The sequence below is a fragment of the Peptostreptococcus stomatis DSM 17678 genome (genome assembly GCF_000147675.1).
Lineage (GTDB): Bacteria > Bacillota > Clostridia > Peptostreptococcales > Peptostreptococcaceae > Peptostreptococcus > Peptostreptococcus stomatis.
Genome location: NZ_ADGQ01000054.1, coordinates 1 through 42,086, shown reverse-complemented (window position 1 = coordinate 42,086; position 42,086 = coordinate 1). Strand labels below are relative to the sequence as shown.

The window sequence follows — 42,086 nt, the reverse complement described above, 5'->3', positions numbered from 1 at the left end:
CCTATTCTTGTAAAAACATGTACTGTTTAATTCCCAGTTCTTCCTAAGTGGTATTTTCCAGTATATCTTCAGTATTTTATGGTTGTATAATATTTAGCATTGGTGAGAGAAAAAATTCTCTCCCAACGCTAAATATTATACAACCAAAAGAATTTGAGAGATAAAGTTATGAAAGGTGTGGTCTTAGGGATGCGCCGTTCTTTATTTGGTATAAACACATATGTTTGAAAATATAAAATAAAAATAGAGAGAACGCTATATTTAACTGCGTGAATATGCTATAATATAAAAAGGTTTTGGGACTCATAGAAAGTGAGGAAATAAATGAAAGCTAATTATAAAAAGTTATGGCATATTTTATTAGAAAGAGACATGAAAAAGAAAGAGTTAGCTCAAATTGCTGGGGTTAGTGCATATACTATCAACAAGCTTAACAAGAATGAAAATGTTACTGTGGAAGTTTTGGGCAAGATTTGTAGAGCCTTAAACTGCACATTAGACGATATTATGGAATTTGAAGAGGATGAAAAATAGAAGAAAGGTGAGTGACTATTTTGGCAAAGAAAATAAAGAAAGAAATTTCTATGGAAGAAGCACTATGGAAAAGTGCTGATAAATTGAGAGGATCCGTAGAACCTGCAGAATATAAACATGTTGTATTAAGTTTGTTTTTCTTGAAGTTTGCCAGTTACAAATTTGAAGAATGTAGGAGAAATATTATTGAAAATCACGGTGAAAAATATGCAGATATGAAGCCTTTTTATACAAAGGAGAATGTATTTTATTTGCCGGAAGAAAGTAGATGGTCATATATAATTGAAAATGCTAAGCAAGATGATATTGCTTTAAAAATAGATACTGCTCTCTTTACGATTGAGAAAAACAATCCTTTGCTTAAAGGTGCTTTGCCAGATAATTATTATTCTCGCTTGCATATTGACACATCAAAACTTGCTTCTTTGCTTGATGAAATCAATCGAATAAATACAAATGATAAAGAGAACGATATAATCGGTCGTGTATATGAATACTTTTTAAGTAAGTTCGCTCTTGCAGAAGGAAAAGGTAAAGGGGAGTTCTACACACCAAAGTGCATTGTAAACTTGATTGCAGAAATGCTTGAGCCTTATGATGGAATACTTTATGACCCTTGTTGTGGTAGTGGAGGTATGTTTGTCCAATCGGTTAAGTTTGTGGAAGCTCATAGTGGTAATAAGAAAAAAGTATCTATTTATGGTCAAGAGTATACTAACACTACTTTTAAATTAGCAAAAATGAATTTGGCTATTCGTGGTATTTCCGCAAATCTCGGAGAGATGGCAGCAAATACATTTACAAATGACCAACATAAAGACCTAAAAGCAGATTTTATTATGGCAAATCCACCTTTTAATCAGAAAGAGTGGAGAACAGCTAATGAGTTAATTGATGATCCTCGATGGAATGGCTATGAAGTTCCGCCTACAAGCAATGCAAATTATGGTTGGATTTTGAATATTGTTTCTAAACTTTCTCAGAATGGTGTTGCAGGCTTTCTGCTGGCAAATGGAGCTTTATCTGATGATGGAACAGAGCTTAAAATTAGAAGGCAGCTTATTGAGAACAATCTTGTTGAAGCTATTGTTATTTTGCCAAGAAACTTGTTTTATACTACAGATATTAGCGTAACTTTATGGATTTTGAATAAGAATAAAAAAGATCGTGTTGTGGAACAAAATGGGCAGATTAAACGTTACCGTAATCGTGAAAAAGAAATACTATTCATGGACTTACGTCAAATGGGTAGTCCTTATGAGAAAAAGTATATTGAGCTAACTGACGAGGATAGAGCAAAAGTTACAGAAGTATATCATAACTGGCAGCAAGAAAATTTTGAAAAAACATACGAAAATGTTCCGGAGTTCTGTTATTCTGCCTTATTTGACGAGGTTAAAGAAAAGGGATTTACTCTTGTTCCGAGCCGATATATTGAGTTTATCAACCGTGATGAAAATATAGATTTTGATACAAAGATGAAATCTTTGCAATCAGAACTCAAAGAACTTCTTATTGATGAGGAAAAGTCTAAGGAAGATTTACTTTCTGTGTTTAAGGAGTTGGGGTATGAAATCGAATTATAAACGATTAGGCCAGTATATTCGACAGGTTGATGTGCGAAATACAGAGGGAAAAGAAGAAAATTTGCTTGGAGTATCGGTGCAAAAAAGGTATATTCCTTCAATAGCAAACACGGTTGGAACTGATTTTACAAAATATAAGGTAGTCAAAAAAGGACAGTTTACATATATTCCTGATACTTCTCGACGTGGAGATAAAATTGGAATAGCTTTACTAGAGGATTATGACGAAGGGCTTGTAAGCAATGTCTATACGGTGTTTGAGGTAATTGATAAAAAACAATTAATTCCACAGTATTTGATGTTGTGGTTCAGTAGACCAGAATTTGATCGCTTCGCACGTTTTAAATCGCACGGAAGTGTCAGAGAAGTAATGGATTGGGACGAAATGTGTAATGTAGAGTTACCTGTACCTACCTATGAAAAACAGCTGGAAATAGTGAACAGTTATAAAGCAATTATGGAGAGAATTGATTTAAAGCAGAAGATAAATGATAATTTAGAAGAACAAGTTTATGCTCTTTATAAGCAGCTTACTCAGTCCCACGACCCCAACACGGTCTTTGAAAGTATAGCGACTGTACAATCTGGAAAAAGACCTGTTTCAAACGAAATTGGTACTTATCCGCTTGTAGGCGCCGGCGGAATAATGAATTATATCAATGATTACAACTTTGATGAACAAATTATAATTACCGGAAGAGTAGGCACTCATGGCGTAATACAACGTTTCTTCTCAAAGTGTTGGGCATCGGATAATACATTAGTTATAAAAAGCAACTATTATGAATTTTCATATCATTTTCTTAAATCAGTTGATTGGGATTTGCTAAATCGTGGTTCCACGCAACCGCTTGTCACTCAGACGGATATAAAGAACTTGCCTTTATATTTACCTGATATTAGTGAATTAACAGCATTTGAAGCAACTGCTGAGAAAATAATGAAGCACCAAAGAGTCCTATTGAAAGAAATAGAATCCTTAAATCAGCTGAAAGATATGATTATTACATCTTTGTCAAAATATTAAGCCACTAAATTATCATTTAACATAGAAGGAGAAAATAAAAAAAATACGAAATAGGAAAAATTGTGATATTAAGAAATGAACTTAATGTATATATTGCTGGATACAACGATACATCTAAGAAATATAAAGGATTTGATGTAAATAATGGCAAGAATGAAATTGAATTCTCAGAAGAAGATGTTATTTTAACGGTTTAGTATATAAAACTCTCAGCAGTGGCGAGAGTTAAAACAAGAGACTGCCACTGATAGTCGTTCTCTTAGTATAATAACGGAGAAAAGACTATGAAACAGAATTTAATCAATGATGTTGTTCAGGGGATGTTACCGTACTTGAATAACGGACAGATTGAAAAGTTGCAAGAGGTATTGCACTTCGCACTTTTTAATTATCAGGTAACGCAAGATAAAGAACACGAGGAAAACTCAGAACAGAATTTAGTAGAGCTATTCCTTTCGGCAAAGCGAATCGAAGGCTGTTCAGAGAAATCCCTCAAATATTATAAAACGATGATTGAAACTATGCTTTTTCAACTTCAAAAAGATGTAAAACAAATCGTGACTGATGACATAAGAACATACCTTACGGAATATCAGAACAGTAAGCACTCAAGTCGTGTTACGATTGACAATATAAGGAGAATATTATCCAGCTTTTTCTCTTGGCTTGAGGATGAAGATTATATTCTTAAAAGTCCGGTAAGGAGAATACATAAAGTTAAGACCGGAACAAGCGTTAAGGAAACTTATTCTGATGAAGCACTTGAGCTTATGCGTGATAGTTGCACAGAGCTTAGAGATTTGGCAATGATTGATATGTTTGCTTCAACGGGAATGCGTGTCGGCGAGATGGTTCTGCTCAACCGTGAAGATATAAACTTCAATGAAAGAGAATGTGTTGTGTTTGGAAAAGGCGATAAGGAGCGAATTGTATATTTTGATGCAAGGACAAAGATACATCTGCAAAACTATTTGCAAAGCCGAAAAGATAATAATCCGGCATTGTTTGTTTCCTTGCAGTCACCACATAATCGAATGAAAATCGGTGGCATAGAAGTAAGACTTAGAAATTTAGGTAATCGTTTGGGTTTGGTAAAGGTACATCCACATAAGTTCCGACGAACTCTTGCGACAGTTGCAATAGATAAAGGAATGCCCATAGAGCAAGTTCAACAGCTTTTGGGGCATAGACGAATAGATACGACATTGCAGTACGCAATGGTCAAACAGAGCAATGTAAAAATAGCTCACAGAAAATACATTGGATGAGGTGCAAAGAAATGAGAACAGATTATAAAATTTTGGGTGATTATATCGAAATTGTAGATAATCGAAATCGAGATCTATCTATAACTAATCTGCTCGGAGTAAGTATTGCAAAAAAGTTTATTCCTTCAATAGCTAATATAGTAGGAACTGACTTATCGAACTATAAAATTGTTCGAACAGGTCAATTTGCATATGGACCTGTTACTTCCAGAAATGGAGAAAAAATTTCGATTGCATATTTAGATAGCGAGGACTGTATTATTTCAAGTTCATATATTGTGTTTGAAGTTACAAATAAAGATGAACTTGACCCGGAATATCTTATGCTTTGGTTTAGCAGACCAGAGTTTGACAGATACGCAAGATATAAGTCACACGGAAGCGTAAGGGAGATATTTGATTGGAATGAGCTATGTATGGTGAAACTTCCTGTTCCATCAATTGACGAACAGAAAAATATTGTTAAGGCATATAAGACAATTACCGATAGGATAGCTCTTAAGCAGCAGATAAATGATAATTTAGCGGCTTGATAAAGTGGCTAACAAAACTGTTTGCATCTTCTTTAGTTTGGCGATTTCATTATCATTGTCCTCAATTACAGCAAAGATTTTACTCAAACTTTGCTCAAGTTTATTTAAGATATCTGAATTCGGATATGTAATTTCAAGTGGATTGAGTTCTTTAGGATACACATGTGGCTGAGCAGTACCTTTTTGTAATTCAGTAATTTGAGCTTGTATATCTTTCATCATTACATACAAACAATGTATATAGCATGAAGAGTTGTTGTAAGAACAATCAGCTGCCCATATATCATGCAAATGAAACGATACGTATCCGGCATTTACTCCAGAGCCACTTACCGTAATAGATGGGCCTGATACATTGCTTTTATGATGGTGTCCAGAAGGTTGTAAACCAGCTGAAATAACTGGAATATTTCCTTCAACCATTTCTGCTGCTGTAATATTTTTACCACGTACAAATTCTCCAATATCAGAAATTGTACCAGTGATAATTTCATCAGTAGTACAAACTTTGAGTTCAGCTTTATATAAGTTGATAGCTTGTGCTTCTAAATTATCATTTAATATAAGTCGCATTGTAGGCGAACAAAAGTACCTGAAATAACTATAAACTATGACTGGAGGTGGGAGCTGTGGATGAATTTATAAGTTGGTGCAATGCAAATGTAGGTTTTGTATCGCTGCTATTATCTGCATTAACTCTATTAGTTAGTATTATAGCTGTGATTGTTTCAATACATACAGCACGCTTGCCATATAAGAAAAAGGTACTTGTAGTTACCGGGCATACCGTTTCAGGAGCAGGACTTGGTTTACATATTACAGCTACAAATGTCGGAAATAGAAATATAAGTATTAAAATGATAGGCTATTTGATAGGTGACCAAGTGTATGTAAACAAAAATACACTATTTGATAGCCAAGTTAATTTAGCCCAAGGAGAAACAACTTCTCAATATTATGACATAAGTGAGTTTAAAACTGTTTTGTCAGGACTGAAGGTTAGTCCATTCCTTAAAATCAAAGCCCTTGTGGAAGATACAGAAGGCACACGTTATAAAAAGAATTTGGCAAGAGTCAAAACAATTATCGAGTAATTTGCTTGAGAAAAGGAGTGAATACAATGGCAAATTTCAATGAACACGCATTAGAAATGTCAATAATGGAGCTACTCAAAGATGAAGAATATACATACTTGAACGGCAACCAAATTCATAGAGAGAGGGCTGAGGTTCTGCTTGCAGATGATTTAAAGCAGTATCTATATAGTCGCTATGCTTCGGATGGTATTACATCAAGTGAGGTGGATAGTATCATTCTTATGTTGCGTAATATTTCTGGTACGATTTATGAGGCAAACAAAGCTGTTTACAAGATTATTTGTGACGGCTTTATATTCAACCGCGAGGACATAACTAAGAAAGACTTGTATATTGAACTTATTGATTTTGGCACTCCCGAAAACAATATTTTCAAAGCAATCAATCAATTTGAAATAGAGGGTATTAATAACCAGATTCGCATACCTGATGGCATTGTGTTCGTAAATGGTATACCTGTTGTAGTGTTTGAATTTAAGAGTGCAGTTAAAGAGAATACAACTATTATGGACGCATACAAGCAGCTTACTGTACGTTATCGTCGTGATATTCCTGAACTATTCAAATATAATGCTTTTATTGTTATCAGTGATGGAGCAAGTAACAAATACGGTTCTTTCTTCAGTCCATATGACTTCTTCTATGCGTGGAGAAAAGTTAACTTGGAAGATAAAGAGTTGGATGGAATTAACTCCCTTGTTACAATGATTAAGGGTCTTTTTCGAAAGGAACGATTACTTGCTGTTATCAAGGATTTCGTTTACTTTCCAGATAGCTCTGATAAAGACTTAAAAATTGTATGCCGCTATCCTCAGTTTTTTGCTGCGAATAAGCTTTATAAAAATATCAAAGCTCATATGCGTCCGGAAGGTGATGGTAAAGGGGGCACATATTTCGGAGCCACTGGATGCGGAAAGAGCTATACTATGCTTTTTCTTACTCGTATGTTGATGAAGAGCACCTATTTTCATTCCCCAACTATCTTGCTGATTACTGATAGAACAGATCTTGACGACCAGCTTTCAAAGCAGTTTATAAGTTCGAAAAATTATATAGGCGATGAAACTGTAGTAAGCATTGACTCCCGTGAAAAGCTACGCCAAGAATTGCAAGGTAGAGAAAGTGGTGGTGTATATTTGACTACCATTCAAAAATTTACCGAGGACTTGACGTTACTTACTGACAGGTCAAATGTAATTTGCATTTCTGATGAAGCACACAGGAGCCAAATTAATCTTGATCAAAGGGTTCGAATTACAGAATCAGGTGTAGAGCGTACTTATGGATTTGCAAAATACTTACATGACTCTCTTCCAAACGCAACTTATGTTGGATTTACAGGAACTCCGGTAGATGGAACGATTGAAGTCTTTGGTGGTGTTGTTGATGCTTATACAATGACTGAAGCAGTTCGTGATGGTATTACTGTAAATCTTGTTTATGACGGTCGTGCTGCAAGAGTTACAATTAACCAAGATAAAGTTAGAGAGATAGAAGAATATTATGATTTTTGTGTTAGAGAGGAAGCTAACGAATATCAGGTTGAGGAGAGCAAAAAAAGTGTTGCCAATATGGAAATCATAATTGGTGACCCGGACAGACTTCGTGCCGTTGCTGAAGATTTTATTAATCATTATGAAACTCGTGTTGCAGAGGGGGCAACCGTTGCTGGAAAAGCTCTGTTTGTATGCTCAAATCGTTATATTGCTTACGACTTTTACAAGATAATTACTGAGCTTCGTCCAGAATGGACAGAAAAGAAAATCTGTGAAGATGGTATTGATCTTGATGAAAAGGACAGAAAAGAGTTAAAACCTATGGAAAAAATTAAAATGGTTATGACTCGTAATAAGGATGATGAAAAAGAACTCTTTGATATGCTCGGTACTAAAGATGATCGAAAAGAGTTTGATAGACAATTCAAAAATCCAAAATCAAATTTCAAAATTGCCATTGTAGTTGATATGTGGCTAACAGGTTTTGATGTTCCTGAACTTGATACTATTTATATAGATAAGCCTATTCAGCAACACACACTTATTCAAACTATCTCTCGTGTAAATCGAGTATGTGAAGGTAAGGATAAAGGATTAATTGTTGATTATATCGGAATTAAGAAAAATATGAATATGGCACTTAAAAAATATACTAATTTTGAGAGTGAAGAATTTGAGGGTATTGAGCAGTCAATTATTATGGTAAAAGACCAGTTGGAAGTACTTGCTCAAATGTTCCATAATTTTAATAACACTGACTTTCTTAACGGATCTCCTATTGAACAACTTGCTTGCCTAAATCGTGCTGTGGAGTATGTGCAGCTTTCTGAAGAAATGGAAACAAGGTTTATGGCAGCGGTTAAGCGTATGAAGCAGGCATTTAATCTTTGTAGCTCCAGCGATAGGTTCTCAGATATAGATAAGGATTACATCCATTTCTATTGTGCAGTACGTTCTATTCTCTTTAAGCTAACAAAAGGTGATGCGCCTGACATTTCTCAAATGAATGCTCGCGTTCGTGAAATGCTTGAGGGAGCGATTCAGTCGGACGGTATAGAGGAACTGTTTGAAACAGGAAAACACATTTCTGTTGATATTTTTAGCGATAAATATATGGACAAGATAAATGCAATACAGTTACCAAATACAAAAATAAAGATTTTGCAAAGACTGCTTTCACAAGCGATTGATGAGTTTAAGAAAGTTAACAAAATAATGGCGGTTGAATTTGCGGATAGATTAAAGCGCGTCGTAGATGAATATAACAATCGTAGACGTGATGAGGCTTATGCAAACGAAGTCCTTGATGATGTTGCAGACCAGCTTGTAAAACTTTTAGAAGAATTAAAACAAGAGAAAAATTCATTTAAGAAAATGGGAATAGACTATGAGGAAAAGGCGTTTTTCGACATATTAAAAGCTGTTTCCAAGAAGTATGAGTTTGAGTATCCTAATGACAAGATGATTGAACTCTCAAAGAGAATAAAAGCAATTGTAGATGACAAAGCGAGATATACAGATTGGTCTACTCGTGAGGATATCAAAGCAAATCTTCAGGTCGATTTAATTCTTCTTATGGATGAATTTGATTATCCTCCTGTAACATTAGATGAAGTTTATAAAGAAGTATTAGAGCAAGCTGAAAATTTTAAGAAGTATAATTGAGGAGGAAGTTATGGATAACACTATGAATAGATACTTAGAAGTAAATTTACTAGATAAAATAGATTCAACAGATATAGATTTAGAGGTAGAAACAGAAGCAGAAATTGATATAACTGAAGATGATAAAAGAAAACTTTATGTTGATAAGGTTGATAAGTCTACATCAGACTTATTCAGAATGATAGTAGAAGGAGAATTGAATTTACAACCTGATTACCAGAGAAGATTTGTTTGGGATAAAAAAACAATGTCTAAGTTTATTGAATCTTTATTGCTATCAATACCAATTCCAACTATTTTTTTAGCTGAGAATAACGACGATACATTTGAGGTTATTGATGGACAACAACGTCTTACTACAGTATTTGCTTTTATGAAATCTAAATTAGTTGCTGATGAAATTGAAAAATTATCAGAAAATTTGCGGGAAATGGATGTTTTAACATTAAGTGGACTCGAAACTTTGAAACAGTTTAACAAAAAGAGTTATTATGATTTAGTTGAAATGCAAAGAAAGTTTAATAATGTATCTCTTCCAGTTGTAATAATAAAAAAAGATTCAACAGAAGATATTAAATATGACATATTTTCACGAATAAACAGTGGTTCAATAAAGTTAAATAATCAGGAACTTCTAAATGTTATGTATAGAGGTATTTTAATTAACTCATTGAACGATGTTTCACAAAGTAAAGAAGTAGATGAAATCTTCGGGAGTAGACCTGTATTAAAGAAACGTTTCGGATATAATGAGATTTTATTAAGAGCTAAAGTTATAGAAGGATTTATTGATAGTGAAAATTGGAAATTAAGAGAAGTTAGGGTTAAAAATAAAGATAATTTAAATAAAGAATTCCGCACGTATAATGGCAGATTGAATACCGCAATTTTAGATTATCTTAAGGAATATAGATGCGATAAAGATGAAGCCTTAAGTTTAGTTGATTTTATTAGAAATTCAGTAGCAAAAGTGGATGCTGTTTTTGATGATGAAGCTTTCATTAGAATAAATAAGCCTGGTTCTACTAGTATAAATAAAACTATTGCAGAACTACAATTAGTGGTATTATCAAAATTTGATGATAATGTAGTCTTTAACAATAAGGAGTTAATAAGACGGTCATTTAGCGAATTTTTGAAAAATGTAGATGAAAATATTTTTATAAGAGGCACAAATAATACTACAAATGTTGAAAAAAGATATGAATGGGGAAAACATCTTTCTAGTATTCTTAGGGAGGTGTAGATTATGCTCCCTGAAATTCAAAAAAAATATCAATCTTATAAAGATATATATGATCAAGTACTCCCTATGTTAGAAGCAAAAGATAACTCAGAAATAGCAAGAGGATTATTGGAGAATTCATTATATTTATCTGTTTTTACAACATTCGAGAATTATTTAAAAGAACTCATACGTAACTACAATTATAATAAATCAAAACAAGGTGTGAGATTTACAGAATTGTCAGAAAGGATTGCTCATTCTATATTTTCTGAGAAAGAAAGACAAATTAAATATATATTTGAGGATAAAAATAAAAATAAGAAGGGGTCATTCGATGCGTATTTTCATTCATTAAAAGAAACTATTGATAGTAATATATTAGAAAAACACATACGATTTGAATTTTTGCACAAAGATAAACTAAATGGATATTATAAAGATTTATTTCAGGAAATTTTGGGAGATAGTGATTTTCTAAATAATTTAAATCTTACGCAAAATAGTGAGGATTTTGGTGGACTATTAGATACGGAAATACAAAGTGATGCGGCTACTTTTCTATATGAATATACAGATAAAATAAGAAATAATATTGCTCATGAAAATGAGAAGTTTAAAATTGGGGATATTTCTTCTTTCGAAGAAGTGGTGAATACTTTCGAATATATTATAATTGAAATTACTAAAAAATATAAAAGCAATACGGGATTTGATTTAGAAGAAGATGCTCAATACAATATGTTGGATAATTACTGATTAAAATTCATAGGTTTGAAGTACTTTTGAAGTATTTCGCTTAAAAAATACCCAAAAAAACAAAGAAAATATAAAATATGTGTAAATAAGAGTCTTATAAATGCTTATTTTTATAATGTGTAGAAGTCTTTATATGAAGAGTGGGAATAGCGGAAGCAAATATGTTACTACTATAAAACCGTTGAAAGCATAGTGTTTTAGCGATTTTGGAGTAGCAAAATTCTCGAAATGATACTGTTTTGATACTAAAAGTAAGAAAAAGCAGGTCTAAAAGGGAGTTGTTGAATTTAGGTAAATAGTTTAGAAATAGAAAGCCTTCCATCATTTTGGTGGGAGGCTTTTGTTGAAAATTATAAATGGTAAATTGGCTTTTGTTTTAGAATAGTTACATGTATGCATAAATGAAATATTTTTGTTATTGTGGACTTATATACAAGATATGTATTACATTTGTTGTGATGTACTATTACGAAATTTACGGATAATGTATAATAAATGGGAAGGTGAGATTCTATGACTATAATTTTTTCTGAAAACCCCGAAAATGATCTTTGGAGAGAATTATTACAATTTACATATGAGGCTAATATAAAACGGTATTTAGCAAAAAAGGGGCATGAGGTAGACGAAGATACTATAAATTGCATCGCAGGTTCGTTTTTACAAGCAAATGAATACTATAAGGCTGCTAAAGAAGATAATCTTCAAATTTCACCATTACTATTATATTATGGCTCAACAAATCTTCTTTATGGAATGGTTAACCTTTTAAGTGGCAGTATCAATAAGATTAGTAACCATGGAATGAAGATTTTCATTCCTGATCAAATGAATTTCATTGCAGACACGAAAATCAGATTTCTTAGTCCAGTAGATGGTGGAGTTCATGTAGTTGCAAGAGCGATAGGTGTTACTTCTGACTTAACAGGATTTGGTGATTGGAGTTTGAGAGAGTTTTTAGATTCGATTGCAGAAATACAATATGACTTTACACAATGCTATGATGTACAAACTGGCTGTACTATTATGCTTGATATTTTTAATACTCCAGATGGAAAGGCTGAAAAAATATATTTTTCGGAAGAAAACAAGGATCATTTGATTGAACTATTGAAAAAAGTTGAAGGGTTTGAAAAATCATATTTGCGCTTTACTTCTGCTACAGACTTCAAAACGGGCAAAGAATATTTTGTCCTTCGCCATAAATTGACAGGTGAGGATATCAGTAAACAATCCTATTCTGGACAACCATATTTACAGGCAGGGCATATAAAAAATAGCAAATTGATAACTATCCCAACATTACTTAATATATACATCAGTTTATTTGCATTATCTTCATTATGCCGTTATTTCCCGGAACGTTGGAGTCCTTTTGTGCTTAAGGATATAACTGGTGAAAAACTTTTAATTGAAAAATTTATGTTCTATGCAAGAAGGCTCGTTCCTAATTATGTACTTAATAATCTTTTAGAAAATACTATACAGTATAGTTCGAGCAGATATACAGCAACTGATACTGTTAAATTAGTAGGTGAACATCAGGTGCAAGAGATGATTGAAAGAAAAGTGCAGAATGAATTGGAGAAACAACACATTGACTTTAAAGAGAAAAGATAAAATTTCTTTCTATATAATAATTTAGGAGATAAAATGATGTCAACAAATTTTAGAACAGAAGTATTTAAGTTATGTAAAAAGCTTCAAAAGGATGAAGCTTCGCAAAAAATAAGAAAAATGATTTATGACATGTCAGTTGTTATAGAATCAAATGAAATTGGTGAAAAGTTTACAGATTCCCGTAATGATTTTGCTTATATGGCAAAACATAGTAATACTGAATTTCATGGTTTTATATTTCTTGATGAAAACATTGAAAAAATAGATATCCCCAATTTTTTCAATGTAGAGCATTTGTCATCAGCAGAAAGAATATTGATTGAGCAAGGACATAAAACGCTTACTCGATTTATTGATTTATGTTTGTCTGAAATTGCTTCTGAATCAAATGAAGTAGCAGATTCAATGAATCCGTATTTTCTATATAAAGAAGTCAGTGTTTCAGAAAATGTAAGCACACTACTCTCAGATGAGGAGTTAATTCCTGCAATATCAGCGTTCAAGAATGGTAGAGTCTATAAAGTTCTTATGGATGCTAATTTTATAAAAATGTTCAAAAAAATTGATATTGATGCTATGCGTGGGTTAGTTAGTATATTAGAAAAAGAAATTAATCAAAGCCTTGGAGAAGAAATTTCTAAGGATATAAAAGATTTTTCGATGAAGTTGCACACAAAACTGGATGATATTACTGATGTGATGTTTGCGTTTTCGGTATTGATGTTAGCATTGAAGAATTCGTTAAAGATTTCTTGCCGTCTGCTATATAGGGCAATTTGCGGTATTGATTTGTTTGTTTTGAATAATGATAATATAATTAATATCGAAAAAGATGTTTCCACAGTTGTGAGCAAATTTTATAAGATTTTTGTTCAAGATATAACTCTTGATTTCTCAAGAAGCGATATGGGTAGTATTCTTCTAATAGATTGTGATTTGCCTCATGGTATTCACATACATGAATTTGGAATGCTGATAGCTCAAACATTAAATTTTGCAGGAGAATTTGGTGAATCAGCAAAATATTCGGTTGTTACTGTTAATGAGGAACTGATTCATATACATCATCTTGTAGATGAGGTATTGAAAGTTGGATTGCCTATTATAAATACAAATTGAAAAAATGGATTTAAGATATTCTAACTTAAATCCATTCAAATCTTTAGCTTATCTTAAAGTATCAAATAACACAAAAGCACATGGCTTGAAGAGTAAAATCTTTCAGCTATGTGCTTTTTCTGTGCTTATTTTAAATCTGGTGGAACTTTGGCATTTATTCTGCTTTTATAGAATTTTACATTGCTTTCTTCAAAGGGAACATAATTTGTCTGTAATTGACCAAGAAACACAAAGAGAAATCAATGAAATTAAGCGAAGAAAATTTGTGAATTGGTATGACTGGAATGAGGATAAAAAAGGCAGTAGTTATAAGTCAAGACTTCAATTTGATATTGATAGAACTATAAAGCAGTCAATCAACTGGCAGGGATTTTTATCTAAGATGGAAAGCTATGGCTATGAAATAAAATATGGGAAGCATATAGCTTTTAGAAGTAAAAATCAGCAGAGATTTACCAGAGCAAAGACCATTGGAGCTAACTATACTGAAGAAAGAATTAAGGATAGAATCCTGAATAAAGATAAAGAACTTGGAAATATCATTGATATTAAAAATAGTCAAAAAGTAAAGTCAAGCAAAGGCTATGAACATTGGGTAACAAAACATAATCTTAAAACAGCAGCGTCTGCGCTTGTTGAAATCAGGAATAAAGGTTTTAATTCAATTGAAGAATTAGAGCGTGGTATCAGCCGGATCTCCATTGAAAAGAACGAGTTGAAACGAGAATTTGATAAGCTGTCATTGGAGCAAAAGAGGATAAAGGAAGTCGTTAAATATATTAAAATTTGTATTAGTAAGAGAGAACATTACGAAGGTTATCGTAAAAATCCAAATGACGAATTTATATGTGATGATGAACCGAAAAGATGTGGAAGCCTATCAGAAAGTTTATGAGGGAATAGATATTTTTCTTAAGCAATTCCCACACTTGAGACATATGGTATCGGGAGAGTTGAAGACAAAATCAGGTAAAAATCTTTTTAGAAAATTAAATGAGCATTCAAAAGAATTGCAGGCTAAACAAGAGGAAATTGCAAAGAAATATAATGCGTTATCAGTAAAATATGAGGAGTTGGAACATCTGAAAGTTAATATGAATGAGTATCTTGGTAGAGATAAGAGGGAGAAAAAAGAGTCAGTTATAGAAAAAATTAGTAGACATAAGGAACAAGATAAGAAAATTTCTAAAGAGAAAAAAGAAAAGATGAAAGAAGTAGAAAGATGAATTTATATTGCAGTAGACTGTGTTTTCTTGAAAATAAAGAATCTTGACAAATATTGAATTTTAATTTATTATTAAATATAAATTCAGTATTAAAATAGAAAGAGGTGTGCTATGGCACAAGTACTAAAAGAAGAAGTCAGAAATAGAATACTCGAATCAGCAGAAAAAGTATTTTATAAAAAGGATTATAGAGGTGCCAAATTAACAGAAATTGCAAAAGAGGCGAATATACCTGTGGCACTCATCTATACCTATTTCAAAAATAAGGAAGTTTTGTTTGATGCAGTAGTAAGTTCAGTTTATATAAATTTTGAGTCAGCTTTTAATGAGGAAGAATCTTTGGAAAAAGGCTCTGCTTCTGAAAGGTTTGATGAAGTCGGCGAGAATTATATTCATGAACTTTTAAAAGAGCGTAAGAAGTTAATTATTTTAATGGATAAAAGCTCAGGTACAAAGCATACAGAAGCAAAACAAAAACTTATATCGCAAATGCAGATTCATATTGAAGTGAGCCTAAAAAGACAATCAGAAAAAGAATATGATCCGATGCTTGCCCATATTTTAGCCAGTAACTTTACAGAGGGGCTTCTTGAAATAGCAAGGCACTATCAAAGTGAAAAGTGGGCAAAAGATATGCTAAAACTTATTGCAAGGTGTTATTACAAGGGAGTGGAATCCTTATAATTAGCACTAAAAAATAGACTTTGTGTAATCAGCAAAGTCTTACTTTAAACCTTAATATTGAATTATAATTCAATATTATTCAATTTTGAAAGGAGCGTTGTTCATGCCAGAAAAAGAATTAAGGAAAAAAGTGATTGGGAAAAATAGTTTATCCAATTCACTTCTTGCTTTAAAAATAGTATTTGATTTGATACCACAAATCTTACTTGTATATTTGATTAGTTCTTTAATCACAAACAATATTAACGAAGGTAATTTAAAGTATATATTCTTGGGAATCTTTATATCGTTTGCATTAAAGGAAGTGTTTTACTATTTTGCAACAAAGGTTGCCCATGAAAAAGCTTATGAAAAATTAACAGAACTTAGGTTAGATATTATCGGTCATTTAAAAAAACTAAGTTTAGGATTTTTCAAAGAACATAATACCGGGGAGCTTACCAACATTGTTCAGCATGATGTAGAGCAAGTGGAAGTATACCTTGCCCATGGTCTTCCTGAAATAATGTCAGTTACACTTCTGCCTACCATTATTTTCATAGCTATGATTTTTGTAGACTGGCGTCTTGCTCTTGGAATGATTGCCGGAGTTCCACTCATGTATTTGGTAAAAGTTCTTTCACAGAAAACAATGGATAAGAACTTTGCTATTTACTTTAACCATGAAAACAAGATGAGAGAAGAGCTAATGGAATATGTAAAAAATATCTCTGTGATTAAAGCTTTTGCTAAAGAAGAGGAGATTAGCGAAAGAACATTAAAAACGGCAAGAGAGTATATTTACTGGGTTAAAAAGAGCATGGGAGCAATTACAATTCCAATGGGACTCATTGACATATTTATGGAAATTGGAGTAGTTATTGTCATGATTTTGGGAAGTATATTTCTTTATTATGGAGAAATAACAACACCTAAATTTATACTCGCAATTATTCTATCCTCTGCGTTTACAGCATCCATAAGCAAGACAGCAACTCTACAACATTTTTCTATTGTATTTAAGGAGGCTTTAAAGTCAATTGGAAAAGTTTTAACCGTTTCGCTTCCAAAGAAAAAGATAGAACAAGGTTTAGAATTTGGAAATATAGAATTTAAAGATGTGAATTTTGCATACGGAAAAGATAGTTTCGAGTTAAAGGATATAAATCTTATTTTTAAGAAAAATAGCTTAAATGCTTTTGTTGGAGCAAGTGGATGTGGTAAGAGTACAGTATCCAATTTGCTTATGGGTTTTTGGGATGCTGACAGCGGACGAATAGAAATAAATGGGAAAGATATAAAGGATTACAGTCAGGAAAATATTTCAAATCTTATTGGAAGTGTGCAACAGGAGGTCATCCTTTTCGATTTAAGTATTTTTGACAATATTGCAATCGGGAAACTTAATGCGACAAAAGAAGAAGTCATAGAAGCTGCCAAAAAAGCGAGATGTCATGACTTTATTTCAGCATTGCCAAATGGATATGAAACACGAGTAGGTGAAATGGGAGTTAAGTTATCCGGTGGAGAAAAACAAAGAATCTCTATTGCAAGAATGATACTGAAAAATGCACCGATTTTAATATTAGATGAGGCAATGGCAGCTGTTGATAGTGAAAATGAAAGACTAATCGGTGAAGCGATTGATGATTTAAGTAAGGATAAAACCATCATTACAATTGCTCATCATCTAAATACGATTAGAGATTCAGACCAAATTATAGTTATGGATAAGGGTGTTGTTCTTGATGCAGGAAGCCATGAAGAGCTGATGAAAAGATGTGATTTTTATCGTGATATGGTTGAAGCACAGAACAAGGTAGATAGATGGAATTTGAAAGAGGTGGTAACAGAAAATGTTTAGAGAAATGTTAAAACTACTTACAAAAACCGGCAAGAGAGATTTGATTATATCAAGTGTACTCTTTGCCCTTTATGGACTAAGCTCCATAGCTATGATTGTTATCGTATTTTCTATACTGTTTCAGATATTTGATAAGACGAGTTTAGATATGCTTTATAAATATTTTATTGCTATTGGATTACTTGTAGTCTTCAAAGGTATTTGTAATATGGTTGCAGATATGAAAAAGCATAGTGCAGGTTTTGATATTGTTCAGCAAATCAGAGAACGCATGATTATCAAATTAAAGAAATTTAGTTTAGGTTTTTATACAAATGAAAGATTGGGAGAAATCAATACAATTTTACACAAAGATGTTGATAATATGTCCCTTGTTGTAGGACACATGTGGTCAAGAATGTTTGGCGATTTTTTGATAGGTGCGATTGTATTTATTGGTCTTGCAAGTATTGATTTCAAACTTTCTATTATTATGGCTGTATCTGTTCCGATTGCACTTATCTTTCTATATCTGACAATTAAGCAATCTGAAAGAATTGAAAATCAAAACAACTCAGCACTTCTTGATATGGTTAGCTTATTTGTTGAATATGTTAGAGGAATACCTGTACTAAAGAGTTTTTCAAACAATAAGAGCTTGGATAATGAGCTTATGAATAAGACAAAAAAGTTTGGAGAAACAAGCAAAGCAGCTTCAAGATTTAAGGCAAAACAGTTATCTATATTTGGTTTTTTACTGGATATTGGATATTTAGTTCTTTTAATTGCAGGAGCAATACTTGTTATAAAGGGAAGTCTTGATGTACTTAATTTTATTATCTTTGCAGTAATTTCAAAAGAGTTTTATAAGCCATTCGCTTCTATGGAACAACACTATATGTACTATGTTTCGGCGGTAGATAGTTACGAAAGACTTTCAAGAATTTTATATGCAGATGTAATCACGGATAAAGTGAATGGAATTGTTCCGACAGATAATGATATAGCTTTTGAAAACATAGATTTTTCCTATGAAAAAGATGAATTTAAAATGGAAAAATTGAGCTTTTCTATTGCTGAAAAAACAATGACAGCCTTAGTTGGAGAATCAGGTAGTGGAAAGACTACTATAACCAACTTACTTCTAAGATTTTATGATGTGCATAAAGGGAAAATTACACTTGGAGGAACTGATATAAGGGATATTCCTTATGATGAGCTTTTAGATTGTATCAGCATTGTCATGCAGAATGTTCAACTGTTTGATAACACGATTGAAGAAAATATCAGAGTAGGTAAAAAAGGAGCTACAAAAGAGGAAATCATTAAAGCTGCAAAAAAGGCAAGGATACATGATTTCATTATGAGTTTACCAAAAGGTTATGAAACTGATATTGGAGAAAATGGTGGGCTTCTTTCAGGTGGACAAAGACAAAGAATATCTATAGCAAGAGCTTTTCTAAAAGATGCACCGATTTTAATTCTTGATGAAATGACAAGTAATGTTGATCCTGTAAATGAATCTTTGATACAAGATGCCATTACAGAACTTGCAAAGAATAGAACCGTAATTGTAGTGGCTCATCATTTAAAAACAATTCAGAAAGCTGACCAAATTCTCGTATTTCAAAAAGGAAATTTACTTGAAAAAGGAAAGCATGGGGAACTTCTTGAGAAAGATGGTTACTACACAAAATTATGGAAAGCTCAGTATGAGGTGTAACCATGATTTTGTTAAAAGATGTTTCTTATGAATGGGAAGATGGGCGAACTGCTTTAAAAAATATCAATCTTGAAATTAAAAAGGGTGAATTTGTTTTAATTTCAGGGAAAAGTGGAAGTGGGAAAAGCACTCTTGGAAGTGTAATGAATGGTCTTATTCCACATTATTACAAAGGCAAAATGCAAGGAGAAGCCTTTGCGTCCGGAAGAGATATAAGCAAATTATCGCTTCATGAAGTAGGGCATATTGTAGGGACTGTATTTCAAGATCCAAGAAGTCAGTTTTTCACGACAACGACAGATGAAGAAATAGCTTTTGGGCTTCAAACTATCTGCAAATCAAGAGATGAAATCAAACAGAGAGTAGAAGAAGTATATGCAGAGTTGGATATTGAGGAACTTAAAGGAAAATCTGTTTTTGAATTATCAAGCGGACAGAAACAAAAGATAGCTATTGCAAGCATCTATGCGATGAATCCGAAAGTTTTAATTTTAGATGAACCTTCAGCAAATTTGGATATGAAAGCAACATTTGACCTGTTTTTAATTTTGGAGAAATTAAAGAAAAAAGGAACAACGGTTGTTCTAATTGAACATCGTTTGTACTATGTAAAGTCTTTATTTGACCGTTTTCTTTTGATGAAAGACGGAGAAATTACGAAAGACTTGAGTCGGGAAGAAGTTATCTATCTTGAAAGGGCGTTTTGGGATGAAAATGGACTAAGAACTCTTGAATTAGAAGAATACAGGATAAGTGAGAAGAAAGATCCATATCAATTAAATGATGAAAGTATCATCGGAAAAGGCTTGAAATTTTGCTATCCGAATGTAGCTAAGGATGGAAAGAAGAAAAAACAGTACATTTTAAATCATCTTGATTTCAACATGGAGTACGGAAAAGCCATTGGTCTTATCGGCTTAAATGGTACTGGGAAAACCACCTTTGCAAGAGTGCTTTCAGGACTTGAGAAGATAGAAGAGGGAAAAATATGGGCGAGGAAAGATAAGTCGCTTAATCATAAAGATTTAATGGATATGTCATATTTTGTCTTTCAAGATTCAGACTATCAGTTGTTTTCGGAAAGTGTACTTGATGAAATGCTACTTGGTATTTCAAGTAAAGATAAAAAAGAAAATACTCAAAAGGCAAAGTCTATTTTGAGTGTACTTGGCTTAGACAAATACATTGATAAGCATCCGTTTGCTTTATCAAGAGGAGAAAAACAAAGATTGACAATAGCTTGTGGAATGATGAAACAGGCAAAGATTTTCATCTATGATGAACCAACATCAGGTTGTGATAAAGACTCAATGCTTTCCGTCGCAAAACTGATTGAAGAACAATTGAAAATTGGGACAACAGTTTTGGTAATAAGTCATGATTTTGAGTTTTTAGCAAACACAGTGAGCAAGCTATGGGTAATGGGAGATGGAAAAATAGAAACTGTTTTAGATATGAGTGAAAGTAATAAATTTCTCATATTAGACAAGATGAGAGGAGGTAGAGAGCTTGATAGATAGAAAAACTATAGATCCGAGAATAAAACTTACTCTACTTCCAATTGTTGGATTTACGAGCTTTTTTATAAGCGATACAATTCTACTTTTTGTATTAATTGTTTTTGCCTTTTTTCTATATTTATATAGCGGGATGTGGAAAAGAGCGTTACGCTTTATCTTGTTTTTTGTGCTTTTATACTGCATAGAGTTAGGGCTTGGAAAATTTTGTGAAGCAAGTATTGTATTTGCAATATATATGTTTATTTACTTTGCATCAAGAATGACCTTAATCGCTATGTTTGGTGGATATATAACAAAGACTACAAGTGTAAGTGAAATGCTGGAAGCGTTAAATAGAATGAAAGTACCAAGAAGCATTGGTATACCTTTTAGTGTTTTGCTTAGGTTTGTACCAACTATAAAAATAGAACTCAAGGCATTAAAAGAGAATATGAAGATTCGAGGAATTGTAACAAGCAGATTTTTCCCATTGCTACATCCAATTAAATATATTGAATATACGCTTGTTCCGCTTTTAATGAGAATGATTAAGATTTCAGATGAACTGTCAGCTTCAGCACTTATTAGAGGACTTGATAGTGATGAGAAGAGGGTAACATTAACAGAATTGCGGTTTAGAAAAACAGACTTAATGATTGGACTATTAGGAGCTTTGATGATTGCTCTTGTGATAGTAATACAGAAAATTTATTAGGAGGACTTTTATGAAAAACAAATTGAATGGTCGTGATTTTATTACAATCGGAATCTTTAATGCAATTGGAATTGTCATATACATGGCGGTTGCATTTGCTATGGCAACAACAGTTATTGGAGGATTTATTGCTTCAGGAGTTAGCTTTATGGTAGCTGCTACCGTTTATATTCTTATGGCTGTAAAAGTTAAAAAGAAGGGTGTATTTACAATATCAGGAACGCTTCTTGGTTTAATTGCGTTGTCAGGAGGACATTTACCTCATGCAGTCTTTGCTGTAATCGGTGGAATTATATGTGATTTGATTATAGGAAATTATGAGAGCAAGGGACGAATGATTATTGGATATGGGACATTTGCATTAGCAGATTTTTTAGGAACAGTAATTCCTGTGATTTTATTTGGGACAGCTTCTTTTGTGGAAAGAGCATCAAAATGGAAAATGAGCGAAGCACAAATAAATGAAGCATTATCTTATTTCAAAGTTTCGTGGGCAGTAGGCTTTGGTTTGATAACTTTTGTTCTTGCTTGCATAGGAGCATTCGCTGCAACAAAGATACTCAAAAAGCATTTTGAAAAAGCAGGAGTGATTTAATAATAGATTTACTTAGGAGGAAAAGTAATGGAGGGATAATCATGTCAAAACTTATAGTTTCAGTTTTCACAGAACGATATAATTATCCTTTTTTATGCTTGGACTTACTTTTGTATAGCAATATATCGCCATTACAAACATAAAAATAGTCAATATAACAAATCAGTAGTTTTCAAGTTAAGAGGACTTTTTACGCCAAAGTGTAGAAGTCCTCCTTTTTTATTCCCAAAAAGCAAACCACAGAACAGGAAAAGGAGGATAACTAAGTGGCTAAAGAATATTACCTTTATGTGAAAGGAAAAGCCGTACCTGTAAGCGAAGAAGTCTACAAAGCCTACTGGAAGATAACAGAGCATGAAAAATATCTCCAAAGAAAAGATTGGAAGCATAATGTTATATCATTTTCAGCACTGGATCATGATGGACATTTTGTAGATAGCATCATAGATGAAAAAATAGACTTAGAAAAAATTGTAGAAGTAAGAATGCAAATTGAAGAACTTCATAGAGCATTAAATACTCTCACAAAAGAAGAACGAGAGTTAATGGAAGCCATCTTCTACAAAGAAGAAAGTCTAAGGTCAATAGGTAAAAAAGAAAAAGTAAGTTATCAAGCAATCAGCAAAAGGAGGGATAAGATTTTAGAAAAACTAAGAAAGATATTAAAAGATAAAATCTAAAAACTAGGAAAGGTTAAGTGTCAAAAAAGGCGCTTAACCTTTTAGATATATACATGAGTTCGAAAAAAGAGAATATCTTATTTGAAAAAGAGTATTTAGTGTTGTATAATAAAATAAAATGTTTGGAGGTGATTATAATCAGTTATTTTAGCGATTTATATGAAAATTTAAGATTTCCAATTGCAGAAGGGAAAGAGGCGGGACTTCGAAATGCTCAAATAGGAGCAATACATGCGGTTGCTTCTTATGCAACACTTAATTCAAAAGATTCCGCAGTTATTGTTATGCCCACAGGCTCTGGGAAAACGACAGTTGTTATGATGGCACCATATATTTTAAAAAAAGCAAAGGTCTTAATTGTTACTCCTAGTGCTATGGTTAGGGGGCAAATTGCAAATGACTATGCAAGTTTAAGAACGTTAAAATATGTGGGAGTATTTTCAAAAGATACTAATGCTCCAAACATATATGAAGCTAAGCATCTATATCGTATAGAAGTAGATGATGAAATTTTAAATGCTGATGTAGTGGTAGCTACCCATCAGGTGGCTGCATCAATTTCTGATGCACAGATAAAAAATGTTTTTGACTATATTATTATTGATGAAGCACACCATGTTCCCGCTCCAACATGGCAACGAATATTAAAAAATATGATAAATGTTCCATCTTTACTTGTTACAGCCACTCCTTTTAGATTGGATAAAAAAGAAATAAAAGGGAAGACAGTTTATAATTATCCACTATCTAGAGCATATAAAGACGGAGTATTTGGCGAAATAATGTTTAATCCAATAGAGGAAGGGACTGAAAAGGATAAAAGAATTGCTTTAGAGGCAGAAAGAATTCTACTGAATGATAGAGAAAGTGGATATGATCATTTTTTGATGGTAAGAACTGACACTAAAGATAAAGCAAAAGAATTAGAAAATTTATATGAAAATATTACGAAATTAAAACTGAAACGAATTGATAGTGCAATGTCTACAAGAACTGTTGAAAAAACCATAATGCTACTTAAGAAAAAAGAACTTGATGGTGTGATTTGTGTAGATATGTTGGGCGAAGGGTTTGATTTTCCTAATTTAAAAATTGCAGCAATACATGAACCGCATAAATCTCTTGCTAGTACTCTCCAATTTATTGGTCGTTTTGCAAGAACTAATGCTGAAAAAATAGGTACTGCAAAGTTTATTGCTATGAATGATGATAATCTTAAAATTGAAAATCACAAATTATATTCAAGTGATGTTGCATGGCAAGATATGATAATAAGCATGTCAGAGGAAAAAATAGAGGGTGATCTAGAAGCTAATGAAATTTTGAACAATTTCACAAAACCTGAAGATCAGGATGAGTCGATATCTTTGAATAATATTCGACCTAATTGCCATGCAAAAGTATATAAAGTTTCAAACTTTGATATATATGGAAAATTCCCAGAAGAATTAAAAGTTGGGGAAAATATATATAGAAGTGAAGAAACTAATTCTATCGTAGGAATCTCCAAGATAAGTAGTACACCATTATGGTTAGCTGGAGATAGTGTATTAAATAATGAATTTGGATTATATATTGTACATTACCAATCAAGCACCAAGTTGCTGTTTATATATTCACAAAATAAAACTGAAGCGGTGTATGAATCAATAGTAGAATCTTTTGTAGAAAATTACGATAAGATTCCAAGAGATGAAATGAATAGAGTGCTGGCAGAGTTTTCTGAGTATGAATTTTTCAACACTGGAATGCAGAATAGGTATTCAGAAAGTGGAGAATCTTATAGGATTTATGCTGGATCAAATACAGCTGCATCAATTGATGAAACAACAGGAAAAATGGTTTCTGCAGGGCATGCATTTTGTAAGGTTAAAAAAGATGGTTACGAAAGTACAATTGGTTATAGTAGTGGATCAAAATTTTGGAGTAGCTCTTACTTTACTATTCCTGAATATATTAAGTGGTGTGATTTATTCGGAGAAAAAATTTCTAACGATAAATTAAAAGTAAAAACAAATACAAATTATGATAAGTTACCAATCCCCGTTAGGATTGTAGAATATGAAAGTGATATATTGTTTTGCTTCTTGGATAAGAAATCGTATATATCTCCTTGTACTATAGCATATAGAGGCAATCTGGATGAAAAAGCCTTGATTACAGATGTTATATTTAAAATTATAGAGGTAAATAATAATATCATCAAATTTAAAGTTGAGCTATTTGATAAATGTGAAGTTATAAACTGTGATCTAATGGGAAACTATAGCTCAGAAAAGAAAGAGTTTATTTGTAAAAATGGAAAAGAAGAATATTCTTTGGCAGAATATTTTTCTAATAATCCTCTTTCTTTTAAGACGGCGAATGATACTGTTTATTGTGGACAAGAAGTCTTAAAAGGGAATTTAGAATTGGAAAAATATGATTCAAAACGAATTTGTGCGTTGAAATGGGATGATATGAAGGTCGATACAAGTTTAGAATGTGGAACTGGAACTGGTGGAATGATTTCTATTCAAGATGGACTTAGAAATTACTTAGAAAAAGAATCCAAGTTTTCACATATCATATTTGATCATGGAACAGGTGAAATTGCGGACTTTATTACTATTGAAGAAAATGGAGATTTCATTTATGTGAAGATGTACCATTGTAAAGCAAAGAAAGGAAGAGAATATAATTCGTCAGTAGGGGATGTGTATGAAGTAACTCAGCAGGCGATAAAAAGTACTATTTGGGTTTCCTCTAAGGCGATGCTTCTTAAGAAAATTAATGATAGGGTATCAAGAGCAAGTAGTGAGAAATTTATTAGGGGAGAATTTAAAACCTTAAAAAAAATATTGCAAGGACCGAAAGTATTGCAAGTAAAAGTATATGTTGTACAACCTGCAATCAGTAAGTCTCTTCAAATTCCGGATAAAATTGGAACTATACTTTCTGCTGCAACAGCATTTATAAAAAATACGGGTAAAGTCCAAGAATTATTGGTAATTGGAAGCGAGTAAAGGAGATGAAAATGAGAAAGTTTTCATATAAAAATTTGTTTAAAAAACTAATAGATTTAGATATGACAAACAATGAACTTATGGAAAAGGCAAATGTGAGTAAAAGTACATTCTACAAAATAAAGAATGGGCAAAATGTAACTACAGATGTTTTGCTTAGGATTTGTAACACATTAGACTATGATATTTCAGAGATTGTAGAATGTGAAAAAGTTATATGATATACAGAGTATATGTATTATAAATAAATTATTAGTTTTGCTGTAGAATAACAGTATCACTGTTGATACTATTTTGATACTAAAAAACTCAAAAACTATAAAAAATAGGTATAAAACACTCAAGAATAGAAACTAAATAGATACTGTTTTATGAAAATAAGAAACAAATATAATGTGGTAATTATTGAGTGGGAGTAGGTAATAAAATTAGCGTACCTCTTTATTTGACATAGAGCCAGATTTATTCAAGCTCAATAATACGAATATGAAGAACTTTTTACGGATTGTAAGTAGTAGAAATACCATTTAAAGGGTGCGACGAGTAACAGAGTGAAAGCCAGTGCCTTTAGACGCTGGCTGGTTACTCTTAGGCTTATAGCACTTGAGCAGACCACCCGTTGGACGGGTGGTCATGATTAATCAATGGTTTTTCGTAAATCTGAAATTATTTTGTCTAATTTCTTGTCTTTTGCATCACTGCCATTTTCTGACTTAGTATCTTCTAGTCTGTCAATTAACATCCTTAGAAAACCACTAAATTGTTTATCTGTCATTCCTGTTTCTTTCATCTTTTTCTCCTTAATGCCATTTATAACTTGTAAGTTATCCCTTACTGTACTTATATTATATCGTGATGGTAGGGTATTGTTAATACTTACTAATGATTTTTTGAAAAAATACACTTTTTTCAGATATATACTCACCTGAATCCATGTGGTACAATGAAGTAAAGGGCTAGGAAAAGCTGGATATTTATTCGAGTAAAAAGGGTGTATTTTTATAATTAACAGCAGTAAAATTTATAAAATAAATCCAATGATTTCAATGTGTTTGAAACATATAAAACTCACTCGCATTTATGAAGAGTATGTTCAAATTGCCAGAGAATTACTGGCCGAGCTATTAAGTGATGATGCAATAAGTTTTGTTAGTGTTAGAGGGTTTGTTTTTAAGTGCAGGATAAGTACTAATGAATTTGCATTGGTAGAAAAGTTATGAAGATAGCAACTTTGTTTAAACCAGATGATGTTATAAGAGATCATATGAAAGAGCAGGTCGAGATATATGGTAAAAAATAACAATACAGTTACACGAAAAGATGATTGTACATATCCTATGAAATGCCCGGTTTGCAGTAACTGGGTAGACTTTTTTGACATCTGCGAGAACTGTGGCTACCAAAATCAAGGCATTAATGTAGACAATGGGTTAAGAGGACCTAACAAGATGACCCTTACAGAAGCAAAAGAGGCGTATAAGAATGGGCGTGAAATTTATTAAGGAATTTTAACTTGTGAATAGTTAGGGTGCCTTTTTAGAATGTATAATATTTAGCTTTAAGTAAGGATTTAGGAATTACAATCAAGAGTCCAGAACAAGCTGCAACTTATATAAATGATGAGAGATATAGAAGATTTAATACTTTGATTGATAAGAAATTTAATGATTCTGTGCTTATAGAGTTACTAAATTGTTTTGAAACACGAGACGATAAGCGAATAGAAGAACTTGTTACAGATGAAGCTGCAATACCAACTATATTTGAATATATTTTGGGAATTATATGGTATAAAGTGAGTGAAAGACAGGGAAATATTTTGGACTTCATGAAGTTATCATTAGAAGCTAATTTATTGCCTAAGACACACGCAGCTGGAGGTTATGCAGACATTATATATGAGTATGAAGCATGCACTTCTTATCCGAAACATTCATTATTACTTGAAGCAACTCTTGCAGACGGAAACAATCAAAGAAGAATGGAAATGGAACCTGTTTCATGACATTTAGGCGATTATAGGATTAGATTTAATAATCCGTTTGATTACAGCCTATTTGTAAGCACATACTTAGATAAAAATGTGATTTCAGATTTGTAGATATAGAAAGATAATTCCATATACTAGAGATGAAGAAACCATTACAGGAATGAAGATTATTTCAATGGATACAAGATTCTCTTAAGAAGATAATTGAAAATAAAGTTAAGTATAAGTATCTGTATGAAGTCTTTGATAAATACCACGAAATGCCATTAGATACAGTAGATTGGCATGATGGAATGATAAAAGAGGCTACTGGAGAGTATAAGGCATAAAAAATATGAACTTTCAAAATTAATATATGAATTACACAGGGTTGTGAGAGGGGCAAAAATGAAAAAAATAGATCTACACTTACATACACAAAAATGTAAAAAAGGTGATGGAGCGTCGAGAGTAATAGATGCAGAAAAATTCATAGAAAAAATTCAAGAAAATAACGTTGGATTATGTGCGATTACGAATCATAATAAATTTGATATCAATGAATATAATGCGATTTCAAGCAAACCAATAAATTTTATTGTTTTTCCGGGCATAGAGTTAGATGTTAGATTTGATGAAAATAAAATAAGGCATATTATTTTAGTGTGCAGTCCAGAGTGTGCAATTGATTTTAAAGACATTTTTTCTAAAGATGACAATAGAAATTATGATGATTATAAACTGGAATATAATGACTTAATACTCAATATTAAGAAATTTGATACAGATAAAATTTTAATTATTCCTCACTTTTTAGATAAAGATAAAGATAGATCAATAAGTATTGAAGAAAAAAATCTTTTGAAAAAAGATTTAGTTGAGTACACAGTTATTCTAGAACCAAAACTAAAAACCATGGGTATAATCAATGCGCATAATGAGATATCTTTAATAGGAAGCGATGTAAAAGATTGGGAAAAATATTCGGAAGATGCAAAAAGATTACCAGAAATGAAATTTGCAATTGATAGCTTCGGTAAATTTTATGAGTTAGCAACATCATCTAATGTGTTTATAAAATCCGTATTGAATCATTGCGAAAAAATGGAAATAGATTTGGATTATAACAACAAGTTGGATATATATCAGGATGTTAATGTAATTTTTGGTGGCAAGGGTTCAGGAAAGACTGTGTTAATGAAGAATCATATTTTTCCTAAATTAAGTGAAAATGGGAAAAAGATTTTTATTCACGAAGGAAAAGATTATCAAAAAGTCTATGATGAAATATTGAAAAATAATGAAGATGAAGTTGAAATAGATAGCGCTTTAAAAGATTGCATAATTAATGATTTAGACTCTGTATTAAATTATAAAGAAAGTACTCACACTAATTTTATTGGTAAATATTTAAAGTACTATGAAAATCAAAATGTATCAAAAAATGCAAAGAAAATAAGAAAAACAGAATGTTTGTATAATAAAAATATATCTCAAACTATTCAAGATGTTTCTACAAAACATAGGGAAAATATTAATTATATTAATAAAGTCAATAATATAAATACAGAGTATAGAAATGATGAAAACGAGCATAAAGAAAATTTATCTGATGAATTATGTAAGCTTAAACAAGAAATTTATGAAGATACAATAGAGAAAGCTAAAACAATATTTTCTGTTTCTAAAACAGGTATAATTATTGAGAATATTAAAGAAATAATAGATAAAAAAACAGGGAAAAAATCTAAACCAAATAATATTGGATTTTCAAAAATGGTTTCTGAGAGACGAGCTATTTTTGAAAAAATCAAAAATATTAATGATAGTTTAGAGAATATTAAATCATTTAAAAAAATTAAAATTGGAGAATTACCAGATAAGGGGCAGATTTATTCCAAAGTGGAAGTGAAAGTAATGGATAAAAATGAAAAATATGTTAAAGGTTCTCCATTTGATAGAAATAAGATTTCTGTTAATCGAGGCGTAATAGAAAAAATAGCAAATTTTTCTGTTAAAGATTTGTTGGAGATGAATAAATTGTTTTCGATTGATGAGTTACAAAAGTGCGGTGCAGAATATTTTAGTGATTGTGTAAAGAAGTCTTGCATGGTTATTAGAGAAGACGATACTATATATGAACCTTCTGAAGGTGAAAAATCAATTCTATCAATTAGTGGATTGATTGAAAATCTAGCTTTTGATTGTTACTTGTTTGATGAAATAGAACGAGGACTTGGAAATAAATATATATCGGAATATATAATTCCTAAATTAAAATATTTAAGAGATATAGGGAAAACGGTGGTTTTATCTACACATAATGCCAATATTGCAATTAATACATTACCAACCCAAACAATATATTGCAACTATGTAGGAGATTCAGAAGCGGAAATATACTTTGCTGGTAATATGTATGCAAATGAACTGGTATCAATTAAAAATACTGACAATATAATATCGTGGGAAGATGAAGCGATTAAACATTTAGAAGGAAGTGAACACATGTTCAATATAAGGAGAAACATATGGAATCAATAATAATGAAATTCGAAGTAGATAGAAGTGAAAATAATGAAACCGTTAAATTTTTAATACCAGATTTAGAAAATAGCTCAGTTAATATAACTGACAGCAATACGCAAGATATTGAAAATTTATTTAATTTAATCTTTCAAGAAGTAATTAAGAGAAAAAAACTTATAGAATTTGAGCTTGATGATTCAAACAACGATTTATTTAATGAAGTGGCAAATGATATAGTGATACAAATAAATAGTGAAATCAAAAATGCAGAATCTGATTTTAAAAAAATAATAGAATTAGATAATGCTTAGAAAAGTTTTGTGCTTGCAATATGCTTGCAAAAAATCGGAGAAACAGAAATAAAACGGATAATAAGGCTAAATTTGATAATAAAATCCTTGATTTTATGCGGATTATACAAAATGACATCAATGGACATATCGAGTGGGAATAAGATAGAAGTTTATAGAGCCTTCTATCATTTTGGTGGGAGCCTTTTGTAAACATTAGAGAGTACAGAATTTTTTCTGTAAATTTGCCTTCTATGGTAATTTTGTCAATTTAGACAACTTAAATTTATATAATTAATGACTTCAGAGTTGGCTTTCTAGATTGGTATGATGGGATGATAAAAGAGGCTACTGGGGAGTATAAGGTATAGCTATTATAAGATAGATAGTGATATAGAGACTTATTTAGAAAGGGATAAATGGTAATAGATATAGATGAAGAATAGAATTGAACATCCAAAGATTTTTATTTCATATGCTTGGGGGTCACAGGAACATGATGAGAAGGTTATTGCTTTAGCTACAAGTCTTAAAGGAGATGGCGTAGATGTCATTTTTGATAAATGGCAGTTAAAAGAAGGCAATGATACTTTTAATTTCATGGAAAAAAGTGTTTTAGATAAGAGTATTACCAATGTACTGATTCTTATAGACCCTATTTATGCAAAGAAAGCAAATGAAAGAGCTGGTGGCGTAGGTACAGAAACACAGATTATATCATCGGAAGTATACAATAAGGTAGAACAGAGAAAGTTTATACCGATTGTATTCGAGAGAGATGATGAAGGAAAAGTGTGTAAGCCACAGTACTTAAAGGGGCTTTTGCACTTCGATTTATCGATGTCAGATACATATGATACTGAGTATCGGAGAATGGTGCGTACATTATATGGGATAGACACATTTAAGGAGCCAGAATTAGGAAAACCTCCAGTTTGGTTAGAGGAGATACCTAAAGTGTCATATAAGTCTAGAGTGACAAGTGATTTTTTTCGAGGATCGGCAAGTGAAGTCGTAAAGAAAAATAAGTTTTCCGAAAATCTGGAAGAACTTAAAAAGCAGATTTTGGAATATGATCATACTAAAAAAGATGTTATTCCTTGTTATCTTGAGTTAATGCCCTTTAGAGATGAATTTCTTATTCTCGTTAAAAGTTCTGAATATGTTCAGGAGGGGTATATACATATAGCGAAATTCCTAGAAGAATTAATGTATGAAATACGAATACAGCTAATAAATTATGCCGACTTGAAAATGACATTTATACATGAGTGTTTCATATATGTGATAGCATTTTATCTTAAAAAGAGTGCAAATAAAGCTTTGAGATACATTTTGAATAAGACATATTTTTCACCTTATAATCAAAACGCTGATAGTTACAACTACTTTTATTATTATAACGGTGTTTTGGACAAGGAAGTATGTGAAAGAGATAATAATAATTATCCTTCTGGAACTGCAGCACTATGGATTGAAAATATTAATGTAGAAGTATGCAATAAAGATGAGTTTGTTTTAGGAGATTTGTTTTGTCACAGTGCCTCTTTTTTGATTTCTAATTATAAGACAGACTGGGCGTGGTTTCCTTTAACATATCTTTACAATACTAGTAATTATTGGGGACTATTTGCAACTTATTCAAAAAGGTTGGTGTCAAAGGAATGTTTAGAAAACACATTGTTCATTCTTGGTTTTGAATCAGTTGATGCGTTTAAGAAACAATATAAGAGCGTGGAAGAAAGGCTCTATAATGGATACTTGAAGGAGTATCGTTTTGATAGTTGTTATGAAACAGCAAAAAATTTCTGGAATTATATGAAGACCGATGAGTTGGGAACAAGAAATTAGCCTTACTGTGTATAGCATATAGGTAATACTAAACAAGTCAGGTTATTGGAATTTTATGTAATAGTTTCTTGCTTGCAATATGCTTGCAAAAAATCGGATAAACAGAAATAAAATGGATAATATTATATTGTTAGCACTGGGGATTCTATATTATATACATAGATGATATAATATTCTTAGAAAAAGAGTTTTTTAACTTATACAAAAATATAAACCAATCAACTTTATATGGAGGAAGAAAAGAATGGGCATCATAGCAAACTATAAATACTTAAGTGATAAAAACCTAAATGAACTGAAAGACTTCTACAGAGAAAATGGTGAGACTATTGCAGATATAGAAGAGAACAATAGGGATTTGGAAATATTACTTGATCTAGATAAGATGTGGGATGCACTTCATTTTGTGCTTACAGGAGCAAGTGCTAGCGAGCCCATAAAAGATAACCGCTTAAGTGAAGCTGTTTTGGGAATATCCCCTATTGAAGAAGTCGATGAATTTATAGCATATACAGAAAAATCAAGGATTAAAGATATAGTATTAGTCCTTGATAATTTTGATATAGAAAAAGCTATGGAAAGCTTCAGTATGGAAAAATGTAAAAAGGCAAATATCTATCCGAATATTTGGGATTATGAAGAGGAAAGTGAAGAAATAGAAGAAGAACTAATGGATTGCTTTCAAAATATGAAAGACTTCTATAAAAAAATATTAGAAGCAAAAGGAAATGTACTTGTTACGATTTGCTAGGACATAAAAGTTAGTTTGTATTTTGTAGAAGTATTTAACCTATAATATTAGTGTTTAAAGAAGTGAAATAATATTCTGAAAGAAGGGCTGATGTGAAGCACAAGAATATAAGAAGAGAATGTGAAGACCTATGGGCAAAAAACAAATATTATGTCCTAAGCAAATCACATAAAGCATACCTAGAGATAAGAGAATACTTGAAAGAAAAAGAAGTAGATATTATGCATCTAAACCAAAAAATAGAAAAAGTAAGGGAGATGGAAGAAAGCAAAAAAGATTTTAGTAATGCTATTCTTCATGTATGGGGATACTTCAAAAAAGAGGCAAGTGAAATTGAAAAACAAGAATTTTTTAACAGACTGGAAGAATATATGGATGGGAAAAATAATCAGAAATATGTAGTTGAATACATTAATGATTTACTAAAGAAATACCCCAATAAATATTTGCAAGAGTCAACTTTACTAAGAGGAGAACAAGATGAGACTATGGCATGAACAAATTATTCATCTATTGCCTAAAAATCAGCTTCTTGGACAACATAGAGAATGTTGTGCCCTTAGGGGAAATGGATGGAAAAAGAAACATAAAACAGTAGATTATGTATTTTTGTATTCTCCATATCACTTATTTGTTTATCATTCATTGGTCATGGATGAAATGAAAAAAAGAGGATATAAGGTATCTATAGAGTGGAGAGATAAAAATTATCGGGGAAAGAAGGCAGAAAAGTACAATAATCTTGAAGAAATAAATATAAATAGCCCAATTTATAAAGAACATAATGATGAATATCTGCTTGAGTGCATAGAAAACCTGAGAAAAAAAGGGATAGAATTATAATATTTAGAAAGAAAGGGATAGAATTATAATATCTATAAGGAGGAAAGTATCAATGAGTTACACAATATCTTTGTATACTATCAATACAAAACAAAAAGAACAAGAGTTAGACCAGTCAGACTTCTTTGAAAAGGAGGAAAACCTGGAAAAATTAACACAAGACCAGCAGTCACAACTGGAAGATCGTTTGCTGAAATATGAGTATAAACATGTAGGAAATACCAAAGACGGAAAAAGATTTGAACATGCTGATTTTGGTCAAGCCCTACTGACGGATAGTGGCCTGTATTTTTCTACCTCAAACGACTTTGATTGTATTTTTGAAGTCGGTATGACTGCATCTGAATTTACGGATACCGGTGAGTTTGCAAAATATGATGCACAGGCAGGAGGATGGGAAGAAATCTAAATAAGATATGTACAAGTGTTAATTAGTTAGGAGAGAAAAAACGATGGACTTATTCGGATATATCAAGGGGAATAAAGAGTTAAACACCTTACTGATGCATGAGTGTGATATATATTTTTATAAGCAAAGTCAGGAAATTCAATTTTTGAATAATCAAGAGGTATACTCTATACCATGTAAGGCCTTCGCACGGGATGGGAGTGGTGGAGAGTTTGTCTTTTTGAATGATGGTAGCATAGGATTTATTGGTAGTGAAGGAGAGGTCGGTAGGATAGCAGAGAACTTAGAAGGGCTACTAACTTTTTTAATCCATGCAGGAAATATTTTTGACTTTAACTGTAGATACATTTATCAAAATCAAGATCTACTAAAAAAATATTGTAACGAATATTTATCAAAAGTAAGAGTAAATTATAGGACTGAGGGCAAAGACTGGGATAAGATTAGGTCTGATATTGCTAAAGAGTTGGGGCTTTCTTTTAAACCTGATAAATTAGCAGATTTAGCAATGAATTTTTATCAAGCTGCTACAAGAAGTCCATATTTTTCTTGTAAATATGCCGATGGTGAAAATGAGTATATTTGTGATTCAGTACTTTCAGATATTGTGGGCTTGTGGGTGAGGGAACTTACAGGTATGACTAAGGAAGAAATTGAAAACAGTAAAAATATATAGCAATGGATAGATAATATATGATATAACAGACAAGAAAAGACTAAAACTATGAACACAAAACTTATAAAAATAACAATATTTCTCCTTCTTGTGGCCACTACCATCTTCCTAGGTGCTTGTGCCCACACCAAGGAGGACAACGAAAAGATAATTAAATACCTAGACAAGAGGTTTGGTAAGGATGCATACACCATCAAGCAAGACAAATACCATCCCCGCTGGTTTGTGACCTTAAAAAAATATCCGGATATAAGGATTTATTACACTGTTTCCCGAAACCCACTTTCCATGAGTTCGCCTACTATATCAACGGACTTTAACAATCTTTTTGGTGAACGGGCAGTAGCAGACTACAAAAAAGCCAATATACTTGCTGGTGATAAGCTCTCTTATGATAGCTCTATCAACTTTGTCTACTATACAAGGGTCAAGTCACTTGAAGACTTACGGGCTTCTTATGATAGACTTATGGACTTTGTCAACTTTGTGCGTGAAAAATACCCAATAATCATTGAGGAAGATTTTTTTGAAGTACGAATGGATATTGACGGTATCAAGTTAAAAGGCTTGGCAGATGACGATAGCATGATATACCAGGATATTTGCCAGGTTAAAAAGGGTGAGCTTGAGGTCAGGTCTTATCAAGAGATTTATAATGAGCTTAGCCCCAAGATAAAAACCCATCCTGATAATCCAGAGGGCTTTACCTTACATGCAGATATTGGTAGGTCCTTTATTTTAGGCAGTGATACCCTTGAGGATTGCCTCTATAAGAATCTTGTCTTGAAAAATGCAAGGGCAGAGGACCTAAAGAGTATTGTATTGCAATCGGGGGAACTTAGCCCTACCTATACTTTCAAAAGTGACAGTCAGTATGAATTTACTAGTATAGACATACAAGCTAAAAACATGACGGATTCACCTTGTAGTTTGCTTGATGCTACCATTGTCAAGGCTACCATAGATGGTGGAAAAAATATATTTATTGATCCAAAATGGATTGACCTTATTGATGATCAGAGGAGGGAGTGGAAGAACCCCTATGAGGTGCTGAAAATATCACCCCCTAGAACTGAGGAAGAAAAATCTGAGGGGGTAAGATACAAGAATATTAAAATTCTATTTGTGAAGAAAAAATATTTCAATGACATTGGAAGGGTTGTTCTAACCTATCAGAAATAGTGAAAAGATTCTTCTTGTTAGGATATTCTGCAGGTATCAGGAATATATTGGAATTAATGAAAGAGACAAACTAAAGGATATTTAGCTCAACTAGATATTGATATGGAGGAAATAGCATGGCAACTTGGAGTGGAATAAGAAAAAAGCTAGAAAGTGAATACCTGGCCAAAAGCCTTCAGGGGCATATCCAGTACTATGCAACTACATACACTAGGAGTCATGACCACGAGGGACGGGCGGCAATCAGGTATGATGGCAAGGAAATCATTAAGGGTTGTTATTGGTACAACTGGACTAAGGCAGGCCAATTTCCAAAAGACGAAAAATATGAAAGGCGTATGAGGGAAGAAAATGCCTTTATGGATGATACAGCCTTAAAACTGGGTGTGTTTGACCAACGTAGCTTCTATGCTGCTTTTCAAGAATTTGACCAGCAAAGTATTGAGAAGAGCCTTAAAAGTGAAAATTTGATCGTAAGGATATTCGCTGTATTGGACAGGAGAGTGGGCAAGAGAAGGCTACTTATGATGAAGGATACAATCGAGCAGGAACCGAATACTTTCAAAGAATTTTATGTTATTAGGGCTAGAGCTGAAGGCATCAAACTATAGACTAGGAAGGCGATAAACTTATTAGCATAAAGATATTTACTAATCTTGCTGGTATAAAGTAGGAAGCTAAAATTAAAAAGGCAATAAATATATTTAGTGGAAAGATATTGGTAGTAGGATATAGGTAGCAGGATATAAGTAGTAAGATATTAAAGGAGTTTTTTATGGAGAAAATGCAAGTATCTAAAAAATGGATGGAAAAATACCAAGAAATCAAGCCTATGATGTCACCGGGCGTAAATTATGCTGACTGCTTCAAAATGAAGGAAATAGATGGCAAGGAGCTTTTTGTTTTGGATATGGGAGAGGTGAACTTCCCTAGTGGAGAAATTATTGTTAGGGACCCCCTTGTATGGTTAAGCAGAAGAGAAATGCCATACCTACAGACTGTGCCTGTAGGAAAGTACAGACTAGAGACCCTGGTAGCCAAGATAGAGGAAGATCATTTTAGGTATGTGGCAACCAGGGTGAAATTTACAGACCAAGACCCTGTGGCCTACTATGAAGCCTTAAGTGGTGACGAAGACCTGGATAGCTTTGATGAAGGTAGTTTCTATGGATTTGCAGTTGATGCAGGCCTTGCTACAGTGGTGGATTTAGAGACTAGGGATGCCTACTGTGACTTTGAGGAGGCTTGGTACAAGAAAAATCCTGACAAGAATATCTATGATGACTTCTTTGCAGAGGTTTTTAGGCAGAGTTTTATAGAAAATCCCCTATACCAGAGGGATGGTGGCGACTGGATAAACTTTAAGATACCTGGTACTGACCTAAGTATTCCTATGATACAATCAGGCTTTGGCGATGGCGTATACCCTGTCTATTTTGGATATGACAAGGACAATCAACTTTGTGATCTTGTTATAGAATATATTAATTTGGGTTAGTATATTTTTTTCGGCAGATTATAATGTTGATGAAAGTTTATACCAATTATACCTACTATCAGATAATAAATAATTATATATATCAAAAGGCACATGACTTTAAGGTTGAAAAACTCTTTTAGCTATGTGCTTTTTTGTGGATTTTTTTTGAATTATGTTGACAAAATTTTTCTTTTTAGTTAGAATATTTAAAAAAAAGACCGACTGTCAGTCTAAAAAATAAGACTTTATGAAGAGTTAGTCTAAAAATAAGGAGGACTTATGAAAAGTAAAAAAGAACAAATTTTGGATATTTCTTTCTCCCTTTTTTTAGAAAAGGGATACGATAATACTTCTATTAGTGATATAGTGACTAGTTTGGATATAGCTAGGGGAACCCTATACTACCACTTTGAGTCAAAAGAGGCAATTATGGATGCAATTATAGAGCAATCAGTAAAAGAAATAGTAGAAAAAGTGGAAAAGATGGTTTTTAAGAAGGACCTATCAGTATACGAAAAGATTTTTTCCCTGTTTTCTACCACAAGTATGAAACATAAGTCTGGGGGAGACCTCATGATTAACTATTTAAACCAGCCCCAGAATGCACTCCTTCATGAAAAAAGCAACTCATCCTTGATTCAAAAAATTAGCCCCTTTTTAGGGAAAATTATCGAGGAAGGCGTAGAGGAAGGCCTGTTTGACAATGCCTTTCCATTTGAAACTGCGGAGATAATTTTGACTATGATTGTTGGATTCCTTGATCCACACTATGAAAATATGGATGAAAGCGACCTGGTGCGTCGAACTGAAAGTCTCCTGTATAATATGGAGAGAATACTAGGGGCAAAAGAGGGTAGTTTGGCCATTTTAAAGGAACTCTCTTTAGATGCAAAGTGAGGTGGACAAGGTGACTAGGGGTTACAAGAAATTTCTCATGCTATGGGGGGCTAGCCTTATATCTACAAGTGGATCGGGCATGACTTCTTTTGCTTTGGGTATTTTTATCTACCAAAAGACAGGTTTGACTAGTATGACGGGCTTGATGATTATGGCAGGTTTTCTACCAGGTCTTTTATTATCCCCCTTTGCTGGAGCCTTGGCAGACCGTCATGATCGCAGGCTCTTAATGATGCTGGGAGATGGACTATCTATTTTAGGCCTCCTATGTATTTTGTTTTCCTTGAACTTTTTAGGGGGGAGGACTTCTAGTCGGTGGAATATTGTTAGGTGCGGCAATTAGCTCCGGATTTTCTTGTCTTGTTGAACCATCATTTCGTGCTACCATATCCGATTTATTGGACAAGGATGAGTATACAAGGGCAAGCGGTATGGTCCAGTTGATACCAGCATCCCGTTATCTGCTTTCACCCATACTTGCAGGCTTGGTTTTGACTATAGCTGGTATCCACATAATTCTTATTCTGGATATTTTCACGATACTGGTTACTTTACCAATAACCTATCTTGTGAGGAAGGAAATGAGAGGGCTATCAAAAACTGGAACTTCTAAATTGAGTGAAGACCTGAGACTAGGTTTTCAGATTATCTATAATAAAAAGGGTATATGGCTTTTGGTTATGCTGGGCACCTTGGTTTCATTTTGCCTGGGTACTGTTCAGACACTTATGATACCCATGCTTTTATCCTTTGGTGGGGAATCCTTTGTAGGCTTTGCAACGACAATATCTGCCCTTGGTATGCTGGCTGGAGGCCTGATTTTAAGTAGGGTGACTATTAAAAAAGGCTTCACGCGTATGCTCCAATATGCCCTCTTAGGTATGGGATTTTTTATGGCTATATTTGCCTGGAGAGAAAGTGAAATATTAGTTTGTATATTTGGTTTTTGCTTATTTTTGAGTCTTCCATTTGCCAATACTGCCATGGACTACCTGGTGAGGGTGACCGTTCCACCAGTCCATCAAGGCAAGGCCTGGGGCATGATTGGTTTAATTTCGCAACTAGGTTATGTGGTGGCGTATGGTTCAGTTGGCTTATTTGTTGATTTTGTGATCAAGCCTTTTCTTAGAAATGGTGGTGGCCTAGCCCAGGTAACTCTTAGTTTGATTGGAAGGGGAGAGGGTAGGAGTGCTGCTTTAATGATTATTTTAGCAGGTCTTTTCCTTATGATTATAGCCTTAATCCTGTCAGACAATAATGAAATTAAGAAATTAGAGGATGAAGATTTAATAAATTATTAAAATATATATTATAGATTTAAATAATATTGGTGTTTTTGTTGCCATTCTATGTTATAATAATTAAAGTAGGGGTTTATTTTTTTATAAGATTTTGAAACTTTTTGGATATATTTTGTATAAATTGGGTAATAATTATTGGGTAGATTTTGTATACAAATTATAAATTAAAGTTTAAGTCTATTTACAAAATTTTAATAAAAACTATGAAAATAGTAATAGAAAGGGGAAATTTAATGAAAAAATTTTTAAACATTTTTCTTGTGTTTGCTATGATTTTCTCGATGATATTCCAGTATTCGGGAAGAGCATCAGCAGCAGAATATCCAAACAATGTAATAACGGGTGCAAATATTACTGATTTATCAAATCAACCAATTACTGGTAATAATATAGGGGCATGGAGACCTTTTAGGGTTAACGCAACTTATTCATTGCCAAATAATGCGGTGCATAATGGGGATAAGACGATACTTACCTTACCGGTAGGTTTTGCACCAGCAGCTCCTTTTACATTTGATGTTAAGGCTGGAGATGAGGTCGTTGCCAAGGGTAAATTAATTGATGGTAGCCCTGTAAAGCTTGAACTTACATATACAAATTATGTAGATACTCATTCTGGTGTAAGTGGAACATTTTTCTTTAATCTTCAGATTAATAGTCATACTCAACCTAATACAGGTAATATCCCTGTAACACTTACTGCCCAGGATGGACATGTTACTAATGCGGGGACTGTGCCTTTTAATCCGCCAACTGTAGCACCTCAACACTTACTTAAGGGTGGTTGGATGGACTCAAAGGATAAGAGTATAGGACACTATAAGATAAGCATAAACCAGGAAAACAAGGCGATGGTAGGTGCTACGCTTGTTGATGAGCTGAAAAGTCCAGGAGTTAAGTATGATAAAGGATCTTTTACAGTGTCTGAAGTTAAGTGGGTTGTAAACCCAACTCAAACAGATATCATAGCCACTGAGGAAGTTGATGTAACATCACAATTCCAGAGCAAGATGAATATTGAAGATACCCGTTTTACCATTGCTATAGGAAGTAGACAGGCGGGGAAGGGTCTTCTAGTAAGATACAAAACAAAGATATCTTATGAGCCGGTTGTTGGTGAAGAATTTAAAAACAGCGTAGAGCTTGCAGACAATGGGCAAGTAACTAATCGTGATTTAACTTATAAAATTCTTGGTGCTGGTGGTTCTAGTGCAGGATATGTATATAAAATCAAGGTAAATAAAACTAATGAAAATGGTGGACCTCTAGCTGGTGCAAAGTTTAGTGTCGTACGTGACCGTAATGATATAGAAGCGGGAACTATTACAACTGGACCGGATGGAAAAGGTGAACTTGGAAATTTAGTTAAAGATAAGTATAGACTTGTTGAAGTAACAGCTCCCCAAGGATATAAGAAGTTGACAGAACCGACTATAGTTGAAGAATCAGACTTTAGTGAAACTGATAGAACTGCTTCAAAAACAATTACTAATGTACTTGAAACAGTGGATGTGACTGTAACTAAAGCATGGGTTGGACCGGCTAAAGATTCTGCTACTGTTGAGCTTAAAAAAGAAGGCGAAAATAACGCATTACAGACATATGATCTTAAACCAGGTGAAAATTGGACACATAAATTTACAAACCTACGTAAGTATGAACCAAATGGAACACTTATTAAGTACACAGTGAAAGAAAAGAATATTCCACAGGGATATACATCAGTTGTAACAGGATCAGTAGAAAATGGATTTACAATTACAAATACAAACAATGAAAAGGTAAATGTATCTGTAACAAAGGCATGGGTTGGTCCAAAAAAGGCTTCAGCAAAGGTAGTACTTAAAAAAGTAGGTGACTCTGCTATTATAGAAGAAAAAGTACTTAATGAAGCTGGATCATGGACAGCTACATTCACACCTCAACCAAAGTATGAGGCCAATGGAACAGAAATTAAGTATATGGTAGAAGAAAAAGACATTCCATCAGGATATACATCCGATCTAGCCGGAACAATGGCAAGTGGATTC

At 32.7% G+C, this 42,086-nt stretch carries 42 protein-coding genes; 40 read left to right on the top strand and 2 right to left on the bottom strand.

The annotated features are described in order from the left end of the window. Positions 1 to 324: 324 nt before the first annotated feature. The 6 genes from HMPREF0634_RS05060 (at position 325) to HMPREF0634_RS05040 (ending at position 4,948) form a co-directional block, all read left to right on the top strand. Positions 325 to 534, top strand: a complete 210-nt coding sequence (locus HMPREF0634_RS05060; RefSeq protein ID WP_007789590.1) for a helix-turn-helix domain-containing protein — start codon at positions 325 to 327, stop codon at positions 532 to 534. Positions 535 to 554: 20 nt separating this feature from the next. Next, the gene (locus tag HMPREF0634_RS05055; protein ID WP_007789563.1) at positions 555 to 2,120 is read left to right on the top strand and encodes a type I restriction-modification system subunit M; all 1,566 of its coding nucleotides are present in this window, start codon (positions 555 to 557) and stop codon (positions 2,118 to 2,120) included. Next, complete coding sequence (locus HMPREF0634_RS09530) at positions 2,104 to 3,147, top strand: restriction endonuclease subunit S (RefSeq protein WP_007789566.1); 1,044 nt, start codon at positions 2,104 to 2,106, stop codon at positions 3,145 to 3,147. The genes HMPREF0634_RS05055 and HMPREF0634_RS09530 overlap by 17 nt, the downstream gene beginning before the upstream one ends. A gap of 62 nt (positions 3,148 to 3,209) precedes the next feature. After that, positions 3,210 to 3,344 (top strand): hypothetical protein, encoded by a 135-nt coding sequence (locus tag HMPREF0634_RS10050; protein ID WP_276324347.1) that lies wholly within the window; start codon positions 3,210 to 3,212, stop codon positions 3,342 to 3,344. Positions 3,345 to 3,431: 87 nt separating this feature from the next. Continuing rightward, positions 3,432 to 4,415 (top strand): site-specific tyrosine recombinase/integron integrase, encoded by a 984-nt coding sequence (gene xerA, locus HMPREF0634_RS05045; RefSeq protein ID WP_007789539.1) that lies wholly within the window; start codon positions 3,432 to 3,434, stop codon positions 4,413 to 4,415. A gap of 11 nt (positions 4,416 to 4,426) precedes the next feature. Then, on the top strand, positions 4,427 to 4,948 hold the full coding sequence (locus HMPREF0634_RS05040) for a restriction endonuclease subunit S (protein WP_007789541.1): 522 nt from the start codon (positions 4,427 to 4,429) through the stop codon (positions 4,946 to 4,948). Here the strand turns inward: HMPREF0634_RS05040 and HMPREF0634_RS05035 are convergent. After that, positions 4,937 to 5,521, bottom strand: a complete 585-nt coding sequence (locus tag HMPREF0634_RS05035) for a restriction endonuclease subunit S (RefSeq protein WP_007789601.1) — start codon at positions 5,519 to 5,521, stop codon at positions 4,937 to 4,939. The two genes, HMPREF0634_RS05040 and HMPREF0634_RS05035, sit on opposite strands and share 12 nt — an antisense overlap. Positions 5,522 to 5,577: 56 nt before the next feature. On the opposite strand from HMPREF0634_RS05035, the gene HMPREF0634_RS05030 reads away from it, so the two are divergent. The 17 genes from HMPREF0634_RS05030 to HMPREF0634_RS04955 all read left to right on the top strand — a co-directional run bounded on the left by HMPREF0634_RS05030 (position 5,578) and on the right by HMPREF0634_RS04955 (position 26,099). After that, positions 5,578 to 6,042, top strand: a complete 465-nt coding sequence (locus HMPREF0634_RS05030; protein WP_007789586.1) for a hypothetical protein — start codon at positions 5,578 to 5,580, stop codon at positions 6,040 to 6,042. 26 nt (positions 6,043 to 6,068) lie between these two features. After that, positions 6,069 to 9,206: a type I restriction endonuclease subunit R gene (locus HMPREF0634_RS05025; protein WP_007789568.1), complete on the top strand. Its 3,138-nt coding sequence runs from the start codon at positions 6,069 to 6,071 to the stop codon at positions 9,204 to 9,206. A 10-nt stretch (positions 9,207 to 9,216) separates the two neighbouring features. After that, entirely contained in the window at positions 9,217 to 10,452 is a 1,236-nt protein-coding gene (locus HMPREF0634_RS05020; protein WP_007789557.1) for a DUF262 domain-containing protein, read from the top strand. Positions 10,453 to 10,455: 3 nt separating this feature from the next. Next, positions 10,456 to 11,190 (top strand): hypothetical protein, encoded by a 735-nt coding sequence (locus HMPREF0634_RS05015; protein ID WP_040565783.1) that lies wholly within the window; start codon positions 10,456 to 10,458, stop codon positions 11,188 to 11,190. Positions 11,191 to 11,703: 513 nt separating this feature from the next. Beyond that, positions 11,704 to 12,810 (top strand): YaaC family protein, encoded by a 1,107-nt coding sequence (locus HMPREF0634_RS05010; RefSeq protein ID WP_040565782.1) that lies wholly within the window; start codon positions 11,704 to 11,706, stop codon positions 12,808 to 12,810. 33 nt (positions 12,811 to 12,843) lie between these two features. Beyond that, positions 12,844 to 13,929: a hypothetical protein gene (locus tag HMPREF0634_RS05005; protein WP_007789603.1), complete on the top strand. Its 1,086-nt coding sequence runs from the start codon at positions 12,844 to 12,846 to the stop codon at positions 13,927 to 13,929. Positions 13,930 to 14,134: 205 nt separating this feature from the next. Further along, the gene (locus tag HMPREF0634_RS09975; protein WP_007789559.1) at positions 14,135 to 14,824 is read left to right on the top strand and encodes a relaxase family protein; all 690 of its coding nucleotides are present in this window, start codon (positions 14,135 to 14,137) and stop codon (positions 14,822 to 14,824) included. Further along, positions 14,781 to 15,155 (top strand): hypothetical protein, encoded by a 375-nt coding sequence (locus tag HMPREF0634_RS09970; protein ID WP_243440512.1) that lies wholly within the window; start codon positions 14,781 to 14,783, stop codon positions 15,153 to 15,155. The genes HMPREF0634_RS09975 and HMPREF0634_RS09970 overlap by 44 nt, the downstream gene beginning before the upstream one ends. A 111-nt stretch (positions 15,156 to 15,266) precedes the next feature. Beyond that, positions 15,267 to 15,839, top strand: coding sequence for a TetR/AcrR family transcriptional regulator (locus HMPREF0634_RS04995; RefSeq protein ID WP_007789599.1), 573 nt, complete (start codon positions 15,267 to 15,269; stop codon positions 15,837 to 15,839). A gap of 103 nt (positions 15,840 to 15,942) precedes the next feature. Next, positions 15,943 to 17,682, top strand: coding sequence for an ABC transporter ATP-binding protein (locus tag HMPREF0634_RS04990; protein WP_007789577.1), 1,740 nt, complete (start codon positions 15,943 to 15,945; stop codon positions 17,680 to 17,682). Then, positions 17,675 to 19,384 carry an ABC transporter ATP-binding protein gene (locus tag HMPREF0634_RS04985; RefSeq protein WP_007789547.1) on the top strand — a complete coding sequence of 570 codons (1,710 nt, stop codon included), beginning with the start codon at positions 17,675 to 17,677 and terminating at the stop codon, positions 19,382 to 19,384. The genes HMPREF0634_RS04990 and HMPREF0634_RS04985 overlap by 8 nt, the downstream gene beginning before the upstream one ends. A gap of 2 nt (positions 19,385 to 19,386) precedes the next feature. Further along, on the top strand, positions 19,387 to 20,904 hold the full coding sequence (locus HMPREF0634_RS04980) for an ABC transporter ATP-binding protein (RefSeq protein ID WP_007789594.1): 1,518 nt from the start codon (positions 19,387 to 19,389) through the stop codon (positions 20,902 to 20,904). Then, positions 20,894 to 21,598, top strand: a complete 705-nt coding sequence (locus tag HMPREF0634_RS04975) for an energy-coupling factor transporter transmembrane component T (RefSeq protein WP_007789551.1) — start codon at positions 20,894 to 20,896, stop codon at positions 21,596 to 21,598. Before HMPREF0634_RS04980 ends, HMPREF0634_RS04975 begins: the two co-directional genes overlap by 11 nt. 10 nt (positions 21,599 to 21,608) lie before the next feature. Further along, positions 21,609 to 22,193, top strand: a complete 585-nt coding sequence (locus HMPREF0634_RS04970; protein WP_007789575.1) for an MptD family putative ECF transporter S component — start codon at positions 21,609 to 21,611, stop codon at positions 22,191 to 22,193. 266 nt (positions 22,194 to 22,459) lie between these two features. Next, positions 22,460 to 22,873, top strand: a complete 414-nt coding sequence (locus tag HMPREF0634_RS04965; protein WP_007789592.1) for a sigma factor-like helix-turn-helix DNA-binding protein — start codon at positions 22,460 to 22,462, stop codon at positions 22,871 to 22,873. A 17-nt stretch (positions 22,874 to 22,890) separates the two neighbouring features. Continuing rightward, positions 22,891 to 25,878: a DEAD/DEAH box helicase gene (locus tag HMPREF0634_RS04960; RefSeq protein WP_007789546.1), complete on the top strand. Its 2,988-nt coding sequence runs from the start codon at positions 22,891 to 22,893 to the stop codon at positions 25,876 to 25,878. Between the two features lie 11 nt (positions 25,879 to 25,889). Continuing rightward, a complete protein-coding gene (locus HMPREF0634_RS04955; RefSeq protein WP_007789578.1) occupies positions 25,890 to 26,099 on the top strand; it encodes a helix-turn-helix domain-containing protein in 210 nt (69 codons plus the stop codon). A gap of 416 nt (positions 26,100 to 26,515) precedes the next feature. Here the strand turns inward: HMPREF0634_RS04955 and HMPREF0634_RS09780 are convergent, their stop codons facing one another. Continuing rightward, on the bottom strand, positions 26,516 to 26,668 hold the full coding sequence (locus HMPREF0634_RS09780) for a hypothetical protein (RefSeq protein WP_165480190.1): 153 nt from the start codon (positions 26,666 to 26,668) through the stop codon (positions 26,516 to 26,518). A gap of 496 nt (positions 26,669 to 27,164) precedes the next feature. Between HMPREF0634_RS09780 and HMPREF0634_RS04950 the strand changes: the two genes are divergently transcribed. The 17 genes from HMPREF0634_RS04950 to HMPREF0634_RS04875 all read left to right on the top strand — a co-directional run. Then, positions 27,165 to 27,380, top strand: a complete 216-nt coding sequence (locus tag HMPREF0634_RS04950; protein ID WP_040565781.1) for a hypothetical protein — start codon at positions 27,165 to 27,167, stop codon at positions 27,378 to 27,380. Between the two features lie 74 nt (positions 27,381 to 27,454). Continuing rightward, positions 27,455 to 27,883, top strand: coding sequence for an AlwI family type II restriction endonuclease (locus HMPREF0634_RS09850; protein ID WP_207326441.1), 429 nt, complete (start codon positions 27,455 to 27,457; stop codon positions 27,881 to 27,883). Positions 27,884 to 28,255: 372 nt separating this feature from the next. Continuing rightward, entirely contained in the window at positions 28,256 to 30,391 is a 2,136-nt protein-coding gene (locus tag HMPREF0634_RS04940) for a PHP domain-containing protein (RefSeq protein WP_040565780.1), read from the top strand. Then, positions 30,379 to 30,687: a hypothetical protein gene (locus HMPREF0634_RS04935; RefSeq protein WP_007789565.1), complete on the top strand. Its 309-nt coding sequence runs from the start codon at positions 30,379 to 30,381 to the stop codon at positions 30,685 to 30,687. Before HMPREF0634_RS04940 ends, HMPREF0634_RS04935 begins: the two co-directional genes overlap by 13 nt. Positions 30,688 to 31,101: 414 nt before the next feature. Continuing rightward, complete coding sequence (locus tag HMPREF0634_RS09520) at positions 31,102 to 32,517, top strand: SEFIR domain-containing protein (RefSeq protein WP_007789544.1); 1,416 nt, start codon at positions 31,102 to 31,104, stop codon at positions 32,515 to 32,517. Between the two features lie 244 nt (positions 32,518 to 32,761). Then, on the top strand, positions 32,762 to 33,268 hold the full coding sequence (locus HMPREF0634_RS04925) for a YfbM family protein (RefSeq protein WP_007789572.1): 507 nt from the start codon (positions 32,762 to 32,764) through the stop codon (positions 33,266 to 33,268). A gap of 92 nt (positions 33,269 to 33,360) precedes the next feature. Then, a complete protein-coding gene (locus HMPREF0634_RS04920) occupies positions 33,361 to 33,765 on the top strand; it encodes a YbgA family protein (protein WP_007789553.1) in 405 nt (134 codons plus the stop codon). Continuing rightward, positions 33,749 to 34,111 (top strand): TIGR02328 family protein, encoded by a 363-nt coding sequence (locus tag HMPREF0634_RS04915; protein WP_040565779.1) that lies wholly within the window; start codon positions 33,749 to 33,751, stop codon positions 34,109 to 34,111. Before HMPREF0634_RS04920 ends, HMPREF0634_RS04915 begins: the two co-directional genes overlap by 17 nt. Positions 34,112 to 34,163: 52 nt before the next feature. Then, positions 34,164 to 34,520, top strand: coding sequence for a hypothetical protein (locus HMPREF0634_RS04910; RefSeq protein ID WP_040565778.1), 357 nt, complete (start codon positions 34,164 to 34,166; stop codon positions 34,518 to 34,520). Between the two features lie 43 nt (positions 34,521 to 34,563). Next, positions 34,564 to 35,196, top strand: a complete 633-nt coding sequence (locus HMPREF0634_RS04905; protein ID WP_007789574.1) for a hypothetical protein — start codon at positions 34,564 to 34,566, stop codon at positions 35,194 to 35,196. A 48-nt stretch (positions 35,197 to 35,244) separates the two neighbouring features. Further along, positions 35,245 to 36,378, top strand: coding sequence for a hypothetical protein (locus HMPREF0634_RS04900; RefSeq protein WP_007789569.1), 1,134 nt, complete (start codon positions 35,245 to 35,247; stop codon positions 36,376 to 36,378). 116 nt (positions 36,379 to 36,494) lie between these two features. Beyond that, entirely contained in the window at positions 36,495 to 36,989 is a 495-nt protein-coding gene (locus HMPREF0634_RS04895; protein WP_007789583.1) for an SF0329 family protein, read from the top strand. Positions 36,990 to 37,153: 164 nt separating this feature from the next. Further along, positions 37,154 to 37,876 (top strand): DUF4241 domain-containing protein, encoded by a 723-nt coding sequence (locus tag HMPREF0634_RS04890; RefSeq protein WP_007789588.1) that lies wholly within the window; start codon positions 37,154 to 37,156, stop codon positions 37,874 to 37,876. Positions 37,877 to 38,137: 261 nt separating this feature from the next. Further along, complete coding sequence (locus tag HMPREF0634_RS04885) at positions 38,138 to 38,755, top strand: TetR/AcrR family transcriptional regulator (protein ID WP_007789580.1); 618 nt, start codon at positions 38,138 to 38,140, stop codon at positions 38,753 to 38,755. Then, a complete protein-coding gene (locus HMPREF0634_RS09845; RefSeq protein WP_083799387.1) occupies positions 38,745 to 39,098 on the top strand; it encodes an MFS transporter in 354 nt (117 codons plus the stop codon). The genes HMPREF0634_RS04885 and HMPREF0634_RS09845 overlap by 11 nt, the downstream gene beginning before the upstream one ends. Continuing rightward, complete coding sequence (locus HMPREF0634_RS04880) at positions 39,079 to 40,056, top strand: MFS transporter (protein WP_007789571.1); 978 nt, start codon at positions 39,079 to 39,081, stop codon at positions 40,054 to 40,056. The genes HMPREF0634_RS09845 and HMPREF0634_RS04880 overlap by 20 nt, the downstream gene beginning before the upstream one ends. Positions 40,057 to 40,289: 233 nt before the next feature. Further along, a partial coding sequence (locus HMPREF0634_RS04875; protein ID WP_007789561.1) for a Cna B-type domain-containing protein occupies positions 40,290 to 42,086 on the top strand: 1,797 nt, incomplete at its 3' end.

What these genes read in the sequence shown, in the direction of transcription:
- HMPREF0634_RS05060 (WP_007789590.1), top strand. Translation starts at nt 325, where the DNA reads ATGAAAGCTAATTATAAAAAGTTATGGCATATTTTATTAGAAAGAGAC.
- HMPREF0634_RS09530 (WP_007789566.1), top strand. Translation starts at nt 2,104, where the DNA reads ATGAAATCGAATTATAAACGATTAGGCCAGTATATTCGACAGGTTGAT.
- xerA (WP_007789539.1), top strand. Translation starts at nt 3,432, where the DNA reads ATGAAACAGAATTTAATCAATGATGTTGTTCAGGGGATGTTACCGTAC.
- HMPREF0634_RS05040 (WP_007789541.1), top strand. Translation starts at nt 4,427, where the DNA reads ATGAGAACAGATTATAAAATTTTGGGTGATTATATCGAAATTGTAGAT.
- HMPREF0634_RS05035 (WP_007789601.1), bottom strand. Translation starts at nt 5,521, where the DNA reads ATGCGACTTATATTAAATGATAATTTAGAAGCACAAGCTATCAACTTA.
- HMPREF0634_RS05025 (WP_007789568.1), top strand. Translation starts at nt 6,069, where the DNA reads ATGGCAAATTTCAATGAACACGCATTAGAAATGTCAATAATGGAGCTA.
- HMPREF0634_RS05020 (WP_007789557.1), top strand. Translation starts at nt 9,217, where the DNA reads ATGGATAACACTATGAATAGATACTTAGAAGTAAATTTACTAGATAAA.
- HMPREF0634_RS05015 (WP_040565783.1), top strand. Translation starts at nt 10,456, where the DNA reads ATGCTCCCTGAAATTCAAAAAAAATATCAATCTTATAAAGATATATAT.
- HMPREF0634_RS05010 (WP_040565782.1), top strand. Translation starts at nt 11,704, where the DNA reads ATGACTATAATTTTTTCTGAAAACCCCGAAAATGATCTTTGGAGAGAA.
- HMPREF0634_RS05005 (WP_007789603.1), top strand. Translation starts at nt 12,844, where the DNA reads ATGATGTCAACAAATTTTAGAACAGAAGTATTTAAGTTATGTAAAAAG.
- HMPREF0634_RS09970 (WP_243440512.1), top strand. Translation starts at nt 14,781, where the DNA reads ATGATGAACCGAAAAGATGTGGAAGCCTATCAGAAAGTTTATGAGGGA.
- HMPREF0634_RS04995 (WP_007789599.1), top strand. Translation starts at nt 15,267, where the DNA reads ATGGCACAAGTACTAAAAGAAGAAGTCAGAAATAGAATACTCGAATCA.
- HMPREF0634_RS04990 (WP_007789577.1), top strand. Translation starts at nt 15,943, where the DNA reads ATGCCAGAAAAAGAATTAAGGAAAAAAGTGATTGGGAAAAATAGTTTA.
- HMPREF0634_RS04985 (WP_007789547.1), top strand. Translation starts at nt 17,675, where the DNA reads ATGTTTAGAGAAATGTTAAAACTACTTACAAAAACCGGCAAGAGAGAT.
- HMPREF0634_RS04980 (WP_007789594.1), top strand. Translation starts at nt 19,387, where the DNA reads ATGATTTTGTTAAAAGATGTTTCTTATGAATGGGAAGATGGGCGAACT.
- HMPREF0634_RS04970 (WP_007789575.1), top strand. Translation starts at nt 21,609, where the DNA reads ATGAAAAACAAATTGAATGGTCGTGATTTTATTACAATCGGAATCTTT.
- HMPREF0634_RS04955 (WP_007789578.1), top strand. Translation starts at nt 25,890, where the DNA reads ATGAGAAAGTTTTCATATAAAAATTTGTTTAAAAAACTAATAGATTTA.
- HMPREF0634_RS09780 (WP_165480190.1), bottom strand. Translation starts at nt 26,668, where the DNA reads ATGAAAGAAACAGGAATGACAGATAAACAATTTAGTGGTTTTCTAAGG.
- HMPREF0634_RS04950 (WP_040565781.1), top strand. Translation starts at nt 27,165, where the DNA reads ATGGTAAAAAATAACAATACAGTTACACGAAAAGATGATTGTACATAT.
- HMPREF0634_RS04940 (WP_040565780.1), top strand. Translation starts at nt 28,256, where the DNA reads ATGAAAAAAATAGATCTACACTTACATACACAAAAATGTAAAAAAGGT.
- HMPREF0634_RS04935 (WP_007789565.1), top strand. Translation starts at nt 30,379, where the DNA reads ATGGAATCAATAATAATGAAATTCGAAGTAGATAGAAGTGAAAATAAT.
- HMPREF0634_RS09520 (WP_007789544.1), top strand. Translation starts at nt 31,102, where the DNA reads ATGAAGAATAGAATTGAACATCCAAAGATTTTTATTTCATATGCTTGG.
- HMPREF0634_RS04925 (WP_007789572.1), top strand. Translation starts at nt 32,762, where the DNA reads ATGGGCATCATAGCAAACTATAAATACTTAAGTGATAAAAACCTAAAT.
- HMPREF0634_RS04915 (WP_040565779.1), top strand. Translation starts at nt 33,749, where the DNA reads ATGAGACTATGGCATGAACAAATTATTCATCTATTGCCTAAAAATCAG.
- HMPREF0634_RS04910 (WP_040565778.1), top strand. Translation starts at nt 34,164, where the DNA reads ATGAGTTACACAATATCTTTGTATACTATCAATACAAAACAAAAAGAA.
- HMPREF0634_RS04905 (WP_007789574.1), top strand. Translation starts at nt 34,564, where the DNA reads ATGGACTTATTCGGATATATCAAGGGGAATAAAGAGTTAAACACCTTA.
- HMPREF0634_RS04900 (WP_007789569.1), top strand. Translation starts at nt 35,245, where the DNA reads ATGAACACAAAACTTATAAAAATAACAATATTTCTCCTTCTTGTGGCC.
- HMPREF0634_RS04895 (WP_007789583.1), top strand. Translation starts at nt 36,495, where the DNA reads ATGGCAACTTGGAGTGGAATAAGAAAAAAGCTAGAAAGTGAATACCTG.
- HMPREF0634_RS04890 (WP_007789588.1), top strand. Translation starts at nt 37,154, where the DNA reads ATGGAGAAAATGCAAGTATCTAAAAAATGGATGGAAAAATACCAAGAA.
- HMPREF0634_RS04885 (WP_007789580.1), top strand. Translation starts at nt 38,138, where the DNA reads ATGAAAAGTAAAAAAGAACAAATTTTGGATATTTCTTTCTCCCTTTTT.
- HMPREF0634_RS09845 (WP_083799387.1), top strand. Translation starts at nt 38,745, where the DNA reads ATGCAAAGTGAGGTGGACAAGGTGACTAGGGGTTACAAGAAATTTCTC.